This is a genomic window from Streptantibioticus cattleyicolor NRRL 8057 = DSM 46488 (assembly GCF_000240165.1).
In the GTDB taxonomy this organism is placed as follows: domain Bacteria; phylum Actinomycetota; class Actinomycetes; order Streptomycetales; family Streptomycetaceae; genus Streptantibioticus; species Streptantibioticus cattleyicolor.
Window position 1 is genome coordinate 5312275 of sequence record NC_017586.1, and the last position, 57671, is coordinate 5369945.

53 protein-coding genes (2 of these 53 only partly in view) are annotated in these 57671 nt (G+C 73.8%); 33 read left to right on the forward strand and 20 right to left on the reverse strand.

Annotated elements, in window-relative coordinates; all coding sequences use genetic code 11:
• The 3 genes in view from SCATT_RS23275 to SCATT_RS23285 are tightly spaced (at most 11 nt apart) and all read right to left on the reverse strand, a layout consistent with a single transcriptional unit that may run on beyond the window.
• On the reverse strand, positions 1–1199 hold the 5' portion of the coding sequence (locus SCATT_RS23275) for an ATP-binding protein (protein ID WP_014628565.1). It extends 781 nt beyond the left edge of the window; the window shows 1199 of its 1980 coding nt (coding positions 1–1199); the start codon lies at positions 1197–1199; its stop codon lies off the left edge, out of view.
• An 11-nt stretch (positions 1200–1210) separates the two neighbouring features.
• On the reverse strand, positions 1211–2776 hold the full coding sequence (locus SCATT_RS23280) for an acyl-CoA carboxylase subunit beta (RefSeq protein WP_014145625.1): 1566 nt from the start codon (positions 2774–2776) through the stop codon (positions 1211–1213).
• Positions 2773–3585 carry a TIGR03084 family metal-binding protein gene (locus tag SCATT_RS23285; RefSeq protein ID WP_014145626.1) on the reverse strand — a complete coding sequence of 271 codons (813 nt, stop codon included), beginning with the start codon at positions 3583–3585 and terminating at the stop codon, positions 2773–2775. Before SCATT_RS23285 ends, SCATT_RS23280 begins: the two co-directional genes overlap by 4 nt.
• A 175-nt stretch (positions 3586–3760) precedes the next feature.
• Between SCATT_RS23285 and SCATT_RS23290 the strand changes: the two genes are divergently transcribed.
• Positions 3761–4537, forward strand: coding sequence for a TSUP family transporter (locus tag SCATT_RS23290; protein ID WP_014145627.1), 777 nt, complete (start codon positions 3761–3763; stop codon positions 4535–4537).
• Between the two features lie 125 nt (positions 4538–4662).
• Entirely contained in the window at positions 4663–5562 is a 900-nt protein-coding gene (locus tag SCATT_RS23295; protein WP_014145628.1) for a DMT family transporter, read from the forward strand.
• 10 nt (positions 5563–5572) lie between these two features.
• On the opposite strand, the gene SCATT_RS23300 is transcribed toward SCATT_RS23295, so the two are convergent.
• From SCATT_RS23300 to SCATT_RS23310, 3 genes are all read right to left on the reverse strand, one after another.
• On the reverse strand, positions 5573–7081 hold the full coding sequence (locus SCATT_RS23300) for a hypothetical protein (RefSeq protein WP_014145629.1): 1509 nt from the start codon (positions 7079–7081) through the stop codon (positions 5573–5575).
• Positions 7082–7158: 77 nt separating this feature from the next.
• Positions 7159–8019 carry an SCO6745 family protein gene (locus SCATT_RS23305; protein ID WP_014145630.1) on the reverse strand — a complete coding sequence of 287 codons (861 nt, stop codon included), beginning with the start codon at positions 8017–8019 and terminating at the stop codon, positions 7159–7161.
• A 782-nt stretch (positions 8020–8801) separates the two neighbouring features.
• Positions 8802–9566 (reverse strand): enoyl-CoA hydratase/isomerase family protein, encoded by a 765-nt coding sequence (locus tag SCATT_RS23310; protein ID WP_014145633.1) that lies wholly within the window; start codon positions 9564–9566, stop codon positions 8802–8804.
• Positions 9567–10012: 446 nt separating this feature from the next.
• On the opposite strand from SCATT_RS23310, the gene SCATT_RS23315 reads away from it, so the two are divergent.
• Entirely contained in the window at positions 10013–10528 is a 516-nt protein-coding gene (locus SCATT_RS23315) for an ATP-binding protein (protein ID WP_014628566.1), read from the forward strand.
• A 7-nt stretch (positions 10529–10535) separates the two neighbouring features.
• Here the strand turns inward: SCATT_RS23315 and idi are convergent, their stop codons facing one another.
• On the reverse strand, positions 10536–11150 hold the full coding sequence (gene idi, locus SCATT_RS23320) for an isopentenyl-diphosphate Delta-isomerase (protein ID WP_014145635.1): 615 nt from the start codon (positions 11148–11150) through the stop codon (positions 10536–10538).
• 412 nt (positions 11151–11562) lie between these two features.
• On the opposite strand from idi, the gene SCATT_RS23325 reads away from it, so the two are divergent.
• From SCATT_RS23325 to SCATT_RS23405, 17 genes are all read left to right on the forward strand, one after another.
• Positions 11563–13455 carry a DUF5941 domain-containing protein gene (locus tag SCATT_RS23325; RefSeq protein ID WP_173405749.1) on the forward strand — a complete coding sequence of 631 codons (1893 nt, stop codon included), beginning with the start codon at positions 11563–11565 and terminating at the stop codon, positions 13453–13455.
• Positions 13452–14189 (forward strand): phosphocholine cytidylyltransferase family protein, encoded by a 738-nt coding sequence (locus SCATT_RS23330; protein WP_014145637.1) that lies wholly within the window; start codon positions 13452–13454, stop codon positions 14187–14189. The genes SCATT_RS23325 and SCATT_RS23330 overlap by 4 nt, the downstream gene beginning before the upstream one ends.
• On the forward strand, positions 14177–15238 hold the full coding sequence (locus SCATT_RS23335; RefSeq protein WP_014145638.1) for an iron-containing alcohol dehydrogenase family protein: 1062 nt from the start codon (positions 14177–14179) through the stop codon (positions 15236–15238). The genes SCATT_RS23330 and SCATT_RS23335 overlap by 13 nt, the downstream gene beginning before the upstream one ends.
• Positions 15216–15995, forward strand: a complete 780-nt coding sequence (locus SCATT_RS23340; protein ID WP_014628568.1) for a CDP-alcohol phosphatidyltransferase family protein — start codon at positions 15216–15218, stop codon at positions 15993–15995. Before SCATT_RS23335 ends, SCATT_RS23340 begins: the two co-directional genes overlap by 23 nt.
• 11 nt (positions 15996–16006) lie before the next feature.
• Positions 16007–16879: a glycosyltransferase family 2 protein gene (locus tag SCATT_RS23345; protein WP_041825197.1), complete on the forward strand. Its 873-nt coding sequence runs from the start codon at positions 16007–16009 to the stop codon at positions 16877–16879.
• A gap of 78 nt (positions 16880–16957) precedes the next feature.
• Positions 16958–17887: an ABC transporter permease gene (locus SCATT_RS23350; protein ID WP_014145641.1), complete on the forward strand. Its 930-nt coding sequence runs from the start codon at positions 16958–16960 to the stop codon at positions 17885–17887.
• The gene (locus SCATT_RS23355; protein ID WP_014145642.1) at positions 17880–18680 is read left to right on the forward strand and encodes an ABC transporter ATP-binding protein; all 801 of its coding nucleotides are present in this window, start codon (positions 17880–17882) and stop codon (positions 18678–18680) included. The genes SCATT_RS23350 and SCATT_RS23355 overlap by 8 nt, the downstream gene beginning before the upstream one ends.
• A 436-nt stretch (positions 18681–19116) precedes the next feature.
• Positions 19117–20070, forward strand: coding sequence for a squalene synthase HpnC (gene hpnC / locus SCATT_RS23360; RefSeq protein WP_014145643.1), 954 nt, complete (start codon positions 19117–19119; stop codon positions 20068–20070).
• Positions 20067–21008: a presqualene diphosphate synthase HpnD gene (gene hpnD / locus SCATT_RS23365; protein ID WP_014145644.1), complete on the forward strand. Its 942-nt coding sequence runs from the start codon at positions 20067–20069 to the stop codon at positions 21006–21008. Before hpnC ends, hpnD begins: the two co-directional genes overlap by 4 nt.
• A gap of 121 nt (positions 21009–21129) precedes the next feature.
• Entirely contained in the window at positions 21130–22572 is a 1443-nt protein-coding gene (gene hpnE / locus SCATT_RS23370; protein ID WP_014145645.1) for a hydroxysqualene dehydroxylase HpnE, read from the forward strand.
• Entirely contained in the window at positions 22569–23675 is a 1107-nt protein-coding gene (locus SCATT_RS23375; protein ID WP_078590815.1) for a polyprenyl synthetase family protein, read from the forward strand. Before hpnE ends, SCATT_RS23375 begins: the two co-directional genes overlap by 4 nt.
• Before the next feature lie 117 nt (positions 23676–23792).
• Complete coding sequence (gene shc, locus SCATT_RS23380) at positions 23793–25829, forward strand: squalene--hopene cyclase (protein WP_014145647.1); 2037 nt, start codon at positions 23793–23795, stop codon at positions 25827–25829.
• The gene (locus SCATT_RS23385) at positions 25829–26494 is read left to right on the forward strand and encodes a phosphorylase family protein (RefSeq protein ID WP_014145648.1); all 666 of its coding nucleotides are present in this window, start codon (positions 25829–25831) and stop codon (positions 26492–26494) included. The genes shc and SCATT_RS23385 overlap by 1 nt, the downstream gene beginning before the upstream one ends.
• Before the next feature lie 5 nt (positions 26495–26499).
• The gene (gene hpnH, locus SCATT_RS23390; protein ID WP_014628574.1) at positions 26500–27525 is read left to right on the forward strand and encodes an adenosyl-hopene transferase HpnH; all 1026 of its coding nucleotides are present in this window, start codon (positions 26500–26502) and stop codon (positions 27523–27525) included.
• Positions 27526–27528: 3 nt separating this feature from the next.
• Positions 27529–28686: a flavodoxin-dependent (E)-4-hydroxy-3-methylbut-2-enyl-diphosphate synthase gene (gene ispG / locus SCATT_RS23395; protein ID WP_014145650.1), complete on the forward strand. Its 1158-nt coding sequence runs from the start codon at positions 27529–27531 to the stop codon at positions 28684–28686.
• A 59-nt stretch (positions 28687–28745) separates the two neighbouring features.
• Entirely contained in the window at positions 28746–30674 is a 1929-nt protein-coding gene (gene dxs, locus SCATT_RS23400; RefSeq protein WP_014145651.1) for a 1-deoxy-D-xylulose-5-phosphate synthase, read from the forward strand.
• On the forward strand, positions 30661–32067 hold the full coding sequence (locus SCATT_RS23405) for an aspartate aminotransferase family protein (protein WP_014145652.1): 1407 nt from the start codon (positions 30661–30663) through the stop codon (positions 32065–32067). Before dxs ends, SCATT_RS23405 begins: the two co-directional genes overlap by 14 nt.
• 21 nt (positions 32068–32088) lie before the next feature.
• On the opposite strand, the gene SCATT_RS23410 is transcribed toward SCATT_RS23405, so the two are convergent.
• Both SCATT_RS23410 and SCATT_RS23415 read right to left on the reverse strand, forming a co-directional pair.
• On the reverse strand, positions 32089–34098 hold the full coding sequence (locus tag SCATT_RS23410; protein WP_014145653.1) for a M3 family metallopeptidase: 2010 nt from the start codon (positions 34096–34098) through the stop codon (positions 32089–32091).
• Positions 34099–34108: 10 nt separating this feature from the next.
• Entirely contained in the window at positions 34109–34933 is an 825-nt protein-coding gene (locus SCATT_RS23415; protein ID WP_014145654.1) for a tyrosine-protein phosphatase, read from the reverse strand.
• 193 nt (positions 34934–35126) lie between these two features.
• Here SCATT_RS23415 and SCATT_RS23420 point away from each other — a divergent pair, with 193 nt between their 5' ends.
• On the forward strand, positions 35127–35942 hold the full coding sequence (locus tag SCATT_RS23420; RefSeq protein WP_086010103.1) for an SGNH/GDSL hydrolase family protein: 816 nt from the start codon (positions 35127–35129) through the stop codon (positions 35940–35942).
• Positions 35943–36002: 60 nt separating this feature from the next.
• On the opposite strand, the gene SCATT_RS23425 is transcribed toward SCATT_RS23420, so the two are convergent.
• The gene (locus SCATT_RS23425; protein WP_014145656.1) at positions 36003–36557 is read right to left on the reverse strand and encodes an ATP-binding protein; all 555 of its coding nucleotides are present in this window, start codon (positions 36555–36557) and stop codon (positions 36003–36005) included.
• A 162-nt stretch (positions 36558–36719) separates the two neighbouring features.
• Here SCATT_RS23425 and SCATT_RS23430 point away from each other — a divergent pair, with 162 nt between their 5' ends.
• The 3 genes from SCATT_RS23430 to SCATT_RS23440 all read left to right on the forward strand — a co-directional run bounded on the left by SCATT_RS23430 (position 36720) and on the right by SCATT_RS23440 (position 38762).
• Positions 36720–37589 carry a helix-turn-helix domain-containing protein gene (locus SCATT_RS23430; RefSeq protein ID WP_014145657.1) on the forward strand — a complete coding sequence of 290 codons (870 nt, stop codon included), beginning with the start codon at positions 36720–36722 and terminating at the stop codon, positions 37587–37589.
• A gap of 5 nt (positions 37590–37594) precedes the next feature.
• Entirely contained in the window at positions 37595–37855 is a 261-nt protein-coding gene (locus tag SCATT_RS23435) for a DUF397 domain-containing protein (protein WP_014145658.1), read from the forward strand.
• A gap of 88 nt (positions 37856–37943) precedes the next feature.
• Entirely contained in the window at positions 37944–38762 is an 819-nt protein-coding gene (locus tag SCATT_RS23440; protein WP_014145659.1) for an SAM-dependent methyltransferase, read from the forward strand.
• Here SCATT_RS23440 and SCATT_RS23445 read toward each other — a convergent pair.
• The 3 genes from SCATT_RS23445 to SCATT_RS23450 are packed head-to-tail and all read right to left on the reverse strand — an operon-like array spanning position 38752 to position 40183.
• Positions 38752–39270, reverse strand: a complete 519-nt coding sequence (locus SCATT_RS23445) for a GNAT family N-acetyltransferase (RefSeq protein WP_014145660.1) — start codon at positions 39268–39270, stop codon at positions 38752–38754. The genes SCATT_RS23440 and SCATT_RS23445 overlap by 11 nt on opposite strands.
• Before the next feature lie 54 nt (positions 39271–39324).
• Complete coding sequence (locus SCATT_RS39045; RefSeq protein WP_014145661.1) at positions 39325–39498, reverse strand: DUF6126 family protein; 174 nt, start codon at positions 39496–39498, stop codon at positions 39325–39327.
• 58 nt (positions 39499–39556) lie between these two features.
• Positions 39557–40183, reverse strand: coding sequence for a helix-turn-helix domain-containing protein (locus SCATT_RS23450; RefSeq protein ID WP_014145662.1), 627 nt, complete (start codon positions 40181–40183; stop codon positions 39557–39559).
• 144 nt (positions 40184–40327) lie between these two features.
• Here SCATT_RS23450 and SCATT_RS23455 point away from each other — a divergent pair, with 144 nt between their 5' ends.
• Complete coding sequence (locus SCATT_RS23455) at positions 40328–41689, forward strand: NAD(P)/FAD-dependent oxidoreductase (RefSeq protein ID WP_014145663.1); 1362 nt, start codon at positions 40328–40330, stop codon at positions 41687–41689.
• Between the two features lie 50 nt (positions 41690–41739).
• Here SCATT_RS23455 and SCATT_RS23460 read toward each other — a convergent pair whose 3' ends face one another.
• From SCATT_RS23460 to SCATT_RS23470, 3 genes are all read right to left on the reverse strand, one after another.
• The gene (locus SCATT_RS23460) at positions 41740–42741 is read right to left on the reverse strand and encodes an acetamidase/formamidase family protein (protein WP_014145664.1); all 1002 of its coding nucleotides are present in this window, start codon (positions 42739–42741) and stop codon (positions 41740–41742) included.
• Positions 42738–44210 carry an APC family permease gene (locus SCATT_RS23465; protein ID WP_014145665.1) on the reverse strand — a complete coding sequence of 491 codons (1473 nt, stop codon included), beginning with the start codon at positions 44208–44210 and terminating at the stop codon, positions 42738–42740. The genes SCATT_RS23460 and SCATT_RS23465 overlap by 4 nt, the downstream gene beginning before the upstream one ends.
• 89 nt (positions 44211–44299) lie before the next feature.
• Positions 44300–45106, reverse strand: coding sequence for a trypsin-like serine peptidase (locus SCATT_RS23470; RefSeq protein WP_014145666.1), 807 nt, complete (start codon positions 45104–45106; stop codon positions 44300–44302).
• Between the two features lie 463 nt (positions 45107–45569).
• On the opposite strand from SCATT_RS23470, the gene SCATT_RS23475 reads away from it, so the two are divergent.
• Positions 45570–45752 carry a hypothetical protein gene (locus tag SCATT_RS23475; RefSeq protein WP_014145667.1) on the forward strand — a complete coding sequence of 61 codons (183 nt, stop codon included), beginning with the start codon at positions 45570–45572 and terminating at the stop codon, positions 45750–45752.
• Positions 45753–45923: 171 nt separating this feature from the next.
• Positions 45924–46742, forward strand: coding sequence for a transporter substrate-binding domain-containing protein (locus SCATT_RS23480; RefSeq protein WP_014145669.1), 819 nt, complete (start codon positions 45924–45926; stop codon positions 46740–46742).
• Positions 46743–46757: 15 nt separating this feature from the next.
• Here SCATT_RS23480 and SCATT_RS23485 read toward each other — a convergent pair whose 3' ends face one another.
• Positions 46758–47678, reverse strand: coding sequence for an undecaprenyl-diphosphate phosphatase (locus SCATT_RS23485; RefSeq protein WP_014145670.1), 921 nt, complete (start codon positions 47676–47678; stop codon positions 46758–46760).
• A gap of 122 nt (positions 47679–47800) precedes the next feature.
• Positions 47801–48214: a BlaI/MecI/CopY family transcriptional regulator gene (locus SCATT_RS23490; RefSeq protein WP_014145671.1), complete on the reverse strand. Its 414-nt coding sequence runs from the start codon at positions 48212–48214 to the stop codon at positions 47801–47803.
• A gap of 363 nt (positions 48215–48577) precedes the next feature.
• On the opposite strand from SCATT_RS23490, the gene SCATT_RS23495 reads away from it, so the two are divergent.
• The 5 genes from SCATT_RS23495 (at position 48578) to SCATT_RS23515 (ending at position 53248) form a co-directional block, all read left to right on the forward strand.
• Entirely contained in the window at positions 48578–49939 is a 1362-nt protein-coding gene (locus SCATT_RS23495; protein WP_014145672.1) for an MGDG synthase family glycosyltransferase, read from the forward strand.
• A gap of 65 nt (positions 49940–50004) precedes the next feature.
• Positions 50005–50796 carry a polysaccharide deacetylase family protein gene (locus tag SCATT_RS23500; protein ID WP_014145673.1) on the forward strand — a complete coding sequence of 264 codons (792 nt, stop codon included), beginning with the start codon at positions 50005–50007 and terminating at the stop codon, positions 50794–50796.
• A complete protein-coding gene (locus tag SCATT_RS23505; RefSeq protein ID WP_014145674.1) occupies positions 50793–51443 on the forward strand; it encodes an alpha-ketoglutarate-dependent dioxygenase AlkB family protein in 651 nt (216 codons plus the stop codon). The genes SCATT_RS23500 and SCATT_RS23505 overlap by 4 nt, the downstream gene beginning before the upstream one ends.
• Before the next feature lie 129 nt (positions 51444–51572).
• Positions 51573–52064 carry a PPOX class F420-dependent oxidoreductase gene (locus SCATT_RS23510; RefSeq protein WP_014145675.1) on the forward strand — a complete coding sequence of 164 codons (492 nt, stop codon included), beginning with the start codon at positions 51573–51575 and terminating at the stop codon, positions 52062–52064.
• A complete protein-coding gene (locus tag SCATT_RS23515) occupies positions 52061–53248 on the forward strand; it encodes an MBL fold metallo-hydrolase (RefSeq protein WP_014145676.1) in 1188 nt (395 codons plus the stop codon). The genes SCATT_RS23510 and SCATT_RS23515 overlap by 4 nt, the downstream gene beginning before the upstream one ends.
• 46 nt (positions 53249–53294) lie before the next feature.
• On the opposite strand, the gene SCATT_RS23520 is transcribed toward SCATT_RS23515, so the two are convergent.
• Entirely contained in the window at positions 53295–55175 is a 1881-nt protein-coding gene (locus SCATT_RS23520; protein ID WP_014145677.1) for a DUF2264 domain-containing protein, read from the reverse strand.
• A gap of 369 nt (positions 55176–55544) precedes the next feature.
• On the opposite strand from SCATT_RS23520, the gene SCATT_RS23525 reads away from it, so the two are divergent.
• Entirely contained in the window at positions 55545–56969 is a 1425-nt protein-coding gene (locus tag SCATT_RS23525) for a selenium-binding protein SBP56-related protein (protein WP_014145678.1), read from the forward strand.
• 64 nt (positions 56970–57033) lie between these two features.
• Here the strand turns inward: SCATT_RS23525 and SCATT_RS23530 are convergent, their stop codons facing one another.
• Positions 57034–57671, reverse strand: partial view of an ABC transporter permease gene (locus SCATT_RS23530; RefSeq protein ID WP_014145679.1) — the 3' portion only. Its footprint extends 268 nt past the window's final position; 638 of the gene's 906 nt are visible here — the last part of the coding sequence; its start codon lies beyond the right edge, outside the window — the gene reads right to left on this strand; the stop codon is at positions 57034–57036.

Genomic DNA, 57671 nt, shown 5'->3' on the forward strand with positions numbered 1-57671 from the left:
ACCGCCTCCGGCCGGGTCGGGGCCCAGGCGATCACCTTGGCCAGCATCGGGTCGTAACGGGTGCCCACCGTCTCGCCGGGGCCGACCCCGCAGTCCAGCCGCAGCCCGGCGGCGGCACCCGGCGGGCAGCCGAACTCGCTCACCGGGCCGGGCAGTTCGAGCCGGTGCACGGTCCCGGTCCGCGGACGCCAGTCGTCGGCCGGGTCCTCCGCGTACAGCCGGGCCTCGATCGCGTGGCCGCGCGGGCGCGGCGGAGCGCCGGACAGCCGGGCGCCCTCCGCCACCCGGATCTGCTCGGCGACCAGATCGAGCCCGGTCACGCACTCGGTCACCGGATGCTCCACCTGGAGCCGGGTGTTCATCTCCAGGAAGTACGCCCGGCCGTCCGCCGCGACCAGGAACTCCACGGTGCCGGCGCCGGTGTAGCCGATGGCCCGGGCCGCCGCCACCGCCGACTCGTGCAGCGTGCGCCGCACCCGGTCCGGCAGCCCGGGCGCCGGGGTCTCCTCGACGACCTTCTGGTGGCGGCGCTGCACCGAGCAGTCACGTTCGCCCAGCGCCCACACCGTGCCGTGCGTGTCGGCGAGGATCTGCACCTCGATGTGGCGCCCGCCCTCCAGATACGGCTCCAGGAAGACCTCGCCGTCCCCGAAGGCGGACGCGGCCTCCTGCCGGGCCGCCGCCAACTCCGCCTCAAGGGCGCCGAGTTCGCGGACGATCCGCATGCCCCGGCCGCCGCCCCCGGCCGCCGCCTTCACCAGCAGCGGCAGCTGCGCCCCGGTGACCGAGGCCGGGTCCACGCCGGCCAGCAGCGGCACCCCGGCGCCGGCCATGATGCGTTTGGCCCGGGTCTTGGACCCCATGGCCTCGATCGCCTCCGGCGGCGGGCCGATCCACGTCAGCCCCGCGTCCCGTACCTCCCGCGCGAACGCGGCGTTCTCCGACAGGAACCCGTACCCCGGGTGCACCGCCTCGGCGCCCGCCGCCAGCGCCGCCTTCACCAGCAGGTCACCGCGCAGATACGTCTCGGCCGGCGCGCTGCCCGGCAGCCGTACCGCCGTGCCGGCCTCGCGTACGTGGGCGGCGCCGGCGTCCGCGTCCGAGTGGACCGCGACCGTGGCGATGCCCAGGTCACGGCAGGTGCGCACCACCCGGCGGGCGATCTCGCCGCGGTTGGCCACCAGGATGGAACCGATCACCGTCGCACCCCTCACATCCGGAAGACACCGAAGCCGCCGCGCACGCCCTCCACCGGCGCGCTGTGCGCCGCCGACAGACACAGCCCCAGCACGGTGCGGGTGTCCCGGGGGTCGATCACCCCGTCGTCGTAGAGCCGGCCGGACAGGAACAACGGCAGCGACTCCGCCTCGATCCGCTGCTCCACCATCGCCCGCAGCGCCGCGTCGGCCTCCTCGTCGTACGGCTTGCCGCGCGCCGCCGCCGACTGCCGGGCCACGATCGACAGCACCCCGGCGAGCTGGGCCGGCCCCATCACCGCCGACTTGGCGGTGGGCCAGGCGAACAGGAACCGCGGCTCGTACGCCCGCCCGCACATCCCGTAGTGGCCGGCCCCGTAACTCGCCCCGATCAGCAGCGAGATGTGCGGCACCCGGGAGTTGGCGACCGCGTTGATCATCTGGGCGCCGTGCTTGATGATGCCGCCCTGCTCGTACTCCTTGCCGACCATGTAGCCGGTGGTGTTGTGCAGGAAGATCAGCGGGATGTCACGCTGGTTGGCCAACTGGACGAACTGCGCCGCCTTCTGCGACTCGGCGCTGAACAGCACCCCCCGCGCGTTGGCCAGCACCCCCACCGGATAGCCGTGCAGCCGCGCCCACCCGGTGACCAGGCTCGGCCCGTACAACGGCTTGAACTCGTCGAACTCCGAACCGTCCACCACCCGCACGATCACCTCACGCGGATCGAACGGGGTCCGCAGGTCCGGCGGTACGACGTCCAGCAGCTCCTCGGCGTCGAAGAGCGGCTCGGGGTAGTCGTCGGCGGGCGGCGGGCCCTGCTTGCGCCAGTTGAGCCGGGCGACCACCCGGCGGGCGGTGCGCAGCGCGTCCGGCTCGTCCAGCGCGAAGTGGTCGGCGAGGCCGGAGACCCGGGCGTGCATCTCGGCGCCGCCCAGCGACTCGTCGTCGCTCTCCTCCCCGGTGGCCATCTTCACCAGCGGCGGCCCGCCCAGGAAGACCTTGGAGCGCTCCTTGACCATGATCACGTGGTCGGACATCCCCGGCACGTAGGCGCCGCCCGCCGTGGAGTTGCCGAAGACCACGGCGACGGTGGGGATGCCGGCCGCCGAGAGCCGGGTCAGGTCCCGGAAGAGCGCGCCGCCGGGTATGAAGATCTCCTTCTGGCCGGTGAGGTCGGCGCCCCCGGACTCCACCAGGTTGACCACCGGCAACCGGTTGGCCAACGCGATCTCGTCGGCCCGCAGCGCCTTCCTCAGCGTCCACGGGTTGCTCGCCCCGCCGCGCACCGTCGGGTCGTTGGCGGTGATCAGGCACTCGGTGCCCTCGATCACCCCGATGCCGGTGACCAGCGAGGCGCCCACCGGGTACTCGCTGCCCCAGCCGGCCAGCGGGGACAGCTCCAGGAACGGGGAGTCGGGGTCGACCAGCAGCTCGACACGCTCCCGGGCGAGCAGCTTGCCGCGCCCGTGGTGGCGCTCGGTGTACTTGGGGCCGCCGCCGGCCAGCGCCTTGGCGTGCTCCGCCTCGATCTCGGCGAGCTTGGCCAGCACCGCCGCCCGGTTCTCCGCCGCGGTCACCGGCGCTCCTCCCGGCGCGGGGCGCGGCCGGCGCCCGGCGGGCCGGCGAACGCCTGGGCGACGGTCAGCCACCGCCGCGCGTCCGGACCCTGGGCGCGCACCGCGAGGTCGTCGGGGTGGCGGCGCCGGGTGACCAGCAGGCAGAAGTCGAGCGCCGGGCCGGTCACCCGCTGTACGGCGTCGGGCGGCCCGAAGGTCCACGACCCGCCGCCGGGCGAGGTCAGCTCGACCCGGAACTCCTCGTCCGGCGGCGTCAGTTGGTGCGCGGCGAAGGCGTAGTCGCGGGCCCGCACCCCGATCCGGGCCACATGGCGCAGCCGCTCGGTGGGGATCCGGTGGACCCCGAGGGCGTCGGCCACGTCCTGCCCGTGCGCCCAGGTCTCCATCAGCCGGCCGGTGGCCATCGAGGCGACGCCCATCGGCGGCCCGAACCACGGCAGCCGGACCCCCGGCTGCTGGGCGCGCAGCACGCCGAGCAGCCGGGCGCGGCCGGACCGCCAGCGGGCCAGCAGTTCCCCGGGCGGCTCGGCGGCCCCGGCCCGCGCCGCCTCGTCCACGAAGCCGGCCGAGGCGGTGAAGGCGTCCCGGGTCCGCGTCACGAAGGCGTCCGGATCCGTGGCGGAGAGCACCGCCTGCTCGTCGGTCCAGGCCAGATGGGCGATCTGGTGGGCGATGGTCCACCCCGGGGCCGGGGTCGGCGCCGACCAGCGGTGCGGTGCCAGCCCGGCGACGAGCCGGTCGAGCACGTCGCCCTCGTCCCGCAGGTCGTCCAGTACGGCGGCGGTCGGCGTGGTACCCGGTTCGGTCACGTGTGCCCCTCGGGGGAGGTCGGGTCGGCGGTCGTGGTCGGGTCGGCGCTGCGGGCAGCGTGGCACCCGGCAGCGGAACAATCAAGCGTGCTTGCATGATTTTTGGCCAACGCCCGCCGCGGTGATCGAAGATCGGACGACGCTCGTCGGCCGACACCCAGGGGTGGGAGAAACCGTGCACACACTCGACGCCGTACAGGTCTTACAGCTCATACCCGTCGCCGTCGCCGCCGGCTGGATCGACGCGGTGGTCGGCGGCGGCGGACTGCTCTCCACGCCCGCCCTGCTGGTGGCGCTCCCCACGGTGCCCACCGCCACCGTGCTGGGGACCAACAAGCTCGTCGCCATCACCGGGACCACCTCGGCGGCGGTCACCTACACCCGGCGCACCGGGGTCGACTGGAAGTTCGTCGGACTGGCCGCCGCCGTCGCGCTGCCCGCCGCCTCCGGTGGCGCCCTGCTCGCCACCACCCTGCCCAGCACCGTCTTCCGGCCGGTCATCATGGTGGCGCTGCTGACGGTCGGCCTGTTCGTCACCCTCCGGCCGGACTTCGGGCGCACCCACACCCCGGTCCGGATGACCCCCGGCAAGGCCACCGCCGCCGCCGTGCTCACCGGGGCCTGCATCGGCTTCTACGACGGCGTCATCGGCTCGGGCACCGGCACCTTCCTGATCATCACCTTCCTGCTGGTACGCGGCGCCGACTTCCTGCACGGCTCGGCGATGGCCAAAGTCGTCAACGTGGGAACCAACCTCGGTGCCCTGGTCGTCTTCATCGTGCAAGGCCATGTCCTGTGGCCGCTCGGCGCCGCCATGGCCGTGGGGAACGTCACCGGAGGCGCACTGGGCGCCCGGATGGCCCTCAAGCGCGGGGCCTCCTTCGTCCGGTACGCCCTGCTGGTCGTGGTGGTCGGGCTGTGCGCCAAGCTCGGTTACGACCAGTGGGGGTGACGGGCAACCGCGCCGGACGGCTCGCCGCCGCCGGTCAGGGCGGCTATGGTCGCTTTGCGGAGACTGCGCAATCGCATCAGGGGTAGGCGCCCTGACGCCTCCTTTGCCGTTGAGAGGATGACGTCGTGGCCGTGTTCCTGCTCGGAATCGGCGCCGCGTGCTGCTTGGGGGTCGGCTTCGTCCTCCAGCAACGGGCGGCCCAGCGCGCCCCGTTGGCCGACTTCCTCTCCTTCCGGCTCCTGCTCGACCTGCTGCGGATGCCGCAGTGGCTGCTGGGCATCGCCGCCATGGTGGCCGGCCAGGTGCTCGGCGCGCTCGCCCTCGCGCACGGACAGGTCTCGCTGGTCGAACCGCTCACCGCGACCAACCTGCTGTTCGCCATGGGGCTGTCACGCTGGCTCAGCAGGCAGCCGCTGGGCTTCAGCGGCTGGAGCGGGGTCGGCCTGCTCGCCCTCGGCGTGACGTCGTTCATCGTGGCCGGGCGCCCGTCCGGCGGCGGGGTGGCGGCCGGCCCGTTACGGCACTGGCTGCTCTTCGGCACCGTGGTCGGCGCCGCGATGCTCCTGACCACGCTGGCCAGGCGGCTGCGCCCGACCCTGGAGGCGGCCGTCCTCGCCCTCGCCGCCGGGCTGCTCTACGGGCTCCAGGACGCCCTCACCCGGATCTGCGGCCAGCTGGTGACCTCCGAGGGAGTCGCCCCGCTGCCGGTGCACTGGCAGCCGTACGCGGTGGTGGCCATCGGGCTGACCGGGCTGCTGCTGGTGCAGAGCGCCTTCGAGACCGCGCCGCTGCGTGCCTCGCTTCCCTCGCTCACCGCCGCCCAGCCGCTGGCCGGCATAGCCTGCGGGATCGGCTTCCTCGGCGACCGGCTCCAGGTCACCACCGGCGCGCTGGCCTGGGAGGTCGCGGGCCTCGCCGCGATCGTGGCCGGCATCGTCCTCCTCGGCCGCCACCGCTGCCTGCCCGAAGGCCCCTCCGCGCAGCGCCCGGAGGAACCCGCGGTGGGCCAGCGCGCCGGGCTGTGACCGGCCCGGCCTACCGGCGCCCCGGCGGAACGTACACCGACCACCCGGCGACCACCGGCGACCCGGTGAGCGCCCGGCGCCGCCAGCCGGGCGCGTAACCGGGCGCCGGACCGCCCGGCGGCACCAGGACGGCCACCGCCTCGTGCTCCGCCGCCCGCACCACCTCCGGCCCCGACGCGGCCGAGGCGTCGCTGCGCGGGTTGCCGGTGACCGTGGAGGCGCAGCCGGCCTGGTACGCGATCGGCTGGGTGTCGCCGGCAAGCAGACACGGCGGACGCACCCCCGCCCGCCGCACCGCCTCCGCGAGCGCCCGGTACTCCCCGGTGTTGCGCTTCGCGGAGGCGATCTGCCGGTGCAGGATCCGCTCCTGCACCCAGCCGTGGCCCGCCAGCAACGCCACCGCGACCACGGCCGCCGCCAGCCGGACGGGGGTGCGCCCGGCCCGTACCCACGCCGCCCCCGAGGTCAGCAGCGCCGCCACCGGCAACGCCAGCAACGCGTACGCCGGAAGCAGGAAACGCGGCGCCGAGTAGGAGATCAGGAAGAGGTACGGCACCGACAGCGACACCGCGCACGCCACCGGCAGCACCGCGGTCGCCGCCCGCCCCGCCCGTACCGCCACCACGGTGCCCACCACCGCCAGCACCGCCAGCGCCGGCCACCACGCCGCGTCCACCGGCGCCGGATAGCGCGTGTCGCAGGGACGGCACAGCAACGGGCCGTCCACGCTGCGCAGGGCGTTGGCCAGGTTCCACGACCACCGCATGCCGCCCTCGATCGCGCTGGAGTCGGCGAGCCGCTCGGTCACCCCGCCGAACCGGACGTACGCCTCCACGACCCACTCCGCCAGCCCCGCCAGCGCCCCGGCGACCACCGCCGCGGCCACCCGCCACCGCCGCCACGGCCGCACCACGGCCACCGCCACCAGCAACGGCAGCGCCAGCCACGCCCCGTCCGGCGCCCGCACCAGCGTCGGCCACGCCACCGAGAACGCCAGCCCGGCGAGGACCGGCGCCCCCGCCCGCTCACCGCGTACCGCCCGCAGCAGGAAACCGGCCGCCGCCACCGCCCCGAAGGCCACCCACAGATTGGGCATTATCTGCGGGCCGTACTCCACGCTCACCCACAACGTCCCGAACAGCAGCGCCGCCACCGCCGGCGTCCAGGCGCCCAGCAACGGCCGCCACACCGCGAACGCCGCGTACAGCGCCAGCCCCGACAGCACCGTCAGGAAGACCCGCAGCACCGCCGGGTCCGAGGTGAACAACGCCACCGGAGCCCCCAGCAGCGTCACCCCCCGCGACCGCGGCGCGCTGAACCACGCGGCCGGGGCGCGCGGATCGACCTGCGAGAAGTAGATCGACTCGTCCCAGGCGAGCGGGTGTCCGGGGGCGGCGAGCAGCAACTGCGCCAGCGTGTAGCACAGCGCCGCCGCGATCAGCGGCCAGCGGTTCGGACGGCGCACGCCTGGCGCGCCGACGGACGCGGCACGGTACGCCAGGCTTCCGGCGACGGTCATGGGACGGCTCCTGTCGGCGGGGTGAACCGCTGCATTCTCGCCGACCCGGGTGAACGCCTCGTCACCCGCCGCCCGCGCTACCGTCCGAAGTGGTCCATCGGGAGCGCGTCGGAGGACAGCATCTCCTGGGTGAACGGGGTCACCAGCTCGGTCAGGCGTTCCACGGCGTCCTGTCCGAGGTGGCGGTAGGGGGCGAAGGCCAGCCGGTCGGTGTCGGCCTCGATCGCGCGGCGCAGCTCCTGCCCGTGCTCGGTCAGGTCGCCGGCCTCGTCCAGCAGCCCGCGCTCCCGCAGCCGGTCCTCGGCGTCGGCCCACTGCCGCGCGGTCCACCCCCGGGTGGTCTGGAAGAAGTGCGGGGTGAACCCCTTGCCGGTCGCCGAGTGCGTCACCAGGGCCTCCAGGCCGTCCAGCTCGGCCTGGACGAGGGCGGCGATGTGGCCGTCACCGCGGTGCTCACGCAGCAGGGTGACGGCGTGCCACAACGCCAGGTGCGGGGCGTCGGGGGCCGGCAGGTCCGCGTTGGCCGCGTACAGCGGCCTGCCCGGCCGCTCGCACGCCTCGGTGGCCCGCAGCGCCAGCTCGGCGGTCTCCGCCATCCGCCGCGAGGCGATCACCTCGGGGCCGAGCAGCCGGGTGAGGTACTTGTCGGTGATCCGCACCCGGGTCTCCAGCACCCGCTCGGGGGCGGCGGCCTGCCAGGCGCGCGGGATGTGGTGCCCCACCAGCGCGGGGCTGAAGTTGTAGAACGTGGCCGTCACCACCCCCGCCCCCACCGCCCCCATCGGCGCGGCCCGCCCGGCGAAGTAGGCCATCGACCCCGCCTCCAGCCCGAGCGCGGCGAACTCCTCGTCGTGCTCCGGGGCGAAGTAGAAGGCGGAGTGGAGCGGGTTGAGGGCGTTGTAACAGCGGCGGGAGGCCCGTAGGGAGAGTGTCGTCATGCCGTCACATTACGGTCACGCTCGCGCTGGCGGTCAGCCATTACCTCCTCGGGGTTCGCCAGATTCCGCTCTCGTCGTGGCTGGCGTCAGGGATGTTTCCCCCCGCCCACCCGTGGCTGTGTTCGTACAGTGCGGGATGCGCACTGTCTGCCTGGGTTTCCGGGGGCCCTCCGGGGTGAGGGTTCGCTCGCGCTGGCGGTCAGCCATTACCTCCTCGGGGTTCGCCAGATTCCGCTCTCGTCGTGGCTGGCGTCAGGGATGTTTCCCCCCGCCCACCCGTGGCTGTCATCGCATAGCGCGGGGTGCGCACTGTCTGCCTTGGTTCCCGGGGGCCCTCCGGGGTGACTCCTCGCTCCCCGTATCCGCCAAGGCTGGGCTCCGGCTGCTGGGTCGCTGCGGGGACACCCCTGCACGCCCCCGTTCTGTTGCGTTCCGCGCTGCGGCACGGAGGGGGTGAGAAAAAGATCGGGGTGACCCCAACCTCCTATCTCACCCTCTCCCGCGAAGAGAGGCACCCGCACGACGGCGGAAGGGGGTGTGTCGGGGGTGTCCCCGCAGCGACCCAGTAGCCGGAGCGCAAGTGTGGGGGATACGGGGAGCGAGGAGTCACCCCCGGCGCGCCCCCGACCCCGTACCGGCAATAGGCGAAGCCCCCGGTGCCGAACCAAACCAAAACCCACCCCCACCCCCCACCGGGCAGGGGCGAACGGGGGCCACCCCGGAAACCTGGAACGGGCGAACCGGCCACGGAGGAATGGTTGGCCGCCAGCGCTGGCGAAGCGTTAGGAGGGCCAGGTGAAGTGGGGTGGGCGGCGTTCGAGGAAGGCGGTGACCCCTTCGGTGCGGTCGTCGCTCAGCCGCGCGTGCTCGCGCCAGCGGCGGACGACTTCGTCGTCCGCCACACCCCGTACCGCCATCGCGGTGAACTCCTTCGCCGCCGCCTGGGTCAGCAGGGACCGACCGGCCAGCGTGGCGGTGAGGGCGGCGACGCGCGCGTCGAGGGCGGGGGCGTCCCAGACCTCGTCGACGAGTCCGGTCCGCAGGGCGCGCTGCGCGTCGATCAACTCGGCGGAGAACAGCAGGTACTTGGCGGTCGACGGCCCGACCAGGCCGACCAGGCGGCGGGTGGTGGAGGCCGGGTAGACGATGCCGAGTCTGGCCGGGGTGACCCCGAATCGCGCGTCGGCGGCGGCCAGCCGCAGGTCGCAGGCGGCGGCGAGCTGGCAGCCGCCGCCCACGCAGTAGCCGCGGACCACGGCCACCGTCGGCTTGGGAAAGGCGGCCAGCGCCTCCTCGGCCTCCACCGCGGCGTGCTGCGCGCCGTCGCCGCCGTCCCGCAGCCCCGCGATGTCCGCCCCGGCGCAGAAGGTGCCGCCCTCGCCGGTGAGTACCAGGACGCGTACCGACCGGTCGGCGGCGAGCCGTTCGAGCAGCGGGGGCAGTTCCCGCCACATCGTCAGGGTCATGGCGTTGCGCTTGGCGGGGTTGCTGATCGTGACGACGGCGGTGGCGCCGTCCTGGGCGGTCAGCAGGCCGGGCTCTGTCATGCGTGGGTCCTCCTGGCCGGTGGGAAAGGGGAGTTCGGTGGTCGGCGGGATCCTAACGGGCGCCTCCGGCGGATCGGCGGGCGCTCCCGATCGGCTACCCAGCGTGACGGACCGGTGGTCGCCGAAAGGACGCAGAGTGTCGCAGAATCGTTCCGCCGATCACCGCGTACGATCCTCGCCACACCAAAAGGCGTCAAAAGGTACAGACTTACGGTCTCCTGGCCGACCGGACCGCTCGGTGCGACCACCATCGGGGAAGCCAGGCGGTTCCGCCCGCGTCCCCGCCCGGGGCGCACGGCGGTCCGCGGGGAACGTCACATGAGGACGGTTACGTCATGGCGGTCAGCGGGAGAACCCCGCACGATCCGGTCCCGGCGCCGTCGGCGCGCCCGGCGGACGGCTCGCCCGCGCCGGGGAGCGTTCCGCCGCCGTACCGGAGCGGGCCCGTGCACGGAGCGGCGGGCGCGGCCTACGGGCCCCCGCCGCCGGGACCGCGCGCGGCGGACGAGCGGTCCGGCCCCGGGCGCGGGGACGGCACCGGGCCGGCGCACTGCCCGTACGCGGGCGTATGGCGCTACACCGTCCCCGCGGTGGACTCCACGGTGCCCCGGCTGCGCCACACGGTGCGCGAGCTGCTGCTCGCCCACCGGGTGCCGGCCGCCCCGGAGACCGTGGACGGTGTGCTGCTGATCCTGTCCGAGCTGGTCACCAACGCCGTGCGGCACGCGGCCGTGCTCTCCCCGCTGGTCACCGCGGAGGTCGCGGTCACCGCCGGCTGGGTGCGCGTCGCGGTGGCCGACGACCACCCCTACCGGCCCAAGGCGCTCCAGGCCGACCACGCGCGCACCGGCGGACGCGGACTGCTGCTGGTGAAGGCGGTCACCGCGGAGGCGGGCGGGGTGTGTGACGTCGAGCACACCGCGGCGGGCGGCAAGGTCGTCTGGGCCGCGCTGCCGCTGTGACCGGCGGTCACCAGCCCGCCGACGCCCCGGTCAGCTCCCGTACCGCGGGCAGCGCCGCGTCCAGCACCGTGCCGAACCACGCCGACAGCGTTGTCGTCCCGCGCAGCTCGGCCAGCTCGGCCGGGGTCACGAAGACGGTCTCGCAGACCTCCTCCGGATCCGGCCGCAACGGCGCCCGTACCACCCCGACGAACAGGTGGTTGAACTCCTGCTCCACCAGCCCCGACGCCGGATCGGGATGGTTGTAGCGGACGGTGCCGGCCTCGCGCAGCAGGGCGGGGGCCGCCCCCAGCTCCTCCGCGGTGCGCCGGGCGGCGGCCACGAACGGCGCCTCACCGGGGTAGGGGTGACCGCAGCAGGTGTTCGACCAGACCCCGGGGGAGTGGTACTTCCCCAGCGCGCGGCGCTGCATCAGCAGCCGGCCGGCGTCGTCGAAGAGGAAGACCGAGAACGCCCGGTGCAGCCGCCCCGGAGGCTGATGGGCCGAGAGCTTCTCGGCCGTGCCGATCGTCACGCCGGCCTCGTCCACCAGCTCCAGCAGGATCGCTTCTCCGCTGTCGCCCCCGAGGGGCGCGTCAGCCGCGGTGTCTGAGGTCCGGCCGGTTGCGGAACTGATCGGCATGGCCATCCTTTGCTGTCGACGTACGAGGCGCGAGGGGCCCGCCGACGCGCGGCGGGCAGGCCCTCAGTCTGCCGCACCCCCGGTCACCCCCATACCCTGCACCCCGCCGATCACCCCCGATTCGGCAACTCGCGCGGTCACCGGCCACCGCGAGTGCGCGCCGGAGCGCCCCGCCCGCTACCCTCTGCGGGCCGGACCCCTCGGCCCGGCTGCCCTCGGCTCGCCTCAGGGCAGGGGTGAACGTTCCCCTCAGGGGTGGGGTGAACGTGCGGTGAACGCGCACCCCGGGGGATCCGATAGCCTCAGCCGTCGAGCCCGCTCCGAACCCGCCGGGGCGGGAGCCGCCGCACGGCGGCCACGGGGGGCCGACGCCACGCGGGGCAGCGCCTTCGTCATCAGGGAGTGAGTTCGTCTGACGACCGCCATCCTCACCGGCCCGCCGGTCGCGGCCTCGCCGCTCGATGACGACCTGCGCGCCCTCGGCTTCGACGTGGTACGGGCCGACGGCCCCGGCGAGCTGGCCGACCGGCTCGCCGCCGTCCCCGCCGGCGCCCGGGTCGCCGTGGTGGACCCGCGGTTCGTCGGCCACCGGCACGCCCTGCGGCTGGCCCTGACCGACCCCCGCTTCCCGGCCGGCGCGGTGCCCGGCGCGCTCGGCGTGGCCCCCGAAGGGCGCCCCGCCCTGCAGCGCGCGGTGACCTCGCTCACCCGCCCCGCCCCGGTGCCGGCCACGAGCGTACCGGCGGGCTCCGGAGCCCCCGCGCCGGCCGCCGCCGACGCCACCGTGCCCGCCCAGACCCGTACCTCCCGGCCCCGCCCCACCGACCTGCCCGGCGTCCTCGCCGAGCGGCTGGCCGACGCCGGGGTCGCGGTCCACCAGGTCGACCTCGGGGTGCTCACCGCCACCGTCCCGGCCGACGAGGCCGCGCGGACCGCGGCGGCCGAGGCGGTCGCCGCGGTGGACGACGAACGGGTCCGGCTGCGCTCGGCGGTCAAGTCCCGGGACGGCTTCTTCACCACCTTCTGCATCAGCCCCTACTCGCGCTACCTGGCGCGCTGGTGCGCCCGCCGCGGGCTCACCCCCAACCAGGTCACCACCGCCTCGCTGCTGGTCGCCCTGGTCGCGGCGGGGTGCGCGGCCACCGGCACCCGGCCCGGCTTCGTGGCCGCCGGGGTGCTGCTGATCGCCTCCTTCGTGCTGGACTGCACCGACGGCCAGCTCGCCCGCTACTCCCTGCGCTACTCCACCCTCGGCGCCTGGCTGGACGCCACCTTCGACCGGGTCAAGGAGTACGCCTACTACGCGGGGCTGGCGATCGGCGCCGCCCATATGGCCGGCCACCACGACGACGTGTGGGCGCTCGCCCTGGGCGCGATGGTGCTCCAGACCTGCCGGCACGTGGTCGACTTCGCGTTCACCGAGGCCAACCACGACGCCACCGCCAACACCAGCCCCACCGCCGCCCTCTCCGACCGGCTCGACAGCGTCGGCTGGACGGTGTGGGCCCGCCGCATGATCGTGCTCCCCATCGGCGAACGCTGGGCCATGATCGCCGTGCTCACCGCGGTCACCACCCCGCGCGTCGTCTTCCTCGTGCTGCTGATCGGCTGCGCGCTGGCCGCCTGCTACACCACCGCCGGCCGGGTGCTGCGCTCGCTGACCCGGCGGGCCCGCCGCACCGACCGGGCCGCCGTGGCCCTGGCCGACCTGGCCGACAGCGGTGCGCTCGCGCGGCTGCTCGCGCGCCCGGTGCGGGGGCTCCCGCCGTTCGGCGCGCCGGCGTGCGCCCTGCTCGGCTCGGCGGTGGCGGTGGCCACCGCCTGGCTGGCCCCGGCGGGCAGCTGGTGGCCGGTGCTCGGCGCCGCCTGCTACGTGGTGATCTCCGGGATCGCCGTCGCCGCGCCGCTGAAGGGGGCGCTCGACTGGCTCGTGCCGCCGTTCTTCCGCGCCGCGGAGTACACCGTGATCCTGGCGCTCGCCGCGCGCTCCGGCGTACCCGGTGCGCTTCCGGCGGCGTTCGGCCTGGTGGCGGCGGTCGCCTACCATCACTACGACACGGTGTACCGCATACGCGGCGGCACCGGTGCGCCGCCGCGAGCCCTGATCCGGGCCATCGGCGGGCACGAGGGGCGGTTGCCGGCCGTCACCGTGCTGGCCGCGCTGCTCGCGCACACCCACGCTCTCACTACGGCGCTGGCGGCCCTGGCCGGGATTCTGGCGCTGGTGGTGCTCACCGAGTCCATCCGTTTCTGGATCTCGGCCGGAGCACCCGCGGTACACGACGAAACAGGAGAACCCACATGATCGGCCTCGTGCTGGCGGCCGGCGCCGGACGGCGTCTGCGCCCCTACACCGACACCCTGCCGAAGGCCCTCGTCCCCGTCGACGGCGAGACCACCGTGCTCGACCTCACGCTGGGCAACTTCGCCGAGGTCGGTCTGACGGACGTGGCCGTGGTCATCGGGTACCGCGGCGAGGCCGTGCGCGAGCGCCAGGCCGCGCTGGAGAAGAAGTACGGCGTCAAGCTCCACCTGGTCGTCAACGACAAGGCCGAGGAGTGGAACAACGCCTACTCGCTGTGGTGCGCCCGGGACGTCCTCAAGGAGGGCGTGATCCTGGCCAACGGCGACACCGTCCACCCGGTCTCGGTGGAGCAGACCCTGCTCGGGGCCCGCGGCGCCGGGCGCGAGATCGTCCTCGCCCTCGACACGGTCAAGAAGCTGGCCGACGAGGAGATGAAGGTCGTCACCGCCGACGGCCAGGGGGTGCGCCGGATCACCAAGCTGATGGACCCGGCCGAGGCCACCGGTGAGTACATCGGCGTCACCCTCATCGAGCCGCAGGCCGCCGAGGCGCTGGCCGACGCGCTGAAGGCCACCTTCGAGCGCGACCCGCAGCTGTACTACGAGGACGGCTACCAGGAGCTGGTGAACCGCGGCTTCCAGGTCGACGTCGCCCCGATCGGCGAGGTCTCCTGGGTGGAGATCGACAACCACGACGACCTCGAGCGGGCCCGGGAGATCGCGTGCCAGTACTGACCCGGCTGATCCCCTCGCCGGTGGTCGTCGACATCCGGGGCGGCGCCCTGGACGACCTGGCGGGGCTCCTCGCCGACCAGCGGATCTCCAGCTCCGGCAAGCTCGCCGTGGCGATCAGCGGCGGCTCCGGTGCCGCCTTGCGGGAACGGCTCTCCCCGGCGCTGCCCGGCGCCGACTGGTACCCGGTGGCGGACGGCACCATCGACTCCGCCGTCAAGCTCGCCGACGCCATGCGCGGCAAGCACTACGACGCGGTGGTGGGCCTCGGCGGCGGCAAGATCATCGACGCCGCCAAGTACGCCGCCGCCCGGGTCGGCCTGCCGATGGTCGCGGTGGCGACCAACCTGTCGCACGACGGCATCTGCTCGCCGGTCTCCATCCTCGACAACGACAACGGCCGCGGCTCCTACGGGGTGCCCACGCCGATCGCGCTCGTGGTCGACCTGGACGTGATCCGGCGGGCCCCGTCCCGGTTCGTCCGCTCCGGGATCGGCGACGCCATCTCCAACATCTCGGCCATCGCCGACTGGGAGCTGTCGCACCGGGAGACCGGCGAGCCGATCGACGGGCTCGCCGCCGCGATGGCCCGGGCGGCCGGCGAGTCGGTGCTGCGCCACCCCGGCGGCGCGGAGGACGACGGCTTCCTCACCACGCTCGCCGAGGGCCTGGTGCTCTCCGGCATCGCCATGTCGATCAGCGGTGACACCCGGCCCTCGTCCGGCGCCTGCCACGAGATCAGCCACGCCTTCGACCTGCTCTTCCCCAAGCGGTCGGCGCTCCACGGCGAGCAGGTCGGCCTCGGTGCCGCCTTCGCCATGCATCTGCGGGGGGCGGCCGAGGAGGCGGCCCAGATCGCCGAGGTGCTGCGCCGGCACCGGCTGCCGGTGCTCCCGGGCGAGATCGGCTTCTCCGACGAGGAGTTCGTCTCCGCGGTGGGCTTCGCCCCGCAGACCCGCCCCGGGCGCTACACCATCCTGGAACACCTCGACCTGGACACCGACGCGATCAGGGATGCGTACGCGGACTATGTCAAAGCCATCGGTAGCTGAACTGCGCCCGGTCGTCCACCCGGCCGGTGTCAAGGACCGGCGCAGCGGTGAACACTGGGCCGGGCGCATGTACATGCGGGAGATCTCGCTGCGGATCACCCGTCAGCTGGCGCGCACCCGGGTCACGCCCAACCAGCTGACCGGCCTGATGACCGTCTGCGGTGTGCTGGCCGCCCCGGCGCTGCTGGTGCCGGGGATCGGCGGCGCCGTGCTCGGGGTGCTGATGGTCCAGCTCTACCTGCTGCTCGACTGCGTCGACGGCGAGCTGGCGCGGTGGAAGAAGCAGTTCTCGCTCTCCGGGGTCTACCTGGACCGGGTCGGGGCCTATCTGTGCGACGCCGCGGTGCTGGTCGGCTTCGGCCTGCGCGCGGCCGACCTGTGGGGCTCCGGGCGGATCGACTGGCTGTGGGCCTTCCTCGGCACCCTCGCCGCCCTCGGCGCCATACTGATCAAGGCCGAGACCGACCTGGTCGGCGTCGCCCGGCACAACGGCGGGCTGCCGCCGGTGAAGGAGGCGGCGGCCGAGCCGCGTTCGTCCGGGATGGCGCTGGCCCGCAAGGCGGCCTCGGCGCTCAAGTTCCACCGGCTGGTGCTGGGCATCGAGGCGTCCTTGCTGATCCTGCTGCTGTCGGTCGCCGACACCGTCCGGGGCGGGCTGTTCTTCACCCGGCTCGGGGTCGCGGTGCTGGCCGCGATCGCGGTGCTGCAGACGCTGCTCCACCTGGTGTCCGTCCTCGTCTCCAGCAGGCTGCGGTGAGCGCGGCCGGCCTGCGGCTCGGCGCGGTGGTGCTCACCATGGGCGACCGCCCCGCCGAGCTGCGCGCGCTGCTGGAGTCGGTCGCCAAGCAGGACGGCGAACCGGTGGCCACCGTGGTGGTCGGCAACGGCACCCCGCTGCCCGAACTCCCGCCCGGCACCCGGACCGTGGAGCTCGCCGAGAACCTCGGCATCCCGGGCGGGCGCAACGTCGGCGTCGAGGCGTTCGGCACCGGCGGCGAGGAGGTCGACGCCGTCCTCTTCCTCGACGACGACGGCCTGCTGGCCCGCCAGGACACCGCGGAGCTGGTCCGGGCCGCCTTCGCCGCCGACCCCGGGCTGGGCATCATCAGCTTCCGCATCGTCGACCCGGTCAGCGGCACCACCCAGCGCCGGCACGTCCCCCGGCTGCGGGCCTCCGACCCGATGCGCTCCTCGCGGGTGACCACCTTCCTCGGCGGTGCCTGCGCGGTGCGCACCGCGGTGCTGCGGCAGGTCGGCGGGCTGCCGGACGAGTTCTTCTACGCCCACGAGGAGACCGACCTGGCCTGGCGGGCGCTGGACGCCGGGTGGTCCATCGAGTACCGGTCCGACCTGGTGCTGGAGCACCCGGCGACCCCGCCGAGCCGGCACGCGGTCTACCACCGGCTGGTGGCCCGCAACCGGGTGTGGCTGGCCCGGCGCAACCTGCCCGCCCCGCTGGTCCCGCTCTACCTGGGCACCTGGATCGCGCTGACGCTGGCCCGCCGCCCCGCCCCGGCGGCGCTGCGTGCCTGGCTGGGCGGGTTCAAGGAGGGCTGGGCCACCCCCTGCGGCCCGCGCCGCCCGATGAAGTGGCGTACGGTTTTCCGGCTGACCCGACTGGGCCGACCTCCCATCATCTGACAAGCTCGGATGGACAAGCATCGGGCGCAGCCGGGATCCCGCCCCGGCGACGCGTCATTGAGGACGAAAGTGTCAACTGTGAGCGATACCACCCACGAGGGCACGGTCGCCGTGAGCACCGCACCGGCGCCCTCGCCGGACGACGGCCTGAGTCCGGGCGAGCTGGCCGAGAAGTACGGCCTGTCGGTGAGCGGCGCCCGGCCCGGCCTTCCGGAGTACGTGCGCCAGTTGTGGGGCCGCCGGCACTTCATCGCCGCCTACTCGATGGCCAAGCTGAGCGCGCAGTTCACCAAGGCCCGGCTGGGCCAGTTGTGGAACGTGATGACGCCGCTGCTCAACGCGGCGGTCTACTGGCTGATCTTCGGCGTGCTGCTCGGTACCGACCACGGCATCGACAACTTCATCGCCTATCTGGTCACCGGCATCTTCGTGTTCACCTTCACGCAGTCCTCGATCCTGGCGGGGACCCGGGCGATCTCCGACAACCTGGGCCTGGTGCGCGCGCTGCACTTCCCGCGGGCCTGTCTGCCGATCTCGGTCACCCTCATCCAGCTCCAGCAACTGCTGTACTCGATGGTGGTGCTGGTGGCCATCGTGCTGATGACCGGCGAGGTCCCGCAGATGTCGTGGCTGCTGATCATCCCGTCGCTGCTGTTGCAGTCGGTGTTCAACATCGGCGCCGCGATGTTCGTCGCCCGGGTGGGCAGCAAGCTGACCGACCTCACGCAGCTGATGCCGTTCCTGCTGCGCACCTGGATGTACGTCTCGGGCGTCTTCTACAGCATCAACAACGTCGCCAAGCACCTGCCGCACTGGGTGTCGGTGGTGCTCGACGTCAATCCGGCCGCCGTCTACATCGACCTGATGCGGTACGCCATGATCGACAGCTTCACCTCGGCGCAGCTGCCGCACCACGTGTGGATCGCGGCGGTGGCCTGGGCGGCGGTCGCCGGTGTCGGGGGCTTCGTGTTCTTCTGGAAGGCTGAGGAGCAGTACGGCCGTGGCTGAGACCAGCGCCGGACCGGCGCAGAGTAAGGACGGGGCCCGGGTGCCCACCGTCATCGTGGACGACCTGCACATCGTCTACCGGGTGCACGGCGCCGGCAGCGGCAAGGGGAGCGCCACCGCGGCCCTCAGCCGCATCGTGCAGCGCCGGAACTCGCCGAGCGTGCGTGAGGTGCACGCGGTGCGCGGGGTGAGCTTCGTGGCCTACCGGGGCGAGGCGATCGGGCTGATCGGCTCCAACGGCTCGGGCAAGTCCACCATGCTGAAGGCGATCGCGGGGCTGCTGCCGGCCGAGCGCGGCAAGGTCTACACCGACGGCCAGCCGTCGCTGCTCGGGGTCAACGCCGCGCTGATGAACGACCTCACCGGGGAACGCAACGTCATCCTGGGCGGCCTGGCGATGGGCATGAGCTACCCCGAGGTGCGCGAGAAGTACCAGGACATCGTGGACTTCTCGGGCATCAACGAGAAGGGTGACTTCATCTCGCTGCCGATGCGTACCTATTCCTCGGGCATGGCGGCCCGGCTGCGGTTCTCCATCGCGGCGGCCAAGCGGCACGACGTGCTGATGATCGACGAGGCGCTGGCCACCGGCGACCGGTCCTTCCAGAAGCGTTCCGAGGCGCGGATCCGGGAGTTGCGCAAGGAGGCCGGCACCGTCTTCCTGGTCAGCCACAACAACAAGTCGATCCGGGACACCTGCGAACGCGTGCTGTGGCTGGAGAAGGGCGAGCTGCTGATGGACGGCCCCACCGAAGAGGTGCTGCGCGCCTACGAGGAGCACACCGGCAAGTAGTCCGGCGCCGCGGAGCCCAAGTGGGCCGCCGCGCCCGCCTGTTGGGACCGCCGCCGGCGTCCCGCGGCCCCCGCCGATCCGTTCGGCGGGGGCCGCGGGTGCGACGTGGGCCAACTCACGTGTCGGCAGGGAACATTCGGCGGCGATTCGTTGTTAGGGCCCAAGGGCGCCCCGGGCGGGCGACCCCGCCGTACGCGGCTTCGCTGTACGGCGTACGCTGGAGCAGTGCTCACCGCCGTGCCGCCGGCGGTCCTCCGGCCTGCGGAGGTGACCGGCTCGACGGGCGGCGGACGACGGAGCGGAGGGCGATACTGGGTGCGGCGTGTCCGAAATGGGAAGATCCTGGGGATCGGTGTAGAACGGGGGATGTGGCGGCCATGACTACTGGGACCATCCAGCTCCGAGGCACGTCCGCCGCCCGTCCATGGGGCCACACGTGGTGACCGCGCGGACGGCGCGCCCGCGCCGGGCGTCGCCCGCCGGGGTGAGCGAGGGCGACCACGCCGAAGCCGCCGCACAGTCGCGGGCCGTCCTCGACAAGGCCGCCCGGGAGAACTTCCCGGTGGCCCCCTTCTTCCTCCCCCGCGCCTGGCGTGACGACCTGATGGCCATCTACGGCTACGCCCGCCTGGTGGACGACATCGGCGACGGCGACCTGCCGCCCGGCCGGGACGACGCCCGCTGGCTCGGGCTGCCGCCCGACGCGGCCGATGACCGCCTCGCCATGCTGGACGCCTTCGAAGCCGATCTGCGCAAGATCTTCACCGGTGGCACCCCCGGCCACCCGCTGCTGCGCGCGGTGGCCCCGGTAGTGGCCCGGCACCGCCTCACCCCGGAGCCGTTCCTCGGCCTGATCGCGGCCAACCGCCAGGACCAGCTGGTCCGCCGCTACGCCACCTACCAGGACCTCCTCGACTACTGCGAGAACTCGGCCAACACCGTCGGCCGCCTCGTGCTGGCCATCACCGGCACCAGCAGCCCCGAGCGCGTCCGCCGCTCCGACGCGATCTGCACCGCGCTGCAGATCGTCGAGCACCTCCAGGACGTCGCCGAGGACCTCGCCCGGGACCGCGTCTACCTGCCGGGTGAGGACATGGCCCGGTTCGGTGTCACCGAGGCCGACCTCGCCGCCCCCACCGGGGGCGCGCGGGTGCGTGCCTTGGTGAAATTCGAAGCGGAACGCGCCCGCGATCTGTTGAATGAAGGCACCCCGCTGGTGGGTAGCGTCCCGGGCAGGCTCCGGCTGCTCCTCGCCGGATTCGTGGGCGGGGGCCGTGCCGCTCTCGCCGCGGTGGCCGCCGCCCGGTACGACGTCCTCGCGGGGTCGCCCAAGGCCACCAAGCTCGGACTGCTGCGCGAGGTGGGATCCACATTGCGAAGAGAGGGGTGAGCCGGACCGTGGACGGTTCCGCACACTTGTCCGCGCCGGTGCTCGCTGCGTACCGGTACTGCGAGACCGTGACGGGGCAGCAGGCCCGCAACTTCGCGTACGGCATCCGGCTTCTGCCCACCGGCAAACGGCAGGCGATGTCGGCCCTGTACGCCTTCTCCCGGCGCGTCGACGACATCGGCGACGGCGACCTCGACCCGGCCGCCAAGCGCGACCGGCTGACCCGCACCCGCGACGTGCTCGCCCGGGTCCGGGCCGGCGAGGTCGGCGATGACGACACCGACCCGGTGGCCCTCGCGCTCGCCGACGCCGCCCGCCGCTTCCCGCTGCCGCTGGACGGACTCGACGAACTCATCGACGGCGTGCTGATGGACGTACGCGGTGAGACCTACGAGACCTGGGACGACCTGAAGGACTACTGCCGCTGCGTGGCCGGCGCCATCGGCCGCCTCTCGCTCGGTGTCTTCGGCACCGTCCCCGGCGCCGTGGGCACCGAACGGGCCGCCGAGTACGCCGACACCCTCGGCCTCGCCCTCCAGCTCACCAACATCCTGCGGGACGTACGCGAGGACGCCGGCAACGGACGCACCTACCTGCCCGCCGAGGACCTGGCCAAGTTCGGCTGCTCGGCCGGGTTCGGCTCACCGGTGCCGCCGGCCGGATCCGACTTCACCGGGCTGGTGCACTTCGAGGTCAAGCGGGCCCGCGCGCTCTTCGCCGAGGGCTACCGGCTGCTGCCGATGCTCGACCGCCGCAGCGGTGCCTGCGTCGCCGCCATGGCCGGGATCTACCGCCGGCTGCTGGAACGGATCGCCGCCGACCCCGAGGCGGTGCTGCGCGGCCGGGTCTCGCTGCCCGGCCACGAGAAGGCGTACGTGGCCCTGCGCGGCCTGACCGGTCTGGACACCCGGCGACAGGCCGCCAGGGGGCGCGCCTGATGCTCCCCGCACCACTGCACCGCCTCGCCGTCCCGCGCCAGGCAACCTGGACGCGGGCGTTCGCGTCCCTGACCTCGCCGGCCCCCGTCCGAGGGGCCGCGCACGCGGAACGGGGGAGGACATGACCGAGCATCCGGCACCGGCGGGGACCGGCCACCCGGCACGGGGGAGCGCCGTGGTCGTCGGCGGCGGCCTGGCCGGCACCACCGCGGCCCTCACCCTGGCCGACGCCGGTCTCGCCGTCACCCTGGTCGAAGGCCGCCCGCGCCTGGGCGGCCTCGCCTTCTCGTTCCAACGCGACACCGCCGTCGGCCAGTTGACCGTCGACAACGGCCAGCACGTCTTCCTGCGCTGCTGCACCGCCTACCAGTGGTTCCTGGACCGGATCGCCGCTGCCCATCTGGTCACCGTGCAGGACCGGATGGACGTGCCGGTGCTGGACGCGCGGCGGATGCGGCTGGGCCGGCTGCGCCGCGCCAACCTGCCGGTGCCGTTCCACCTGGCCGCCTCGCTCGCCACCTATCCCCACCTGAACCTCGCCGAACGGGCCACCGTGGGCCGCGCCGCGCTCGCATTGCGCGGGCTCGACCCGGCCGACCCCGCGCTGGACGCCACCGACTTCGCCGGCTGGCTACGGGCCCGCGGCCAGTCCGCGCGCACCGTCGAGGCGCTGTGGGACCTGGTGGGCGTGGCCACCCTCAACGCCCCCGCCGACCAGGTCTCGCTGGGCCTGGCCGCCAAGGTCTTCAAGACCGGGCTGCTCTCCGACCCCGGCGCCGCCGACATCGGCTGGGCCACCGCGCCGCTCGGCGACCTCCACCACGACCGGGCCCGCGCCGCGCTGGACGCCGTCGGGGTCCGCACCGTGCTGCGCGGCCGGGCCGGCGCCGTCACCCGTACCCCGGACGGCGACTGGCAGGTGGAGGTCTCCCGCGGCCCCGGCCGCGGCGAGGTGCTCACCGCGGGCACCGTGGTGCTCGCCGTGCCGCAGCGCGAGACCCGGGCGCTGCTGCCCGAGGGGGCGCTGGCCGACCCCGACGCCCTGCTGCGCATCGGCACCGCGCCGATCCTCAACGTTCATGTGGTCTACGACCGCCCGGTCCTGCGCAAACCGTTCTTCGCCGCGGTGGGCACCCCGGTGCAGTGGGTCTTCGACCGCACCGTGACCTCCGGGCTGGCCCGGTCGTCCGCCGGGCGGGGCGGCCAGTACCTGGCGCTGTCGCAGTCCGCCGCCGGGGCCGAGATCGACCTGCCCGTCGCCGAGCTGCGTACCCGTTACCTGCCCGAGCTGGCCCGGCTGCTGCCCGCGGCCCGCGGCGCGACGGTGCGGGAGTTCTTCGTGACCCGGGAGCGCACCGCCACCTTCGCCCCCACCCCCGGGGTGGGGCGGCTGCGGCCCGGCGCGCGCACCCGGGAGCCCGGGCTCTACCTGGCCGGCGCGTGGACCGCCACCGGGTGGCCCGCCACGATGGAAGGCGCCGTGCGCAGCGGCCTGCAAGCCGCCCGGGAAGCCCTGGCGGCGCTGGGCCGGCCCGCTCCCCACCCGGTAACGGAGGCCGCATGAGCAACACTCAGGAAAGCAGAGGAGAACACGTGACCCCGGCTCACGAGCAGGCCGTCCTGCCCGCGCCACACACATCCGACGTCCCGGCGCTGCTGGAACGCGGGCGGACGCTGGCCACCCCCGTGCTGCGCGAGGTGGTGGACCGGCTCGCCCCGCCGATGAACACCGTTGCCGCCTACCACTTCGGCTGGATCGACGCCATGGGCCGCCCCACCGAGGGGGACAGCGGCAAGGCGGTGCGTCCGGCGCTCGCGCTGCTGTCCGCCGAGGCCGCCGGCGGGCCGTGCGAGGCCGGCATCCCCGGCGCGGTCGCCGTGGAGCTGGTGCACAACTTCTCGCTGCTGCACGACGACCTGATGGACGGTGACGAGCAGCGCCGCCACCGCGACACGGTGTGGAAGGTGCACGGCCCGGCCCAGGCGATCCTGGTCGGCGACGCGCTCTTCGCGCTCGCCACCGAGGTGCTGCTGGAGGTGGGCACCGCCGACGCCGGACGGGCCACCCGACGGCTCACCACGGCCACCCGTAAACTGATCGACGGTCAGGCCCAGGACATCTCCTTCGAGCACCGGGAACGGGTCACCGTCGCCGAGTGCCTGGAGATGGAGGGCAACAAGACCGGCGCCCTGCTGGCCTGCGCCTCCTCCATCGGCGCGGTGCTCGGCGGGGCGGACGACGCCACCGCGGACGCGCTGGAGGCCTACGGCTACCACCTGGGCCTCGCCTTCCAGGCCGTCGACGACCTGCTGGGCATCTGGGGCGAGCCCGCGGTCACCGGCAAGCAGACCTGGAGCGACCTGCGGCAGCGCAAGAAGTCGCTGCCGGTGGTGGCCGCCCTGGCCGCCAAGGGCCCCGCGGCCGAGCGGCTGGGCGAACTGCTCGCCGCCGACGCCAAGAACCCGGAGATCGACGACTTCAGCGAGGAAGAATTCGCCACCCGCGCCGCGTTGATCGAAGAAGCGGGCGGCCGGGCCTGGACCACCGAGGAGGCCCGCCGTCAGCACGCCACTGCGCTGGACGCGTTGAACGGGGTCGTGATGCCCGAGGAGATCAAGCAGTGCCTCTTCGCGCTCGCCGACTTCGTGGTGGTACGCGAGAGATGACAACAACGCACGACCGGAACTGAATCTGCCTGATCGCAGTCGCCGGCCACGCGTCACCCCGACGCCGGCCGACGGAAGCCCCACCAGCGCAGCGCCACACTGCAAGAAGGGGAAGCCATGACAGCGACGACCGACGGAAGCGCGGGAGCGGTACCCCCGCGCGTGCCATCGGCCAGTGAACCCGACCCGACGACCCCCGTGAGCCACACCCTGGTGGCCGGGGAGAAAGCCCGAGCGGTCCCGCTCGAAGAGGTGGCGGCCCGCACCGCGGAGCGTGCCACCGCGAGTCTTCTGGCCTCCCAGCACCCCGACGGATGGTGGAAGGGAGACCTGGAGACCAACGTCACGATGGACGCCGAAGACCTGATGTTGCGTCAGTTCCTCGGTATCCAGGACGAGAAGACCCTCACCGCCGCTGCCCGCTGGATCCGTTCCCAGCAGCGCGAGGACGGCACCTGGGCCACCTTCTACGGCGGCCCCGGCGAGATCTCCACCACCGTGGAGGCGTACGTGGCCCTCCGGCTGGCCGGGGACGAGCCCGACGCGCCCCACATGGCCGCCGCCTCGGCCTGGGTACGCAAGGAAGGCGGCATCGCGGCCTCCCGGGTCTTCACCCGGATCTGGCTCGCCCTGTTCGGCTGGTGGCGCTGGGAGGACCTGCCCGAGCTGCCGCCCGAGGTGATCTACCTGCCCAAGTGGGCCCCGCTGAACATCTACTCGTTCGGCCAGTGGGCCCGGCAGACCATCGTGCCGCTGACCGTGGTCGGCGCCCACCGGCCGGTGCGCCCGGCCCCGTTCACCCTGGACGAGCTGCACACGGACCCGGCGGTCCCCAACCCGCCGCGGCCCGCCGCGCCGCTGACCACCTGGGACGGTGTCTTCCAGCGGCTGGACAAGGCGCTGCACGCCTACCGCAAGGTCAACCTGCGCCCGCTGCGCCGCTCCGCGCTCAACACCTGCGCCCGCTGGATCATCGAGCGGCAGGAGAACGACGGCTGCTGGGGCGGCATCCAGCCACCCGCGGTCTACTCGGTGATCGCCCTCCACCTGCTCGGCTACGACCTCGACCACCCGGTGATGCGGGCCGGCCTGAAGTCGCTGGACCGTTTCGCCGTCTGGTACGAGGACGGCAGCCGGATGATCGAGGCCTGCCAGTCCCCGGTGTGGGACACCTGCCTGGCCACCATCGCCCTCGCCGACGCCGGGCTCCCCGCCGACCACCCCGCGCTGGTCAAGGCGGCCGACTGGATGCTCGACGAGCAGGTCGTACGGCGCGGCGACTGGTCGGTGCGCCGCCCCGAACTGCCCGCCGGAGGCTGGGCGTTCGAGTTCGAGAACGACAACTACCCGGACACCGACGACACCGCCGAGGTGGTGCTCGCCCTCAAGCGCGTCGACCACCCCGACCGGGCCCGGATGCGCACCGCCATCGACCGCGCGGTGCGCTGGAACCTGGGCATGCAGTCCAAGAACGGCGCCTGGGGCGCCTTCGACGTGGACAACACCAGCCCGTTCCCCAACCGGCTGCCGTTCTGCGACTTCGGCGAGGTCATCGACCCGCCGTCGGCCGACGTCACGGCGCACGTGGTGGAGATGCTGGCGGCCGTCGGCATGGCCGACGACCCGCGGACCCTGCGCGGCATCGAGTGGCTGCTGACCGAGCAGGAGACCAACGGCTCCTGGTTCGGTCGCTGGGGCACCAACTACGTCTACGGAACCGGCTCGGTGGTGCCCGCCCTCGTCACCGCGGGGCTGCCCGTATCCCACCCGGCCATCCGGCGCGCCGTCGCCTGGCTGGAGAGCGTGCAGAACGCGGACGGCGGCTGGGGCGAGGACCAGCGCTCCTACCCGGACACCGGTTGGGCCGGCCGCGGCGCCTCCACCGCCTCGCAGACCGCCTGGGCGCTGATGGCGCTGCTGGCGGCCGGCGAACGCGACGGACGCGCGGTGGAGCGGGGGATCCGCTGGCTCGCCGAGACCCAGAAGGAGGACGGCTCCTGGGACGAGCCGTACTTCACCGGGACCGGCTTCCCGTGGGACTTCTCCATCAACTACCACCTGTACCGGATGGTGTTCCCGGTCACGGCGCTCGGCCGCTACCTCAACGGCGAGGCACTGGCGCGTTCCGGCGGCGAGTTGGAGCAGGCCGCCTGATGTCCGGTTCACGGGCCGACCCGGCCCACACCGGGCGGCGTGCTGCCCTGACGCCACCCGCCGCACCGCGCACCGGCCCCCTGCTGCTGGTGTGCGCGCTCCGCATCGAGCAGGCCGCGCTGCGCCGGGGCGACCGCTCCGGCGCGGCCGGGCCGGTCGCCGTCCTGCGCGCCGGCATGGGTCCGCGGGCCGCCCGCCGTTCGGTGGACGCCACCTTGCGCGACGACGCCGCGCTGCGCACCGCCGCGGTGCTGGCCACCGGCTTCTGCGCGGGGCTGGCACCCGGCGTGCGCCCGGGGGACGTGGTGGTCGACGACCGGTCCACGCGGGCGACGGCGCTCGCCGCCGCGCTGGCCCGGCTCGGCGTCACCGTCCACACCGGGCGGATCGCCGGCTCCGACCACGTGGTCAAGGGCGCCGAACGCCACGCGCTGGCGGCCGGCGGGGCGCTCGCGGTCGACATGGAGTCGCACGCGGTGCGTCAGGCCGCCCGCGCGGCCGGCCCGCGTCCGGTGGCCGTCGCCAGGGTGGTCGTCGACACCCCCGAACACGAACTGTTGCGTATCACCACGCTCCGCACCGGAATCACCGCGTTCAAGGTGCTGAGCAGCTCTTTTCCTGCCTTTCTCGATTGGCACCGCTCTACCGCGCTCCCTGGGAGGTGAGCCAGATGGCCATGCCGCTTCGACAGACCGTCCGGGTCGGAACCTATCTCTTTGAACAGAAAATGCTCCGCAGGCGTGAGAAGTTCCCGCTCATCGTGGAACTTGAGCCGTTGTTTGCCTGCAATCTCAAGTGCGAGGGATGCGGCAAGATCCAGCATCCCGCCGGGGTGCTCAAGCAGCGCATGCCGGTGGCCCAGGCGGTCGGGGCGGTGCTGGAGTCCGGCGCCCCGATGGTCTCCATCGCCGGCGGCGAGCCGCTGATGCACCCGCAGATCGACGAGATCGTGCGCCAGCTGGTGGCCCGCAAGAAGTACGTCTTCCTGTGCACCAACGCCATGTTGCTCCGTAAGAAGCTGGACAAGTTCACCCCGTCCCCCTACTTCGCCTTCACCGTGCACATCGACGGACTGCGGGAGCGCCACGACGAGTCGGTGGCCAAGGAAGGGGTCTTCGACGAGGCGGTCGCCGCGATCAAGGAGGCCAAGCGGCGCGGCTTCCGGGTGACCACCAACTCCACCTTCTTCAACACCGACACCCCGCAGACGATCGTGGAGGTCCTCGACTACCTCAACGACGACCTGAAGGTGGACGAGATGATGATCTCGCCCGCCTACGCCTACGAGAAGGCCCCGGACCAGGACCACTTCCTCGGCGTCGAGCAGACCCGCGAGCTGTTCCGCAAGGCGTTCTCCGGCGGCAACCGCCGGCGCTGGCGGCTCAACCACAGCCCGCTCTTCCTGGACTTCCTCGAAGGCAAGGTCGACTTCCCGTGCACCGCCTGGGCGATCCCCAACTACTCGCTCTTCGGCTGGCAGCGCCCCTGCTACCTGATGAGCGACGGATACGTGCCCACCTACAAGCAGCTTGTCGAGGAGACCGACTGGGACAAGTACGGCCGCGGCCGTGACGCCCGGTGCGACAACTGCATGGCCCACTGCGGCTACGAACCCACCGCTGTCTTCGCCACCATGGGCTCGCTGAAGGAGTCGCTGCGCGCGACCCGCGAGACGGTGGCCGCCAACCGGAGCTGACCCATGACCCAGACCGTTTCGCTCGGGATGCCGTCCGTGCCGCTGAAGCTGGCCGATCGTCGCAGGAGCCGTCAGATCCAGGTCGGGTCGGTGGCGGTGGGCGGGGACGCTCCGGTGTCGGTGCAGTCGATGACGACGACGGTGACGGCGGACATCGGTGCGACGTTGCAGCAGATCGCGGAGTTGACGGCGGCGGGGTGCCAGATCGTGCGGGTGGCGTGTCCGTCGCAGGACGACGCGGACGCGTTGCCGGTGATCGCGCGTAAGTCGCAGATTCCGGTGATCGCGGACATTCATTTCCAGCCGAAGTACGTGTTCGCGGCGATCGATGCCGGGTGTGCGGCGGTGCGGGTGAATCCGGGGAACATCCGGCAGTTCGACGACAAGGTCAAGGAGATCGCGGCGGCGGCGTCGGCGGCGGGGGTGCCGATCCGGATCGGGGTGAACGCCGGGTCGCTGGACAAGCGGCTGCTGGAGAAGTACGGGCGGGCGACGCCGGAGGCGTTGGTGGAGTCGGCGTTGTGGGAGTGCTCGCTGTTCGAGGAGCACGGGTTCCGGGACATCAAGATCTCGGTGAAGCACAACGATCCGGTGGTGATGGTCAACGCCTACCGGCTGCTGGCGCAGAAGTGCGACTACCCGTTGCATCTGGGTGTGACGGAGGCGGGGCCGGCGTTCCAGGGGACGGTCAAGTCCGCGGTGGCGTTCGGTGCGCTGCTGGCGGAGGGGATCGGGGACACCATCCGGGTGTCGCTGTCGGCGCCTCCGGCGGAGGAGGTCAAGGTGGGGATCGCGATCCTGGAGTCCCTCGGCCTGCGGCAGCGGCGTCTGGAGATTGTGTCGTGTCCGTCGTGCGGGCGTGCGCAGGTGGATGTGTACAAGCTGGCGGACGAGGTGACGGCGGGGCTGGACGGTCTTGAGGTGCCGTTGCGGGTGGCGGTGATGGGGTGTGTGGTCAACGGTCCGGGGGAGGCGCGGGAGGCGGACCTTGGGGTGGCCTCGGGCAACGGCAAGGGGCAGATCTTCGTCAAGGGTGAGGTGATCAAGACCGTGCCGGAGTCGAAGATCGTGGAGACCCTGATCGAGGAGGCGATGAAGATAGCCGAGCAGATGGAGGCAACCGGTGCCGCCCAGGGCGAACCCACCGTGATCGTGGCCTGACTGCCGAACAGCCCGCGACAGCGGGTCAGCCCGGGAGACACAGGGAAAGGAGCCCCATCGTGTCGTTGTTGGAGAGCATCCGAGGTCCGCGCGACCTCAAGGCGCTTGCCGCCGACCGGCTGGACGAACTCGCCGGTGAGATCCGGCAGTTCCTGATCAAGGCAGTGGCCCGCACCGGCGGCCACCTCGGGCCCAACCTCGGCGTGGTGGAGCTGACCATCGCCCTGCACCGGGTCTTCGACTCGCCCGCCGACCGCATCCTGTGGGACACCGGGCACCAGTCGTACGTGCACAAACTGCTCACCGGGCGGCAGGACTTCTCCAAGCTGCGCGGCAAGGGCGGCCTGTCCGGCTATCCGTCACGTGCCGAGTCCGAGCACGACGTCATCGAGAACAGCCACGCCTCCACCGTCCTCGGCTGGGCCGACGGCCTGGCCAAGGCCAACCAGTTGCGGCGGCGCAGCGACCACGTGGTGGCGGTGATCGGCGACGGCGCCCTCACCGGCGGCATGGCCTGGGAGGCGCTCAACAACATCGCCGCCGCCAAGGACCGTCCGCTGATCATCGTGGTCAACGACAACGCCCGGTCCTACGCGCCCACCATCGGCGGCCTCGCCAACCACCTGGCCGCGCTGCGCACCACCAACGAGTACGAGTGGCTGCTCTCCCTCGGCAAGGACCTGCTGCAACGCACCCCGGTGGTGGGCAAGCCGCTCTACGAGTCGCTGCACGGCGCCAAAAAGGGGTTCAAGGACGCCTTCGCCCCGCAGGGCATGTTCGAGGACCTGGGGCTGAAGTACCTCGGCCCCATCGACGGCCATGACATCGATGCCGTGGAGTCCGCGCTGCGCCGGGCGAAACGCTTCAACGGCCCCGTCCTGGTGCACTGCCTGACGGTCAAGGGCCGCGGGTACGCCGCCGCCGAGCAGGACGAGGCCGACCGCTTCCACTCGGTGTCCGCCATGGACCCGCTCACCTGCGCCCCGCTCACCCCGTCCGCGGGGCGCTCGTGGACCTCGGTCTTCGGCGACGCCATGGCCGAGCTGGGCGAGGAACGCGACGACGTGGTCGCCATCACCGCCGCCATGCTGCAACCGGTGGGGCTGGCCAAGTTCGCCGAGCGCTTCCCGGAGCGCGTCTACGACGTGGGCATCGCCGAGCAGCACGCGGCGGTCTCCGCGGCGGGCCTGGCCACCGGCGGCCTGCACCCGGTGGTCGCCGTCTACGCCACCTTCCTCAACCGCGCCTTCGACCAGGTGCTGATGGACGTGGCGCTGCACCGGTGCGGGGTCACTTTCGTACTGGACCGGGCCGGGGTCACCGGGCCGGACGGCGCCTCCCACAACGGCATGTGGGACATGTCGATCCTCCAGGTCGTCCCCGGCCTGCGGATCGCCGCGCCGCGCGACGCCGAGCAGTTGTGCAGCCAGCTGCGCGAGGCGGTGGACGTGACCGACGCGCCCACCGTGATCCGCTTCCCCAAGGCGTCGGTCGGCGAGCCGCTGCCCGCCCTGGACCGGATCGGCGGGCTCGACGTGCTCCACCGCGGGCAAGGCCAGGACGTGCTGCTGGTGTCGGTGGGCACCATGGCCGACACCTGCCTGTCGGCCGCGGCGCTGCTGCGCGAACGCGGCATCGGCGTCACCGTGGTCGACCCGCGCTGGGTCAAACCGGTGGACCCGGCGCTGGCACCGCTCGCCGCCGAGCACCGCCTGGTGGCCGTGGTGGAGGACAACGGGCGCGCCGGCGGTGTCGGCGCCGCCGTGGCCCAGGCGCTGCGCGACGCCGACACCGACGTCCCGGTACGGGACTTCGGCATCCCCGACCAGTTCCTCCCGCACGCCAAACGCAGCGAGGTCCTGGCCGATCTGGGGCTCACCCCGGCGGAGATCGCCGGACGGATAGGGGCGACACTGTCCCGTATCGACGCCCGGTGCGCCGTGGGGCGGGGCGTGACGCAGAAGGAGGAAGCCGATGGCCGACGTTGAGGCCGCCCGGGACAAGGGGTTCGAGCTGGGCCGGCTGCTGGCCGAGCGGGGCGCGGAACGGTACGAGCTGCACAGCAGACACCTCAACCACCAGCTGCCGCGCATGCTGCACACCATCGGCTTCGACAAGGTCTACGAGCGGGCCGAGGGCGCCTACTTCTGGGACGCCGACGGCAACGACTACCTCGACATGCTGGCCGGCTTCGGGGTGATGGGCCTGGGCCGCCACCACCCGGTGGTCCGCAAGGCGCTGCACGACGTGCTCGACGCCGGGCTGGCCGACCTGACCCGGTTCGACTGCCCGCCGCTGCCGGGGCTGCTCGCCGAGAAGCTGCTGTCCTACGCGCCCCACCTGGACCGGGTGTTCTTCGGCAACAGCGGCACCGAGGCGGTGGAGACGGCGCTGAAGTTCGCCCGCTTCGCCACCGGCCGGCCCAGGGTGCTGTACTGCGTCCACGCCTTCCACGGGCTGACCACCGGCTCGCTCTCGGTCAACGGCGAGAACGGCTTCCGGGACGGCTTCGCCCCGCTGCTGCCGGACACCGCGATCGAGCTGGGCGATCTGGCCGCGCTGGAGCGGGAGTTGAAGCGCGGTGACGTGGCGGCGCTGATCGTGGAGCCGATCCAGGGCAAGGGGGTGCACCCGACCCCGCCGGGGTTCCTGCGCGCCGCCCAGGAACTGCTGCACAAGCACAAGGCGCTGCTCATCGCCGACGAGGTGCAGACCGGCGTCGGCCGCACCGGTGACTTCTTCGCCTACCAGCACGAGACCGGCGTCGAACCCGACCTGGTGTGCGTGGCCAAGGCGCTCTCCGGCGGCTACGTACCGGTCGGCGCCACCCTCGGCAAGGACTGGATCTTCAAGAAGGTCTACTCCTCGATGGACCGGGTGCTGGTGCACTCGGCGAGCTTCGGCGCCAACGCCCAGGCGATGGCGGCGGGGCTGGCCACCCTCGCGGTGATGGACGACGAGAAGGTGGTGAAGAACGCCCGCCGCACCGGCGACCTGCTGCGCGGCCGGCTCGCCGCCCTGGTGGACCGCTACGAGCTGCTGCACGACGTGCGCGGCCGGGGCCTGATGATCGGCATCGAGTTCGGCCGCCCCCGGTCGCTGAAGCTGCGCAGCGGCTGGACGATGCTCCAGGCGGCCCGCAAGGGGCTCTTCGCGCAGATGGTGGTGGTGCCGCTGTTCCAGCGGCACCGCATCCTCACCCAGGTCTCCGGCGACCACCTGGAGGTCATCAAGCTCATCCCGCCGCTGACCATCGGCGAGAAGGAGGTCGACCGGTTCGTGGCCGCCTTCACCGACGTCATGGACGACGCCCACAAGGGCAGCGGACTGATGTGGGACTTCGGCCGCACCCTGATCAAGCAGGCGGTCGCCAACCGCTGAACCGGCCGTCCGGCAGGGGCGTCAGGACAGCCCGCGGCGGGCCAGCAACGGCTCGATCCGCGGGCTGCGTCCGGTCAGCCGCCGGAAGCACTCCATCACATCCGCGCTGCCCCCCTTGGCCAGCAGCTCCCGCCGGAAGAGCGCCCCGGTCTCCCGCAGCGGACCCGGGCGGCCGGTGAACCACTCGACGGTGTCGGCGTCCAGCACCTCGCTCCAGATGTACGCGTAGTACCCGGCGCTGTAGTCGCCGCCGAAGACATGGGCGAAGTAGGTGCTGCGGTAGCGCGGCGGGATCAGCGGCAGCGCGACCCCGGCCGCCTCCAGCGCCGCCGCCTCGAACGCCTCCGGGTCCCCGGGGTCGTCCCCCGCGCCGAGGGTGTGCCAGGCCCAGTCGAGCGCGGCGGCGGCCAGGTACTCCACGGTGGCGAACCCCTCGCCGAAGCGGCGCGACTCCTCCAGCGCGGCCACCAGGTGCCCGGGCAGCGGCTCACCGGTGAGGTGGTGGCGGGCGTACCGGGAGAGCACCTCGGGGCGCAGCATCCACACCTCGTTGACCTGCGAGGGGTATTCGACCACGTCGCGCGGGACCCGGGTGCCGGAGAAGTACGGGTAGCGCACGTCGGAGAAGAGGCCGTGCAGCGCGTGGCCGAACTCGTGGAACAGGGTGCGCACCTCGTCCAGGGTGAGCAGCGTCGGCTCGCCGTGCGGCGGGCGGGCGATGTTGAGGTTGTTGACCACCACCGGCCGCTGGTCCAACAGCCCCGACTGCGGGACGAGTTGGTCCATCCAGGCGCCACCGCGCTTGCCGGGGCGGGCGTAGAAGTCGGCGAGGAAGAGGCCGAGCGGGGCGCCGTTGGCCTCCGTCACCTCGAAGACCCGCACGTCGGGGTGGTAGCCGGGCAGGTCGTGGCGTTCGGTCAGCCGCACCCCGTACAGCTGCTCGGCGGCGAGGAACACCCCGTCGGCCAGGACGCGTTCCAACTCCAGGTAGGGACGCAGGGCGGCGGCGTCCACGGTGTAGCGGGCGCCGCGTACCCGCTCGGTCCAGTAGGACCAGTCCCACGGCTCCAGGGGGCGGCCGGCCGCCTCGGTGAGCGTCGCCTCCTCCCGCCGGGCGTTGGCCACCGCCGGCGGGATCAGCCGGGCCAGCAGCGAGCCGACCGCCTCGATGGTGCCCGCGGTCATCTCCGCCACCACGTAGGCGGCGTGGCTGGGGTACCCGAGCAGCGCGGCGCGCTGGGCGCGCAGCCGGGCGATACGCGGCACGATCTGCCGGTTGGACTCCCGGCCGCGGCTGACGGAGGCGGTGAAGAGGCGTTCGCGGGCGGCCGGGTCGTCGAGCTGGGCGAGTTCGCTCTGGTTGGTGAAGAGCTTCAGCCGGATCGCGTAGCGCCCAGGGTGCCCCAGCGACTCGGCGCTGAGCGCGGCGGCGGCCACCGCGTCCGGGGCGAGCCCGCGCAGTTCGTCGGCGGTGTCGAAGAGGACGGTGGCCGCGGCCGTGTCGGCGAGCAGGTTGCGTTCGAAGGTGGCCGACAGCACGGCCAGTTCCTCGTTGAGCCCCCGCAGCCGCCGCTGGCCGGCGTCGTCCAGCCGGGCCCCGGCCCGTACGAAGTCGGTGTGCACCCGCTCCAGCAGCCGCAACGAGGCGTCGTCCAGGCCGAGTTGGTGACGCTCGCGGTGGAGCGCATCCAGCCGGGCGAAGAGCCGGCGGTCGAGCAGGACGGCGTCACGGTGGGCGGCGAGCCGCGGCCGGTACTCGGCGTCCAGCCGCTGGATCTCCTCGGTGCTGCCGGTGGCCGCGTGGTTGCCGAAGACCGCCTCCACCCGGCGCAGCAGGGCCCCGCTGCGCTCCAGGGCGACCACGGTGTTCTCGAAGCTCGGCGGGGCCGGGTCCGCGGCGATCGCCGCCACCTCCGCGAGCTGCTCGGCCATCCCCCGGTCGAACGCGGGGGCGTAGTGGGCGGCGGTCAGCTCGGCGAAGGGCGGCAGTTCGTAGGGGAGCCGGCTGCGGGTGAGAAGCGGGTTCGTCATCCGACCGACCCTATGGTCGGGCGTCCTCCAGGAACAGGTCCCGCAGCCGCTCGCGGCGCTCCTCGGTCAGTCCCAGCCCCTCGGTGAGGTAGCGCTCGGTGGAGCCCCAGCGCTCGTCGATGGTGTCGAAGGCGGCGGCCAGGTATTCCGCCCGGGCCTCGAAGAGCGGGCCGAGCAACTCCATCACCTCCGGCTGGGCCAGCGGGTGGTCCGGGTTGGCGCGCCGGATCCGGTAGCGCCGGTGGGCCTCGTTGCTCAGCAGGTAGTCGGCCTCGATGACGTCCCGTTCCACCCCCAGGGCGAGGAGGATCACCGCGATCGAGGTGCCGGCCCGGTCCTTGCCGGCCGCGCAGTGCAGCAGCACCGGCACCGCCTCGTCGGCCAGCAACGCCAGCAGCCGGCCGTGCTCGGCGGTGCGGGTGAGGATCAGCGACCGGTAGGAGCGGGTCATCCGGGCCGCCGCCCGGCCCTCCCCGAGCGCCGCGCGCAGCGCCGACAGGTCGCCGTCGCGCACCACGCGCCAGAAGTCGGCGCCCTCGGCCGGGTCGTTGAGCGGCATGTTGACGTTGCGCACCCCGGGCAGCTCGACGTCCGGGCCCTCCAGCGCGATGTCGGCGGAGTTGCGGAAGTCGACGACGGTGTGCAGCCCGAGGGAGGCGAGGAAGGCCGCGTCGGACTCGGTGGCGTGGGCCAGGTGGCCGCTGCGGTACAGCCGCCCGTACCGCACCCGGCGGCCGTCCGCGGTGGCCGCCCCGCCCACGTCGCGGAAGTTGCGGACCCCGGTCAGCTCGGGCTCGGGCTGGGGCGGCACGGTCTGCGGCGTCTGCTGGGTCACCGGCACTCCTTCGACGACGGCCGACGGTACTGGTCACCGCCGAACTGGCCACAGCCGACCATACGACAGTGCGACCGAGGACGTACCCGGCGGTACGCGGCTCGTCCCGGCCCGTCCGCAAACCCCGAGTGGGATGAATCACGCCTCGTCAACCCCTGGTTACGGTGGCGTAGGTCACGCCGGCGGGAGGAGGATGTGGCGAGTGGCTGATGTGAACATTCCTGACCCCTCCCGTGCGTCGGGTGCGCCGGGCATCGGGTCCTACGCGGCGATCGGCGACAGCTTCACCGAAGGGGTGGGCGACCCCGGTCCCGACGGCGTCTTCGTCGGCTGGGCCGACCGCCTCGCCGCCCGCCTCGCCCAGCAGCGCCCGGACGGTGACTTCCGCTACGCCAACCTCGCGGTACGCGGCCGGCTGCTCGACCGGATCGTCGCCGAGCAGGTGCCCGACGCCATCCGGCTCGCCCCGGACCTGGTGACCTTCTGCGGTGGCGGCAACGACATCCTGCGCCCCGGCACCGACCCCGACCAGGTGGCCGAGGTCTTCGAGGGCGCGGTCGCCGGGCTGGTCCGGGCGGCCGGCACGGTGGTGATCGCCACCGGGTTCGACACCCGGGGCGTCCCGGTGCTGGGCCGGCTGCGCGGCAAGATCGCCACCTACAACGCCCATCTGCGGGCCATCGCCGACCGGTACGACTGCCCGGTGCTCGACCTGTGGTCGCTGCGTTCGGTGCAGGACCCCCGGGCGTGGAGCGAGGACCGCCTCCACCTGTCGCCGGCCGGCCACGAGCGGGTCGCCCGGCGCGCCGCCCAGGTGCTCGGCCTCGACGTGCCCGATGACCCCGACAAGCCCTGGCCGCCGCGCCCCTACCGCACCCCCGCCGAGGTACGCCGGGAGAACATCCAGTGGGCGCGCACCCATCTCGTCCCGTGGATCGGCCGCCGGCTGCGCGGTGAGTCCAGCGGTGACCATGTGGAGCCCAAGCGGCCGGAGTTGCTGCCGCTGTAACGGCCGCCGGAACACCGGCCCGGTCCCCGGACGCGACGTGCGACCGGGGACCGCGGCTTCTCAGTCCTGGCCGCCGCGCGGTTCGCGGGAGAGCACCGCCCACACCACCCGGCCGTGGCCGTCGGCGCACGGGTGGACGCCCCAGGTCTGGGCGAGCGCGTCGACGAGCAGCAGGCCGCGCCCGCCCTCCTCGTCGAAGGCGGCGTCCTTGGCGTGCGGTTCGGAGGCGCCACGGCCCTGGTCGGCCACCTCGAGGCGCAGCAGATGCGTGGTGACCCGCAGGGCGCAGGCGATCCGCGTGCTGTCGCTGTACCGGACGGCGTTGGTGAACAGCTCCGACAGGATCAGCCCGGCGTCGTCCCCGACCTCGCCCTCCACACCGCGCGCGGCGAGCAGGGTTCGCAGCCTGCGGCGGGCCTCGGCCACGCAGGCGCCCAGCGCCGGCAGGTGGAAGACGTCCATCGGGTTGTGCGCGCGGGGTCCGGTACGCGAACCGGCGGCCGGCTCGCGGCGCGGCTGCGCACCGGTCACTTCCGGGCGCATCGGGTCCGTGCGCGGCCGGGCGGGGAAACCGGCCGGGCGCTCCAGGCGGAGAGCGTCATGGGAGAGGGCCACCGGGCCACTATGCGCGCAGCGCGGAACAGATGGCAAGATGCGTTCTGTAATTTGCAGAACGCTCGGGACAGATCTGTCCGCGCTGACTGACGGCGTGCCAGACTGCCTGCGATACAGGCGAGTTGGCGTTGTGCCGTGGTGAGCAGGAGAAAGGGGCTGGGCGTGGCGGACTCCCGGGCGGGAAGCGCACCCACCGTGCTGCGCGTGGTTCTCGGCAAGCGACTCGCCGAGTTGCGGGAGCGGGCGGGCATCGGCTACGAGGCGGCGGCACGGGCGCTGGACGTCACCCACGCCACCATCCGCCGGATGGAGAAGGCCGAGGTCGGCCTGAAGATCCCGTACGTCGAGAAGCTGCTGCGCACCTACGGGGTCACCGACCCCGAGGAGGTCGAGAGCTTCCTGGCGCTGGCCCGCGAGGCCAACAAGCCCGGCTGGTGGCACCGTTACCGTGACGTGCTGCCCGAGTGGTTCAGCGCCTTCGTCAGCCTGGAGGGCGAGGCGTCGCTCATCCGCGCCTACGAACCGCACTACGTCCCCGGTCTCCTCCAGACCGAGGACTACGCGCGTGCCGTGCTGCGCGCCGGGCTCCCGCACGCCCCGGCCGAGACCATCGAGCGGGGCGTCTCGCTGCGCATGGCCCGGCAGCGGCTGCTCACCCGGGATCCGGCGCCGCCGCTGCTGTGGGTGGTCATGGACGAGACGGTGCTGCGGCGCCCCATCGGGGGACCGGCGGTGATGCGGGCCCAGATCGACCGGCTCGTCGCGGCCTGCGCCATGCCCAACGTCAGGCTCCAGGTGATGCCGTTCGCCGCCGGCCCGCATCCGGCGATGTACGGACCGTTCCACATCTTCCGGTTCGAGATCCGGGAACTGCCGGACGTGGTCTGTTCGGAGAACCTGGTGGGGGCCGTCTACCTCGACGAACGGGACGACGTGTCGGCCTTCCTCGAAGCGCTCGACCGGATGTGCGCGCAAGCCGCGCCGGCACACAGCACCGAGGCCGTCCTCGGTCGCATTCGCAAGGAGATCTAGAACCCATGGATCGCGGTTACCCGGGCCTGCCCGACCGGATTTACAACGGCATGCCCGCCAAGGAACTCGGCACCGAAGGCTGGCGCAAGCCATGGAGCGGCGGCAACGGCGGCAGCTGCGTCGAGGCGATGAAGCTGCGCGACGGCCGGGTGGCGCTGCGGCAGTCCACCGACCCCGACGGGCCCGCGCTGATCTACACCTCGCGGGAGATCGAGACGTTCATCCAGGGCGCGAAGGCCGGCGAAGCCGACTTCCTCCTCACCTGACGCCGGGCCGGCCCGTCCGGCCCCGCGCGCCTTTCGACCGGCAGCACACCGAACGCGGCCGCGCCCCCGCGCACCGCACCAGGACCGAATGGAGGACGGCGTGAGCGAGCAAGGCTTCAGCGCCGACCAGATAGACACCTCACGGCCGCACCCGGCCCGGATGTACGACTACTACCTGGGTGGCTGGGACAACTACGAGGTCGACCGGCAGGCCGCCGAGCAGGTCATCGCGATGGCCCCGGAGGCCCCGGCCAGCGCCCGCGCCAACCGCGCGTTCATGCGGCGCGCCGTGCGCACCGTGGTGCGCGCCGGGGTGCGCCAGATCATCGACGTCGGCACCGGCATCCCCACCTCGCCCAACACCCACGAGGTGGCCCGGGAGATCGACCCCGGGGTACGGGTGGCCTACGTCGACAACGACCCGATCGTGGCCACCCACGCGGGCGCCAAGCTCACCAACACCGGCAACGCCGCCTTCGTCCTCGCCGACACCCGCGAGCCCAAGACGATCCTGGAACACCCGGTGGTCCAGGAGCTGATCGACTTCTCCGAGCCGGTGGCCCTGATGCTGGTGGCCGTGCTCCACTTCGTCAAGGACGAGGAGGACCCGGCCGGCATCCTGGCCGCCCTCACAGAACGGCTGCCCAGCGGCAGCCACCTGGTGCTCACCCACGGCACCGCCGACTTCCACCCGGACGCCGACGGCGACGCCCGGGACGTGTACAAGAACGCCACCGCGCATCTGACGCTCCGCGGCTACGACGCGTTCCTGCCCTTCTTCGACGGCTTCGAACTCCTCGAACCCGGCGTCGTCCAGGTGCCGTTGTGGCGTCCGGACGGCCCGCCGCCGCCCGCCGAGGAGCTCCAGCGCATCGCGTTCTACGGCGGTGTCGGCGTCAAGCCGTGAGGTCCTTGGCGAACCAGTGGTCGGCGTAGCGCTTGGGGTACGGCGCGGGGATGGCGGCGTACCCGGAGCGCGCGTACATCGCCCGCGCCTCGGTGAGGTCGTCGCGGGTGTCCAGACGCAGCGTGGTGGCGCCGAGCACCTCCCGGGCCGCCGTCTCCGCGGCGGCCAGCAGACGGCCGCCCAGCCCGCGACGGCGGGCGCCGGCGGCCACGTAGACACGGGTCAGCTCGGCGGTACCCGGCGAGAGCAGGTGCACCCCGGCGCAGCCGGCCGGCTCGCCCGCCCGCCGCGCCACCAGGAAGACCCCGTGCGGCGCCACCAGATGGTCGCTGGGCTCGTCGGCGAGGGCGCCGTCGATCTCCGCCGCCGTGGCCGGCCGCCCCTCGTGCTGGCGGTAGTAGCGGTCGACGATGTCACGGTAGTAGGCGCGCAGCAGCGCCGCGGAGTCCGGCGCGGCCACCGGTTCGGGCGCGACGACCAGGGCGCCCGCCGGGGATGAGGTGGTCATGCGCGCGATTGTGCCCCGGGGCCGGCCCCGGGCGCGCGCCGATGACCGCCGGGCTCAGTGGCCGTGCCTGGAGCCCAGCTGGAACAGCAGGAACAGGAAGGCCGCGAACAGGTGCGACCCGGCCAGGTAGACGGCGATCCGGAACCACAACGCCCGGTTCTGCCAACGGGTGTTGAGCGCCTTGATCTGCGGCTGGTCCTCCGGGACCGGTACGGGGGATTCGGGCATGACGGGACCACCTTCCGGCGGACGGGGACGACGACGGGCGGGCGGGGCGGGCGGCGGCTCAGTGCGGACGGCCCGGCCGCTCCACGCAGAGCGCGCCCGTCGGGGACTGCAACAGCGTGTGGACGAAGACCAGCTCGACCCCGTCGGCGGAGACCGCGGCCAGCCGGTGCGGGGTGAGCGAGTCGAAGTGGGCGGCGTCGCCCGGATCGAGGAGGTGGACCCGCTCGCCCAGGGTGAGCCGCAGCCGCCCGGTGAGCACGTACAGCCACTCCTCGCCGGGATGCACCCGTACCACGGAGTCCTGCACCGCGGGCGGGATGTGGACACGCAGCGCCTGCATCGCGCGGTCCGCCCCGCCGACCCTGCGGTAACTCCAGCCGCCCGCCTGGCCGGACTCCAGCCGGCCCGCCCGGACCACCGGGTCCCGGGTCGCCGGCTCCTCCCCGAGCAGCTCGGCCACCGTGGTGCCGTATGCTCGGGACAGACCCAGCAGCACCGGCAGCGACGGCTGACGGCGGTCGGTCTCCAGCCGCGACAGATGCGCCGGCGAGAGCCCGACCCGGGCCGCCGCCGCCTCCAGCGTGAGCCCGCTGCCCCGCCGCCGCTCGCGCAGCCTGGCCCCCAGCCCGGTCACCTCGCCGAACGAGGGGGACGGCCCGGCGTCCGGCGGCGTGCTGTCGTTCATGGCTCCAGTGCACACCCCTCATGCCCCACAGGCAAGAAATTTGCCTCAAAGGCAATCCCCTCAGCGGGGCGCCGTTGACCAGCGCGTTCCCGGGCCGGGAGGCTGTCCCCGCACAAGCGGCGCACAACCCAGGGGGAGGACCACATGCCCAAGGACGCGGTGGTGATCGGCGGCGGACTGGCCGGAATGCTCACCGCCCGGGCACTGCTCGGCCACGCCGACCGGATCACGGTGCTGGAACGCGACCGCTACCCGGCCGGCCCGGTCTTCCGCAAGGGCGTACCCCAAGCCCGCCACCTGCACATCTTCCTCAGCGGCGGCCACGACGCGCTGGAGACGCTGCTCCCCGGCACCGGCGCCGCGCTGCGCGAGGCCGGCGCCCACCGCCTCGACATCCCGCGCGACCTGCTCACCCGGATGCCCAGCGGTTGGCAGCGCCGGATCGACGACCCCAGCACCTTCATGCTCTCCTGCACCCGGCCGCTGCTCGACGCGGTGGTGCGCGACCGCGTCCTCGCCGAGGCCGGCGACCGCATCCAGATGCTCCAGGACACCACCGTCACCGGACTCCTCGGCACCGCCCACCGCGTCACCGGCGTCACGGTACGCACCAAGGACGCCGACGCCACCGAACGCGAACTGCCCGCCACCCTCGTCGCCGACGCCGCCGGCCGCACCTCCCGGGCCGCCCAGTGGCTGGCCGCGCTCGGCCTGCCCGAACCCCGCCTGGAAGTGGTCGACTCCGGCCTCGCCTACGCCACCCGCGCGCTGCGGCTGCCCCAACCGCCCGACGCGGCCCTGTACATCCAGCCGGCGCCCGGCAACCCGCGCGGCGGCGTACTCGTCCCGGTCGAGGACGGCATCTGGCTGATGACGCTCTACGGCGTGCGCGGCCACCACCCGCCCACCGACCCCGAAGGCTTCCTCGCCTTCTCCGCCACCCTCGCCCACGGCCGCGTGCACGACCTCGCCAAGGGGGCGGAGCCGGCCGGCCCGGTGCACGGTTTCCGCGACACCGCCAACCGCCGCCGCCACTACGACGCCCCCGGCGCCGTCCCCGAGGGGTTCATCGCCGTCGCCGACGCCGCCTGCACCTTCAACCCCGTCTACGGCCAGGGGATGTCGGTGGCCTGCCAGGGCGCCCTCGCGCTGCGCGCCGTGCTCGACGGCACGCCGCTGGACCGCCCCGGCTTCGCCGCCACCGCCCAGCGCGCGGTCAGCGCCACCGCCCGGTCCGCCTGGGCCATCTCCAGCGGCGCCGACCGCCCCTACGTCCCCGGCGCCACCGACGCCCTCGGCCTCGCCGACCGGGTACTGGGTCGCTACTTCGCCCGGGTGACCGCCCGCGCCGCGATGGACCCGGTGGTGCGCGCCGCCTACCACCACGTGCTCTGCCTCACCGCCCCGCCCACCCGCCTGCTCGCCCCGCCGGTCGCGCTGCGCGCCCTGTTCACCCCGGCCCGCCGCGGTCTGCCGGACCCGCCGTCGGTGGTGGAACGCCGGTAGGCCCGGTCGCCGGAAGCGCGCCTGCCCCGCGACGGCCAGGGGGCGTCGGCCTAGACGCCGGCCGCCGTCGCGCGCAGGCGGGCGTGGAGGTCCTGGTGGGGGACGCCGGGCGGCAGCCAGGCTTTGCGGATCTTGGCGACCACGGTGTAGTTGGCGTCGCAGACGTTGGCCAGGGGGGATTCGACCGCCTGGGTCACCAGTTGGTAGGCGTCCAGCTCGGACAGGCCGTAGTCGCGGGCGAGCCAGCGGACCAGGTCGAGTTGGGCGATCCGGAAGGCGTCCTCCAGCGGCCGGGCCGAACCGGTGGAGATCAGATGGGTGTCCGACTCCAGCCGCGGCCACGGCGTGCTCACCCCCTTGAGCAGCTCCACCACGACCACGGTCTCCATGGCGCACTCGACCGCCACCCCGCACGTCTCGCCCTCGCCCTGCCGGGCGTGTCCGTCGCCGAGCGCCAGCATCCCGCCCTCGACGTTGACGCCCAGGAAGCACGTGGTGCCGACGCGCATCTCGGGCGTGTCGAGGTTGCCCCCGTGCGCGTCCGGCACCAGCGAGGAACGCACCTCGAACCCGGCCGGGGCCACCCCGACCGTGCCGTGCATGGGGTCCATCGGCAGATCGACGGTGATCTCGCTGTCCCGGGCGGTGAACCGGCAGACGCGGCGCGCGCGGTCCAGCTCCCACAGCCACACCGCCTCCGGCAACGGCGGTTGCAGCGTCGCCGTGGTGGCCGTCGAGGTCAGCGCCCCGAACAACGGCACGGTGCTGGAGGCCGCCCAGTCCCGGGCCGGCTCGATCGAGACGAAGTGCACCGCCAGGGTGTCCCCGGGCTCCGCGCCCTCGACGTGGAACGGCCCGGTGAGCGGGTTGAGGAACGGAAACCGGCACACCTTGGACACCAGGTCGTCCCGGGTGCGCACCCGGCCGCCGAAACAGTCCTCGGTGAACACCTCCAGCACGGTGCCCGGCGTGATCCGCGCCACCGGCGGCACCCCGCCGAACGTCCATGCGTAGCCGTCCGCCGCCGGCCGCACCGTCACCCTGCGCGTCATGCCCGTTCCCCTTCCGCCGCGTCCTCGTCCAGATGGATCCGCCCCGCCGCGGCCAGCCGGTCCGGATGCCGCCGCCCCACCACCGCCAGCACGACCACCCCCAGCAGCAGCCAACCGCCCACCACCGCACCGGCGTACGAGGCCGGCGGCGCCGTCCGGACGACGAACGGGAAGACCGGCAGCCCGGCCGCCGTCAGCAGCGCCGGGGTGAACACCGCGATCGCCAGCAGCGGGCACACCAGATGCGGTACCGGACGCAGCCGCGGCGTCCCGCGCCGCATGAAGTACCCCGCGCAGGCGACCCCGGTGACCAGGTAGACCCCGATCACCACGATCACGATGACCGTCGCCACCAGCACGAACGCGGTGGCCGGCGAGTAGCGCAGCCCCAGCGCCGAGGTCACCCCCACCGACACCGCGAACTGCGCCGCCACCGCCGCCACCGGCGACCGGAACCTCGGGTGGACCACGGCCAGCAGCGGCGGGAAGACCCCGATACGGCCGAAGGCGAACGCCGTGCGGGTGGAGACGTTGGCGCCCGCGTTGGCGTTGGCCAGCGTGGAGTTGACCACGGCCAGGAAGACCAGCAGCCACCACACCCCGGACAGCGAACGGGCCACCCCCTCCCAGGAGGCGGCGCCGGAGGTGCCGAAGGCGGCCATCCGGCCCGGCCCGTAGTACACCGTCATGGCGTAGCTGGTGACCAGGTAGACCGCGCCGATGGCCACCGTCGCCCCCAGCACCGCCAGGCGCACCGTGCGCCGGGGCGCGCGCGCCTCCTCGGCGAGCGCCGCCGCCGCCTCGAACCCGGCGAAGGCGAGCACCGTGTACACCGACCCGGCGACCACCCCGCCCGCGCCGCGGTGGCCGGGCGGGGTGTGCGCGGTGGTGAAGACGCTCACCGTGTTGTGCGCCCCCGCCTTGACGATCAGCAGCCCGGCGAGCGCCACGAAGACCGCGAGCTCGAAGGCGCCGAGCACGGTGCCCAGCCACGCCGAGGCCCGTACCCCGCGCACCCCGGCCAGCGCGATCACCACCGCCCCGGCCAGCGCCCACGGCCACCACAGCCCAGCCGGATATCCCGGCCACCGCTCGTGCAGCGTGTCGGCGGTGGTGAAGCCGAGCTGGAGCAGGAGGAGGACGGGCACCAGGGCCTGCGCGAAGACGTACCCCCACGCCACCAGGAAGCCGGCCGCCGGGTGGATGCCGCGCGCCGCGTAGGTGGCCAGCGAGCCGGCCGCGGGCAGCTGACGCGCCAGTTCCCCCACGCACACCGCCGCGAACAGGCAGCCGACCAGCGCCGCCGCCACCGACAGCGGCAACGCGCCGCCCGCGAAGGCGGCACCCGAGGGGATCGACGCGGCGATCGCGGCGGCCGGGGCCATCGCGGTGACGCTCTGGAAGAGGACCTCCCGCAGCCCGACCGCGTCGCGTCGCAGCCCCTGCGCCGCCCGCGCTCGTCCGCCCACCGTGACCCCTTGCCAGCCGAACCGGCGAGAACCGTACGGCGGTTCAGGCTAGGCGGCGTCCGGCCTTCCGGGGAAGGGGGCCGCGGGGGTCAGGCGGCGGCCACCGCGCGCTGGTACAGGGCGCCGATGTCCCCGTCGAAGTAGGCGCTGTACGAGACGTCGTCGGTGCTGCCGCCCTCCTCGTAGCCCCCGATGACACCGATCACGGTGTCGCCGCCGGTGACCCACGGGCTGCCGCTGGTGCCGCCGCTGTAGGCGGTGCAGGCGATCCGCAGCTGGCCGGCGGTGAACGGCGAGATCCGGTTGACGCAGGTGATCGGGGCGTCGCCGTCGGCCGGGTAGCCGGTCAGCCGCACGGTACGGGTGGTGTCGGCGTCCAGGCCCAGCCGGTAGCCGCCCAGGACGTCCTGCACCCGGCGGCCGTCGAGCGGCTGGACGGTGACGAAGGCGACGTCGAGGTCCTGGTCCTGGCCGGCCACCCAGCGCGGGTCCAAGGTGGCCTTGCCGAGCTTCCACACCCCGTAGGGGGCCTGCCCGTCGTGGTAGCCGGGCACGAAGAACAGGTCGTCGGTGCTGCCGCTGACGCAGTGCGCGGCGGTGACGATCAGGTCGCGGGTGGCGCTGCCCACCACGGCGGCGGTGCAGTAGTGGTCGCCGTCGGAGGAGACCGGCCCGTGGAAGATGGCGCCCACCCGGGCCACCGAACGGGTGGTGTGCAGCGGGTGCGAGGTGCCCAGCGCGGAGGCGGAGCCGCTGAGCGCGGCGGCGCTGGCGGTCGAGCCGATCGACACGATCACCAGCCAGGAGAGCAGCAGCGCGATGTCGCGCCAGGCCCGGCGGGAGCGCAGGGCGCGGCCGATCCGGCTGTGCCGGTTCCGCGGGTGCTGCCTCGACATACGCGGTGACCCTTCCTGCCGGTGGCGGGGCTGGTGGCCGGTGAGGGCAGGGCGGCGGCCCTCGGCGAAGACCATGGCGGACGACTATGAGAAACGGCTGTGAAGGCTCTCAGAGACGGGTGATTCCGCACCGGTGACTTCCGCGGCCGGGCCCTGTGAGCGGTGATTGTGGAGGGCGTGCTCCATTCGGCGCAACCCGCGGCGCCTCATGCACAGGGAGCGCACAGCAGACGCATGGGAAGCGCCACGGAAAGTCCGCTTCCGTACCTTTCCCGGTCCGGCGCGCGTCCGCCCCCGCACCGGCCGGACCGGCTGCCGCGCGGGACGTCGTGGCCCATCGGCCCCTGTGACGGATGATCGGCCAGTGACGCCCCGCCCGCATCCGCAGCGGCCGGCTCCCCGCGCGGGAACCAACCGCGCACAGCGGGCGTTGGTCACGGTAGGCGGAGGAAAGGGGCAGGCGATGGCCAACCGAGGTGCGTACGCCGTGGGCGGTGTCGCGGTGGCGCTGGTGCTGATATGGCTGCTGCCGCTGTGGGCGGCCCTGCTGATCATCGTCGGGGTGCCGGCCGGCGGCTATCTGCTGCTCGACCCCGCGCAGCGGCGGAGGCTGCGCAGGGTGGGCCGCAAGGAGCTGCGCCGCTGACCCGGCGGTGACGAGCACCACGGCGGCGCTGTGGTGCCGCCGTTGTGCCGTCGTGGTCCGCCTCGTGGTCGAAGGGTTCACCTGGCGCGGGAGTTCTGCCACCCTGGCGGGGTTGATCACGTGCGCCGGAGGGACCGCGTCCGGCGCCGCGCCCGCGTTGGGGGAGAGTCCGTGAAACGTCGCGCCGCCGTCCTCTCGGCCCTCGCCGCGGTGCTGGCCGCCACGACGGCGGGCACCACGCTCACCGCCACGGCGCACGGCGGCCGTCCCGCCCCCGCGCGCCACGGCACGCTGCTCGACGCCGTACCGCGCAGCGGCGTGCTGCGGGTGTGCACCACCGGTGACTACCTGCCGTACAGCCACCGCGACCCGAAGACCGGCGACTACCGCGGCATCGACATCGACATGGCCCGCGACCTCGCCCAAAGCCTCGACGCCAAGGCCGAGTTCACCCCGACCACCTGGTCCGGGATCCTCGGCGACCTCACCGCCGGCCACTGCGACATCGCGATGGGCGGCGTCTCCGTCACCCTGCCCCGGGCCCGCGCCGCGGCGTTCAGCGAGCCGTACCGCACGGACGGCAAGACCCCGATCACGCGCTGCGCGGACCAGGACGACTACACCACGCTGGAGCGCATCGACCGCCCCGGCGTCCGGGTCGTGGTCAACCCCGGCGGCACCAACGAGGCGTTCGCCCGGGCGCACCTGCACCGCGCCACCATCGTCGTCCACCCCGACAACACCACCATCTTCGACGAGATCGTGGCCGGCCGCGCCGACGTGATGATCACCGACGCCAGTGAGACGCTCTACCAGGCCAAACTGCACCCGCAGTTGTGCGCCGTCCACCCCGACCACCCGTTCACCTTCGCCGAGAAGGCCTACCTGCTGCCGCGCGGCGACCGGGAGTTCGAGGACTACGTCGACCAGTGGGTGCACCTGCGCACCCACGACGGCACCTACCAGCGGTTCGCCGCGCCCTGGCAGTAGGCCGGGAAGGACCCGTCAGGCCAGCGTCAGCCAGGCGAGGCTGCCCAGCCCGGCCAGGGTGCAGTAGACGGCGAACGGCGTCAGGGTGCGGGTCTCGAAGTACTTGGTCAGGAAGCGTACGGCCACGTACCCGGCGAGGAACGCGGCGACGCTGCCGGCCAGCACCTGGCCGCGGATGCCGTTCCCGGCGGGGCCCAGCAGCGCCGGCACCTTCAGCAGCGCGGCGGCCCCGATCACCGGGGTGGCCAGTAGGAACGCGAAGCGCGCGGAGTCCTCGTGGTTCATCCCGCGGAAGATGCCGGCGCTGATGGTGGAGCCGGAACGGCTGATGCCCGGGCACAGCGCCAGGATCTGCGCGGCGCCGATCCAGGCGGCCTGGCCGAGGGTGAGCTTGGTGATCCGCCGGTCCGAGAGCACCTCGGGGTCGAGGTGTTCCTCGCCCGGTGCCACCGACGCCCCGGCCCGCCGCCGCCCGGTGCCGCCGCGCCGCAGCCGTTCGGTGACGTAGAGCACGACGCCGTTGAGCGCCAGGAAGCAGGCGGTCGGCACCGGTTTGCCCAGCGTGCTGCGGAAGACCTTGTCGAGCGCGAGGCCGGCCACGCCGACCGGGATGGTGCCGGCGATCAGCAGCCAGGCGAGGCGTTCCTCGACGGTCCGGATGCGCCGCCGGCGTATAGAGCTGAACAGGCCGCCGATCACCCGCGCCCAGTCCCGCCGGAAGTACACCACCAGCGCCAGCGCGGTGGCCAGGTGCAGCCCGATGAGCACGCTCAGATACGGCGAGCCCTCGGCGGAGACGTCCAGGTCCTGCTTCCAGTGGCCGCCGAGCAGCGCGGGCAGCAGGATGCTGTGGCCCAGGCTGGAGACGGGGAAGAGCTCGGTGACCCCTTGCAGCAGTCCGACGCCGACGGCTTCGGGGTAGGTGAGGACGGACATCGACGGCCTTCGCTCGCGGATGACGGAACCCGCGGAACGTCCGCCGGGCAAGCAGAAAGTACTACAGGCGGAAAACGCCACCCAGTGGAGGAAAAGGAGTTCACCTGCTGGTTTGTCCCCGTTCACCCGGGGAGTCGGGCGGTGGCGCCGGGTCCCTCCTGGCCGGCGAGGAGGCGGTGGAGCAACTCCTCGTCCTGCGGGGTGAGTTCGGAGACGAAGCGGGAGAGCACGGCGGCCCGGTCGGGGCCCTGCTCCAGCAGCGAACGCATCTGGTCGGCGGTGTGCGTGGCCGCGTCGGCGACCGGGGCGTAGGCGTAGCCGCGGCCCGCGCGGTGCCGGGTGAGCACGCCCTTGTCGTACAGCCGGGACAGGATGGTCAGCACGGTGGTGTAGGCGAGTTCGCCGGGCAGCTCCTCGTTGACCTGCGCCGCGGTGCGCGGTCCGTCGGCGGCCCACAAGGCGGCCAGCACGGACGCCTCCAGCTCGCCGTTGGCCCTGCGGCGGCGTCGTGCCCCGCGCTCGCTGCCGCGCCTCACCCGACCGCCCTCCTCGTCGTCCGTGCCCTGGTGCCGGGGTCGGCCGGGGTTCGCCCGTCGTGGCGCCCGGCACGGCACCTCGCGGGCAAACCCTGGCCGACGCGGCACTAACCATTTCCGGTCCCGCGATACAACCCAGCAATCTACTCCTTCTCGTAAAGCCTCGGTGTCACGGCGGAGTGGGCCGGAATCAACTACTACACGTTGTAGAGTCTCGCGTGTCCGCACCGGACCGGCCCCGCATCCGGCCGGTCGCGTCGGTCGGTGGCGCCGTCGTGCGCCCGTGCGGTGCCGCCCGGCACGCATGTCTCCGGCCGGCCGCGCACGCGGCGTCGTCCCCAGACCACGGAGGCAAGGTCGGTCGTGTCCCATACCCGCAACCCCGGCGGTCCCGCGGGTGCCGCCGCCGGCCGCATCGTGATCATCAGCGCGAGCGTCGGCGCCGGCCACGACGGCGCCGCCGGCCAACTCGCCCGCGGGCTCGCCGCCCACGGTCTCACCGTCGACCGGCACGACTTCCTCGACCTGCTGCCGCTGCGCCTCGGTCGCGCCGTACGCGGCGGCTACCACCGGCTGCTGACCCACGCCCCCTGGGCCTACCAGCGGATCTACGCCGCCACCGAACGCGACGGCACCGGCCGCCTCACCGAGGCCGTCCTGCGCACCGCCCGGCGCCGCACCCTCGCCGTCCTGCCGCCGGACACCCGGGCCGTCGTCGCCACCTACCCGCTGGCCGGCCAGGTACTGGGCGCGCTGCGCCGCACCGGACGGCTGACGGTTCCGGTGCTCACCTACCTCACCGACTTCTCCGTCCACGCGACCTGGGTGGCCGACGGCGTCGACACGCACCTGGCGGCCCACCCGATACCGGCCGCCCAGGCCGAGGCACACGGCGCCGCCCGGGTCGAGGTGACCGGACCGGTGGTCGACCCGCGGTTCACCCGGGCCACCCCGGCCCTGCGCGCCGCCGCCCGCGCCCGGTTCGGGCTGCCCGCCGACGCTCCGCTCGCCCTGCTGGTCGCCGGCTCCTGGGGGGTCGGCCCGATCGAGCGGGCGGCCACCGAGATCCGGGACCGCGGCGCCGCCGTCCCCGTGGTGGTCTGCGGACGCAACCGGGCGCTCGCCGACCGGCTGCGCGCCCACGGTGTCCCGTACGCCTTCGGCTGGGTCGACGACATGCCGGCCCTGATGCACGCCGCCGACGTCCTGGTGCAGAACGCGGGCGGGCTCACCTCGCTGGAAGCCTTCGCCGCCGGTCTGCCGGTCGCCTCCTACGGCTGCATACCCGGCCACGGACGCACCAACGCGGCGGCCCTGGACGCGGCCGGCCTCGCGGTGTGGATCCGCTCCCCGGACGACCTGCGGCCAGTGCTCGCCGAACTCCTCCACGGTCCGCGCGGGAGGCGCCAACGGGCCGCGGGCCGGGCGCTGTTCACCGGCGACACCGCGCGGGAGGCCGGTGGACACGGCCGGTTCGCCCGGCGGGCCGCTCCGGTCGCGGGCCCGGTCGGCGCGGTACTGGACGCGGCCACGCGCCCGGTCCTCGCCCCCGTCCCGGCGTCCGCCGCAACGCGCCCGGTGCGGGCCGCCCGGCGCCGCCCGCAGACGCGTACCGCGCTCGCCCTGGCCGCCGTCCTCGCCGCCGCCGTGCTGGCCGGGCCGGAGGCCGCCGAGACAACCGTGGCCAGAAGCGGGTTCCATCTGCTGTACGCGTTCGTACGCTGAGGTGCCACGGCACCGAGCCCGAGGTGCCGCCGCCACGGTAACCCCACCCCGCGAGGAAGAACCGCATGTCCCGCTCCCCCCTCGTCCCGCTCGCCAAGGCCGGGCTGGCGGCGCTGCCGGTGCTGGCCGCCGCGCACGCCGCGCCCGTCGTCTCCACGTTCGGCCCGCTGCGCAACCGCTGGATGCCCCGGCTGTCCGGCCACGGCCGCCCCGACCACGTGGCGCTCACCTTCGACGACGGCCCCGATCCGCTCTCCACCCCGCTCTTCCTGCGTGCTCTGGAGGGCCTCGGGGTGAAGGCCACCTTCTTCGTCCTCGGGTCGATGGCCCGCCGGTCTCCCGGGCTGCTGCGGGAGATGGCCGCGGCCGGCCACGAGATAGGCGTCCACGGCTGGCACCATCGTCCGCTGCTGCTGCGCGGCCCGCGCGCCACCCACGACGACTTCGCCCGCGCCCGCGACGAGGTCGCCGCCATCACCGGCGAGCGCCCCTCGCTCTTCCGGCCGCCGTACGGGGTGATGTCCGCCGCCGCCCACCTCGCCGCCCGCCGCCTCGGCCTCACCCCGGTGCTGTGGACGGCGTGGGGCGAGGACTGGACGCGCCGGGCCACAGCGCACTCGGTGTACCGGACCGTCGCCGCCGATCTGCGCGGCGGGGCGACGGTCCTGCTGCACGACTCCGACTGCACCTCGGCGCCGGGGGCGTGGCGCTCCGCGCTGGGCGCGCTGCCGATGCTGCTGGACACCTGTGTCCGGCGCGGCCTGGAGGTCGGCCCGCTGCGGGAACACGGGCAGCCGTGGGCCGAGCACGCCTGCGCCCTCCGCCGCCGGCCCGCGCTCCGTAACCTGGCGGTGTGACCGACGAGCTCTTCCCCCGGCCACGCGCCGAGATCGCCCCGGGCGCGGTGCACGTCCCCGGCTGGCTCGGTCCGGACGAGCAGCGGCGGTTGCTGGCGGACTGCCGCGCCTGGGCGAGGCCCCCGGCCGGGCTGCGTACCGTCACCATGCCGAACGGCGGCCGGATGTCGGTGCGTTCGGTCTGCCTGGGCTGGCACTGGTACCCCTACGGCTACGCCCGCACCGTGGTTGACGGCGACGGGGCGCCGGTCAAACCGTTCCCCGCACCCCTCGGCGACCTGGCCCGGCGCGCGGTGACCGAGGCGTACGGGGAACCGTGCGCCGAGCCGTACGACATCGCGCTGGTCAACTTCTACGGCGAGGGCGCGGCGATGGGGATGCACCGGGACGCCGACGAACGGTCCGCCGCCCCGGTGGTCTCCCTCAGCCTGGGCGACGCCTGCGTCTTCCGGTTCGGCAACCCCGGCACCCGTACCCGGCCGTGGACCGACGTCGAGCTGCGCAGCGGCGACCTGTTCGTCTTCGGCGGCCCCTCCCGCCTCGCCTACCACGGCGTCCCGCGCACCCGCCCGGGCACGGCCCCGCCCGCGCTGGGGCTGACCGGCCGGCTCAACATCACGCTGCGGGTCAGCGGCCTGCCGGGGTGACCGGGCCCCACCCGGCGGAACACCACATTCCGCCCGCCGCGCCCGTCCGACCTGTGACAACGGCTCCACGAACGGGTGAACGAAGAGCCGATACGGAACACTCGCCGCCGATCGTGCGTTGGAGGCGGCATGACGGGAAACGACGAGCGCCGAGAAGCGCTGCTGCGCCTGCTCACCGAAGTCGACGGCGGGGTGCTGGTCACGCTGAAGAAGGACGGCCGCCCCCAACTCTCCAACGTCAACCACGCCTACGACCCCGACCAGCGCCTCATCCGCGTCTCCATCACCGACGACCGGGCCAAGACCCGCAACCTGCGCCGCGACCCCCGCGCCGCCTACCACGTCACCAGCGCCGACCGCTGGTCCTGGACGGTCGCCGAGGGCACCGCCGAGCTGACCCCGGTCGCCACCGACCCGCACGACGACACCGTGCGGGAACTCGTCGACCTCTACCGCGCGGTACGCGGCGAACACCCCGACTGGGACGACTTCCGGGCCGCCATGGTCCGCGACCGCCGCCTGGTGCTCCGGCTCCCCGTCGAGCACGTCTACGGCCAGCCCGCCGCCGGCCCGCGCCCGGCCCCCGCCAAGCCCTCCGGTGAGCGGGAGGGCGACGCGTGACCGCCCCCCGCCCCTACGCCTTCGGCGCCGAACCGTCCGGCGCCCGCCTCGCCCGCATCCGCCGCTCCCCGCACTTCTCCGGCGACGCCTTCGTCAACCCGCCCGGCCCCGTCCACCAGCCCCCGCACGGCCCCGGCTGGGGCATGCTCCGCTCCCAGCTGCGCAAGGCCGAACGGATACGCCGCCGCCCCGCCGCCCCGGTCCCGGTGCACCCCTGCACCCTCGCCGACCTCGCCGCGCCGCCCGCGTCCGGACTGCGGCTGACCTGGCTGGGCCACTCCAGCGTGCTCGCCGAGATCGACGGACGGCGCGTGCTCTTCGACCCGGTGTGGGGCGAGCGCTGTTCCCCGTTCGCCTTCGCCGGGCCGCGCCGGATGCACCCGGTACCGGTGCCGCTCGCCGAACTCGGGCCACTGGACGCCGTGGTGATCTCCCACGACCACTACGACCACCTCGACCTGCCCACCATCCGCCAACTGCTGCGCACCGACGTCACGTTCGCCGTCCCGCTCGGCGTCGGCGCCCATCTGGAACGGTGGGGCGTCCCCGACCGGCGCGTCGTCGAACTGGACTGGCACGAGTCGGCCACCCTCGCCGGGCTCACGCTGACCGCCACCCCCGCCCGCCACTTCTGCGGCCGGGCACCCCGCAACGCCCAGCGCACCCTGTGGGCCTCCTGGGTGGTCGCCGGCCCCGAGCACCGGGTCTTCCACAGCGGCGACACCGGATACTTCCCCGGCTTCGCCGACATCGGCCACCGCTACGGGCCGTTCGACGCCACCATGATCCAGATCGGCGCCTACAGCGAACTGTGGGCCGACATCCACATGACCCCGGAGGAGGGGCTGCGCAGCCACCTCGACCTGTCCGGCGGCACCCCGGCGGGCACCCTGCTCCCCATCCACTGGGGCACCTTCAACCTCGCCCAGCACCCCTGGGAGGAGCCCGCCGAACGCACCGTGGCCGCCGCGCGGGCGCACGGCGTCCGGTACGCCGTCCCCGTCCCCGGCCGCCCCTTCGAACCGGCCGGCCCGCTGCCCACCGCCCCCTGGTGGCGCGCGGTCGCCGCCCCCGCCCCCGAGCCCCGCGCCACCGCCGCGCCGGCCCCCGTCCCCGTTCCCGTCCGGGAGCCGGGTACCTCCGGCGGCGCGGGCATACCGGCGACCGGGGGCGCCCCGGTGTGAGCCCTCGCGGGGCGGGCCGTCCGAGGGTGGCGCCCGCCCCGCCGCGTCATACCCGGAGCCGACTGCCGTCGGCGAAGGCCACCGTCACCTCCCCGCCGGAGACTCCCACGCGGGTGCCCCGGGCCGCTGCCGCCGTCCCGGCCTCGTCCACGGGTTCGCCGGTGAGCCGTACCAGGGTGACGTGGACGCTGTGCCCGCCGGGGTGGCGTCCGGTGGCCAGCCAGGGGGTCGCGGAACAGGGGCCGACGGCGTTGGCGTCGGTGTGCCGTACCACCCCGGCGCCGTCCCACCCGTACACGCCGACGACCACGCTGGTCAGCCCGTCGGCACGGCGCACCAGCGCCCAGCGGTCGCCGTGGACGGCGGCGGGCGGCCGGTCACCGGCGACCGCGTGGCCGCCCTCGCGCACCGTCACCCCGGCCGGCGCCCGCACCCGGTGCACCCGCACCTCCCAACCCCCGTGCACCACCGAGGTGGTGGCGACGGGGTAGTCGGCCGCGTCCCCGGGCAGCCGTGCCGCGTACCAGGACGAGGCCCGGCGGCCGCGCACCGCCAGCGGACGCACCACGGTGCGCCGGGAGGGCGTGCCGTCGGCGGCCACCAGCGCGATGTGCCCGTCGAGACGGTGACGCCAGGCGTGTTCGGCGCTCTCCGGCGCGGTGGAGGTGGAGTAGGCCAGCTTGGCGTAGTGCGGATCGTCGGTGGCCGCCTCGGGCCGGGCCGGGTCGTTGTGGTCGCTGCCGTGGTTGAGCAGGCGCACGATGCCGTCGGCACGGGTGGCGTGCAGCAGCCACCCCGGCACCGGCAACGCGGTGACGCGGTCGCCCGATTCGACCGGCAACGGCGACTCCGGCGCCGTCCACACCGGGTCCTCCGGCGGCAGCAGCAGCCCCAGGAACGCCTTGCCCGCCCAGTACGGCGAGGCCGGTCCCGAGTACGACTGGGTCACCGGTGGGAACGGCCGGTACCACCCCGGCGTCAGCAACCCGCGCCCGTCCGGCACCCCGCGCGCCCAGAAGTGCCGCACCGCCCCCGAGGCCAGCCGCCGGGTGCGCCCCGGCGGCAACGGCGTCGCCCCGGCCAGCGCGCCCAGCCACACCGGGGCGACCGCCGCGAACCGGTAGGCCAGCGACCGCCCCTGGTGCACCGGCGCCCCGTCCGCCCCGAAGAAGTGCTGGTAGTCGTCGAGGAACCGGCGCAGCCGCGACCGGTACGCCGCCACCCGCCCCGCATCCGCGCGCGGCCCCGCGATCCGCGCCCACAACAGCGGGTACAGATGCATCGCCCACGCCGCGTAGTGGTCGAAGTTGCGGCCGTCCCCGTCGGTGTACCAGCCGTCGCCCAGGTACCAGTCCTCGACGCGGTCCAGCCCCGCCTCGATCTCCGCCCGCCGGTGCGGCCCGCCCACCGAGGCCAGGAACTCCTCGCCGACCACCTGGAACAGGCGCCAGTTGTTGTCGTGCGTCCGGTTGCCGACGAAACCGGCGAGCCAGTCGGTGACGCGCTGCCGGACGGCGTCGTCGAGCCGGTCCCACAGCCACGGACGGGTCTCGTGGAGCCCGACGGCGATCGAGGCGGCCTCCACCATCGGCTGCGAGCGTGCCGTCAGCGGCGGCCACCGCTCACCGCCCGCCGGATCGGTCCCGGCGGCCAGCCCCCTCGCGTACCGTTCGAGCAGCGCCGGCTCCACGGCGCCGCGTGCCCCGGCGATCCGGAACGAGGCCAGCAGGAACGACCGGGCGAACCCCTCCAGCCCGTCCGAGAGCGCCCCCGAGACGCTCGGCCGCCCCGGCAGCCGGTACTGGGCGAACCCCGGCGACGCGTACGGCACCAGCGCCGCCAGCAACCGGTCGGCCAACGCCTCCCAGTGCGCCCTCGTCCACCCCGTGAACGGCGACCGCTGCCGGTCCTCCTCGGGCCACGCCACAGCGCGCTCCCTCCCGTCCTGGACGGAAAGCGCTTACCGCCCGCGCGCGCCAGTCTCACGCACGCCGGTGTCCGGGGCAAGCACGGGGACGGGGGAGGGGCGGCGCGCCGGTGTGGTGGTGTCCGGGAGGTCGTGCCCCGGACGCGTCCACCCGGATGCGGGGCCGGGGCGCGCTCGCCTCTGGGCGCGGCACAACCACCGGTCGCGGCGGCCCTCTTCACGGCCCGGCGGACGCGTGGCATGCTCACCGCGTGGCGGACACGCTGTGGCACCGGCTTCACATCGACCTGTCGCGGGTCGCCGCGGCCCTGTGTCGGGCCGGGTGACAGCGAACGGCAGTGACCACCCCGACGTCCCGAGGAGTCCGTCATGACCGCCGCACCGCACGACCACGCCGGCCGGCCCGCCCCCGACCCCACCCTCTACCGCACCCCGGCCGACGCCATCGCCGCGCCCGCCGAGACGCTCGCCTACGTCGTCGGCTTCGACCCGGCGGCCCAACGGCCCGACGCGTTGTTCACACTGGACACCGACCCCAGCTCACCGTCCTACGGGCGCGTGCTCCACCGCGCCGAACTCGGCACCCTGGGCGACGAGTTGCACCACTTCGGCTGGAACGCCTGCTCCAGCGCGCTCTCCCACACCGGCCACCACCACCCCGAACGCCGCTACCTGCTCCTGCCCGGCCTGCGCTCCTCCCGGATCCACGTCTTCGACACCGCCCCCGACCCCGTCCGGCCGCGTCCGGTCAAGGTCGTGGAGGCGGCCGAACTGGCCGCGAAGGCCGGCTACTCCCGCCCGCACACCCTGCACTGCGGCCCGCACGGCGTCTACCTCTCCTGCCTGGGCGGCGCCGGTGCCGACGGACCCGGCGGGGTCGCCCTGCTCGACCACGAGACCTTCGAGGTGCGGCGCCCCTGGGAGAGCGAACGCGGCCCGCAGCACCTCGCCTACGACATCTGGTGGCACCTGACCGCCGGGGTGGCCGTCACCAGCGAGTGGGGCACCCCCTCCATGGTGGAGAACGGCGTCGACCCCGAACTCCTGCTCGCCCGCCGGTACGGCCACGCCCTGCACTTCTGGGACCTCGACACCGGCCGCCATCTGCAACGCGTCGACCTCGGCGACCGGCACCAGATGGTCCTGGAACTGCGCCCCGCCCACGACCCCGGCCACACCTGGGGGTTCGTCGGCGTCGTGGTCGACGTCGAGGACCTGTCCGCCTCGGTGTGGCTGTGGTACCGCGACGGCGACCGGTTCGCCGTCCGCAAGGTCGTCACCCTCCCCGCCGAACCCGCCGACCCCGCCCTCCTCCCGCCCGTGCTGCGCCCGTTCGGCGCCGTCCCGCCGCTCGTCACCGACATCAACCTCTCGGTGGACGACCGCCGGCTGTACGTCTCCGCGTGGGGCACCGGCGAACTCATCCAGTACGACGTCAGCGACCCGCACCACCCGCGCCGCCTCGGCTCGGTGCGCCTGGGCGGCATCACCGGACGCCACCCCCACCCCTCCGCGCCCGCCACCGGGCTCACCGGCGGACCGCAGATGGTCGAGGTGAGCCGGGACGGCCGCCGCGTCTACCTGACCAACTCCCTCTACCGTGCCTGGGACGACCAGTTCTACCCCGACGGCATCGACCCGTGGCTGGTCAAGCTGGACACCGACCCGGACCGCGGCGGCCTCACCGTGGACCCCGCGTTCTTCCCGCACGGCGCCGACTTCGCCGGGCTCCGCGTCCACCAGACCCGGCTCGCCGGCGGCGACGCCTCCTCGGACTCCTACTGCTTCCGGTGACGCCTCCCACGCCGGGGAAGGCCGGCCGCCCCGCCACGGGTGCCGGCCCGCCGCCCCGGCTCCGTCACGACACGATGTCCTTGGCCCGGAAGCCACGTATCGCCAGCGCGACGAAGACCACCGCGAACGACAGCGACACCGAGGCGCCCTTGACCATCCCCGTCCACTCCGCGCCGGGCTGGAGGAGATCGGCCCAGGCGTACTGCCAGTGGGTGGGCAGGAATTGGCGCAGCGAGCCCAGCGCGGTGATCGCGTCCAGGATGCCGGAGAGGATCGCGGTGCCCACCGCGCCGCCCACCGCGCCGAGCGGGGCGTCGGTGACCGTGGAGAGCCAGAACGCCACCCCGGCGACGGCGAGCTGGCTGACGAACGCGTAGACCGCGGCCACCAGCAACCGCCCGGCGGCCGTACCCGCGCCGAGCTCTCCGCCGGCCGGCAACCGCAGGTCGGACCAGCCGTACGCGGCCGTGCCCACCGCCAGCGCCACCAACGGCAGCACCACCACCGCGACCGCGCTGAACACCAGCGCCACCAGCCCCTTGCTCGCCAGCAGCCGCCCGCGCGGCACCGGCGCCGCCAGCAGGTACCGCAGCGACGACCAGCCCGCCTCCGCCGCCACCGTGTCGCCGAAGAAGAGCGCCACCGGCACGGTCAGCAGAAAGCCGCTGGAGACGAAGAGCACCGCGAAGGCGAAGTTGGGGC

Coding starts and splice junctions, on each gene's coding strand:
- SCATT_RS23305 (WP_014145630.1), bottom strand. CDS start 8,019: ATGACGACACTCTCCCTACGGGCCTCCCGCCGCTGTTACAACGCCCTC.
- SCATT_RS23455 (WP_014145663.1), top strand. CDS start 40,328: ATGCCCAAGGACGCGGTGGTGATCGGCGGCGGACTGGCCGGAATGCTC.
- SCATT_RS23420 (WP_086010103.1), top strand. CDS start 35,127: ATGTGGCGAGTGGCTGATGTGAACATTCCTGACCCCTCCCGTGCGTCG.
- SCATT_RS23500 (WP_014145673.1), top strand. CDS start 50,005: ATGTCCCGCTCCCCCCTCGTCCCGCTCGCCAAGGCCGGGCTGGCGGCG.
- hpnE (WP_014145645.1), top strand. CDS start 21,130: ATGACCGAGCATCCGGCACCGGCGGGGACCGGCCACCCGGCACGGGGG.
- SCATT_RS23510 (WP_014145675.1), top strand. CDS start 51,573: ATGACGGGAAACGACGAGCGCCGAGAAGCGCTGCTGCGCCTGCTCACC.
- SCATT_RS23475 (WP_014145667.1), top strand. CDS start 45,570: ATGGCCAACCGAGGTGCGTACGCCGTGGGCGGTGTCGCGGTGGCGCTG.
- SCATT_RS39045 (WP_014145661.1), bottom strand. CDS start 39,498: ATGCCCGAATCCCCCGTACCGGTCCCGGAGGACCAGCCGCAGATCAAG.
- SCATT_RS23310 (WP_014145633.1), bottom strand. CDS start 9,566: ATGACAGAGCCCGGCCTGCTGACCGCCCAGGACGGCGCCACCGCCGTC.
- idi (WP_014145635.1), bottom strand. CDS start 11,150: ATGCCGATCAGTTCCGCAACCGGCCGGACCTCAGACACCGCGGCTGAC.
- hpnH (WP_014628574.1), top strand. CDS start 26,500: ATGGCCATGCCGCTTCGACAGACCGTCCGGGTCGGAACCTATCTCTTT.
- shc (WP_014145647.1), top strand. CDS start 23,793: ATGACAGCGACGACCGACGGAAGCGCGGGAGCGGTACCCCCGCGCGTG.
- SCATT_RS23300 (WP_014145629.1), bottom strand. CDS start 7,081: ATGACCGTCGCCGGAAGCCTGGCGTACCGTGCCGCGTCCGTCGGCGCG.
- SCATT_RS23450 (WP_014145662.1), bottom strand. CDS start 40,183: ATGAACGACAGCACGCCGCCGGACGCCGGGCCGTCCCCCTCGTTCGGC.
- SCATT_RS23470 (WP_014145666.1), bottom strand. CDS start 45,106: ATGTCGAGGCAGCACCCGCGGAACCGGCACAGCCGGATCGGCCGCGCC.
- SCATT_RS23405 (WP_014145652.1), top strand. CDS start 30,661: ATGGCCGACGTTGAGGCCGCCCGGGACAAGGGGTTCGAGCTGGGCCGG.
- SCATT_RS23385 (WP_014145648.1), top strand. CDS start 25,829: ATGTCCGGTTCACGGGCCGACCCGGCCCACACCGGGCGGCGTGCTGCC.
- SCATT_RS23445 (WP_014145660.1), bottom strand. CDS start 39,270: ATGACCACCTCATCCCCGGCGGGCGCCCTGGTCGTCGCGCCCGAACCG.
- SCATT_RS23375 (WP_078590815.1), top strand. CDS start 22,569: ATGAGCAACACTCAGGAAAGCAGAGGAGAACACGTGACCCCGGCTCAC.
- SCATT_RS23440 (WP_014145659.1), top strand. CDS start 37,944: ATGGAGGACGGCGTGAGCGAGCAAGGCTTCAGCGCCGACCAGATAGAC.
- SCATT_RS23410 (WP_014145653.1), bottom strand. CDS start 34,098: ATGACGAACCCGCTTCTCACCCGCAGCCGGCTCCCCTACGAACTGCCG.
- SCATT_RS23485 (WP_014145670.1), bottom strand. CDS start 47,678: ATGTCCGTCCTCACCTACCCCGAAGCCGTCGGCGTCGGACTGCTGCAA.
- SCATT_RS23460 (WP_014145664.1), bottom strand. CDS start 42,741: ATGACGCGCAGGGTGACGGTGCGGCCGGCGGCGGACGGCTACGCATGG.
- SCATT_RS23330 (WP_014145637.1), top strand. CDS start 13,452: ATGATCGGCCTCGTGCTGGCGGCCGGCGCCGGACGGCGTCTGCGCCCC.
- SCATT_RS23340 (WP_014628568.1), top strand. CDS start 15,216: ATGTCAAAGCCATCGGTAGCTGAACTGCGCCCGGTCGTCCACCCGGCC.
- SCATT_RS23525 (WP_014145678.1), top strand. CDS start 55,545: ATGACCGCCGCACCGCACGACCACGCCGGCCGGCCCGCCCCCGACCCC.
- SCATT_RS23435 (WP_014145658.1), top strand. CDS start 37,595: ATGGATCGCGGTTACCCGGGCCTGCCCGACCGGATTTACAACGGCATG.
- ispG (WP_014145650.1), top strand. CDS start 27,529: ATGACCCAGACCGTTTCGCTCGGGATGCCGTCCGTGCCGCTGAAGCTG.